The following is a 57,671-nucleotide window of genomic DNA, read 5'->3' as shown; positions in this document are numbered from 1 at the left end:
TCTTTGATTAAGTGGGACAGCTGGTCGCCCGCTTCTCGAGCAGTCATTTCAGCCAAGGGCTTCGGGCTGGCAATATCAGCTGCAATGGCATTTGAAATTGTAATGGCATTACCACCGAGTCCTAGCGCCATTGGTGCGATGATTTTAAGAGGTAAGGGCATAAGTCCTAATAACGATGCAACCGGCATTGGGGCGAGCATATGGGCGACATCGAAATGGCCAATTGCCATGCGGTCTCTGATATTAGCCCAGGAGCTTTCTTTCACAAGCAAAAGATCAATATCCTCGGCCTCAGCAAATCCTTTTTCTTTAGCGGCAATCAGAATTGCCGCATCCAAGAGTGGCAGGAAACCGGCACAGACTGTATTCGGGCTCTTATCGTCCATCGGGCTTTCTCCTACTCGTCCATCAGAGATGCGGTCATGATGATGCTGTCAGCGATTTCGAAGATTTTCTGGCTTCGGTTCATGGCAGTTTTACGCATCAGATTATAGGCCTGCTCCTCGTCTATGCCTTTGGTCCGCATCAGGATGGTTTTGGCACGATCTATGGTTTTGCGCTCGGCAAGCTCGTTTCTAGCGGTTTCAAGCTCCCTCTCCATTTTCGAGAAAGCCCGGTAACGTGTTATGGCCATATCCATAATTGGTTTTACTCGATCCTGACGCAGACCATCCACAATATAAGACGACACACCGGCCTCAACAGCAGCTTCGATAGATTGCTGGTCCGAGTTGTCAACAAACATGGCAATAGGCCGCTTGACACTTTTAGAAAGGGCAAACATAGCCTCCAGCATATCCCTGTTTGGGTTTTCAAGGTCGATGATGATGACGTCGGGATCAAGGCTTTCGATCTGTCCGGCGACACCGCGGATCTCATTAAGGACAGTCACTAAAGAATGACCCGCATCCTCCAGGCCATCCTTGATGATGGAGGCCCGGATGCGGTTCTCGTCAATAACAAGTATTTTGACATCCACAGTGGTCATGTCGTTATTGTGCATGTGCAAAATTATTTGTGCAACGCAATATTTTGAGGTGGATTTATAAAACCTGAAGTTTTTACGCCCTCAACATACGAGTTTAGTTAAGGCTGCGGAGAATTTTTTTAATCTCTCGAATGAGACCCTTCTGAAGCAAACTGGCTGATGCAATCTGAGATAGGTTCCACCAGAAGCGGCGCAATATCGATGGCATTAGAGCTATGCCTGATGGTATTTGTTGTCACCAGTGTCTCTATGCCGGAGGACAAAAGCTTGGCATCACTGTTATCCGCAAATATTCCATGTACCGCAATGCACAAGATATGATTGATGGTATGTTTTTTGACCTCGTCGACACATCGAAGAATGGTCTGGCCGCTGGAAATAATGTCATCAATGATAACGGCTGTATAAGACTGGTAAGTTTTTAAATCCGGAAGAGTGACTGTCACTTCTCGGTCGCCAAAACGCTGCTTCTCGCCGATAACATATGGATGGCCACTTAGCTGGGCAATTTCAGATACCCATTGTTCACTTTCTTCATCTGGCCCGATCAAAACCAGTTTCTGATGGGTTTTCAGCCAACCTACCAAAGCAGGAGCTCCCTGAATGACCCTAGATGGCACAGTGTATATTTCGTCCAAGGAGTTATACCGATGAAGGTGCGGGTCAATTGTTACGAGCCAGTCGATATGAAGAGACATGTTTTTTGCAAATATTCTGGAGGTGATAGCTTCTCCGATACGAAAGCGGCAATCCTGTCGCATATAGCTTAGATAGGGCGCAACCAAGCCAACTGACGTTGCCCCAAGCTCCCTTAAGGTTTCCAATAGAAACACAAGGGGCAGGTATTTTTCATTTGGGTTAGTCAGATCAGCAATCACGATACATGGGCGCCCCTTGATGGCTGTTTCAACTCGCAGATAGGTTTCTTTGTCTGGGAAGGAACGAATTTCCAGTTTTCCGGATACCGCATTCAATTGTTGGGCCAGAGCAGCTTGAAGTGGATGGGGCTCCAAAGCAAAAATAACAGGAACGGTAGATTTCTCAGCGGCAGATTTTGTCATTTTATGTGAGCTATTGTTCTTTGAATGAAAACAGAGATGCTTGCTGGTTATAGAAAGCTAGCGCGTAGTCACGCTCTCCTGGACTATCACTGTACAGGGTAAACAGGGGTTCACCTTTCTTCAAAACTGACCCCGGCTGAGCATGGAGCCTTAATCCTGCCGTGGGTATTCCAGGCGCTCCTGCGAGCTTTGCCAAACGTGCGAGTTTTCGATTATCAATTTCCAAGAGTGTGCCAGTTACAGGAGAAGTTTCGGTGTGCTGGTACTTTGCTTCTGGCAAGGTTTTCATGCCACCCTGAGCCCTTAGAATACGTTGAAATTGGCGCCAAGCTTCGCCGTTATCTACGATTTCGGCTGCCTTTTTTGTAAGCTTGTCCTGATCTTCCTGATATGCGAGAGAAAACAAATGAGATGCTAAAAGCAGGGCTCGTTCCCTGAGGTCCTTTGGTGCGTCTTCTTGGCCCTGCAGGACAGCTAAGACATCTCTGGCTTCCTCAGCTGGGCCAATACCGCGCCCGACCGGTTGAGTGCCGTCTGTTATGACACAGCGAACTTCTAAGCCGCAAGCCAGACCCACATGCGTAAAGAGGGAGGAAAGTCGCTCGGCGTCTTTTTGCGAGCGAACTTTTGCGGTGGGACCCACCGGGATATCGATCACCACATGTGTAGAGCCTGCAGAGACTTTCTTGGAAAGTACTGAAGCGATTAACTGACCTTCCCCGTCCAGATCAAGTGCCCGCTCGACACGGATCATCAGATCATCGGCTGGACTCAGATTGACGGCGCCTCCCCACGTTAGGCAAGCATGTGTTGAAGCAACAACTTGTTGTATATCTGGTAAATTGAGATCAACAGTGGTTAGCACTTCCATAGTATCAGCTGTTCCCGCTGGGGAGGTGATCGCGCGTGATGAGGTTTTGGGAATGGTCAACCCTGCTGCACTGACAATTGAAACGACAATTGGTGTCGTTCGGTTTCCCGGTAACCCTCCCACACAATGCTTATCCAGTACCATTGGGAGATCGGGCCAACTGAGCCGCTTTCCATTGTTCACCATTGCTTGGGTTAGATCTATGATCTCATCCACATCCAATCGGCTGCCTGCGCAAATACTCAGGAAACAAGCTATCTCAATATCAGAATAGCGGTGAGCGCTGATGTCCGTAATAATATTCGATATTTCTGAGCCCTTCAATTTGTGGCCAAAGACCTTTTTGTGAACGGCTGTGAGTGAAGATACGATTGGAGCATGACTGAGTGTGACCGAATTTCCTTCGGCCACATTCAGCTGTTGCATCGCAATTTTTGAAAAACCTATGCTGCCAGCTGGGATTACTTTTTCATCCACAACATTAAGGGTGGCAATAATGCTGAGTTCCTGATGCTGAACCTGAACACGGCTTTTTGCCGTAAAACCTTCAGAGCGACATACGTGGCAGTCGCTGCGCATATAGATAACCAGCTCCTGGTTAGTCTCGATACCGATATCGACAACGGTCAGGGAGTTTGTAGCCGCGTCAGTCTCCAGTGTTTTACCAGTCATGAAAATTTACCTTCATCCCAGACCTTATAAACCGCGCAATTTAGGATCCAATGGATCAGTCTAGCCGTCAGGCACTGGTTTTATAAACTGGTTTTTTGAGACTTGGGTAAAAATGAGAACTTAGTCCGCAGGCCTAAGTATTCTGCAAAATCGAGTTTCAAATATGACACGGTTCAGATCTCTGGCTTTCGAATATCCCTAGAGGTCGGCCTGTGTGGACAAGTAGCAGTTCCCGGATCCGCATACTTATCTTCTCTGAAAAACAGTGTTTTTGACTCTATCTCTTTCGACAAACGTCTTGTGCTTATCCTCATTGGTCAGCATGAAAATCAGATGATCCAATGACCAAGAACCCGACCCTTGCCGCATGATAGCGAGAGAGAGGGCCATCCAGCCAAGATGAGTCGACAAAAAGGCATCAGGGTAGACAAAAATCTGGATAACCAAGGTCATGATTAGCAGGCCAGCGGCGGCAAATCGAGTGGCAAAACCAGCCAGAAGCATCAGCGGTAGGATATGTTCTGCATATGTTGTGAGTGGTGCAAGAAAGTCAGCCGAAAAAAATGGCAACTTATATTCTTCCTCAAACAAGTAATAGGTACTGTCGCTGATGGTCAGTAGATCTGTGACCTTTGTGCGGGCGGACATCCAGAATATTCCAGCAAGACCCAAACGTAGGGTGAGTTTAACGAGGTTATCGGGAATTCTTGACATTAACGCAGTTGAGTTGGCGGCAGTCGAATAGATTAAGTTTGTGGATGTCATGTTGCTATTTCTCCGTTTCTGGATTGGCAATGATGAGAAGACCCAGGTTTATGTATTTGACGAAAACCTCGATCATGAAGGTGGCTTTTTGTTCATCTTCAATTTTCTCCAGGTCATTGATGAAAGGTGTGCCATCTCGGATTGCACTGAAGATTTCTTGCTCCTGGCCTTGAATAACCACCTGATGGAGGTCTCCATTTACATGCCATATCGCTACGGTTTCTCCACTCCAGTTGGACACCGGTTCAGGCACCTCTCGCTGATGGTGGGTCCAGATGGTTCCAACAGGGTAAAATGATTTGACTAATGTCGCGTTTGGTGCGCGCATCACCGGGCGATTGAGGGCTCGAAGGATGTCCTCAGCGGTCGATATGTGATTGGATGGCAAAAAGGATCCATTTTGGGAAGTGGATCTGGCCCATTCCAGTCGAGCCATGTCAGGTAGATATGGAACTTGATGAGCGGGCTCGAAATCCTCTAGAAACTCTGAAAAGTGTTTTCCATACTCCACTAAGAGAGGAGATGTTGGAGGAAAGAGCGTCGCATATTCTTGCGCCATAGCATCGAAAAATTCCTGTCCAACCAGCTGTTTTACGACAGGAAATACTTCGCCCAGAACATCAATCAGCCGCGAAAAATAGTTGCGTCTATAGACATTAAACCGACCACCAGCATTGAGAATGTCGTTTGGAAGGGCTGCTTCGTGGTCCCTTATCGCATTGGCAAAGTCTTTAATCACAGGGATTTATTCCTCACTGAAGTCATCAAAAATTGAGCATGTGAAACTTCTTGAAGAAGGACGTGAAATGGCGGAACGTTGTTGTCACGTTCTATCAGTGTTGGGCGTGGGCCGATCTTGGAGAGAAGATCACAGTATAGTGACCAGACAGCTTCATCGACTTCCATACCATGTGTGTCCAATAAGACTGGATTGCCATTATCATCATCTGATCGCTCATACCCGGCGAGGTGGATTTCACCGACATCCTCAAGGGGGATCCGCGAAAGCCAATCTGTTGTTTGCCAGCCATGGTTTTGTGTTGAAACGTATAGATTATTGACGTCGAGAAGGAGCCCGCATGATGTGCGATGAATAAGTTCGGCAATAAAGTCGGCTTCGAATAATCTGTCGGATTGAAACCTGACATAGCTGGCTGGGTTTTCAATCAGCATACGCTTGCCGAGGAACTGCTGAACATGATCAATTCTGTCGGTCAGATGATGCAAGCTTTGTTTGTTATAGGGGATTGGCAGCAGATCATTGAAATAAATCCCGTTGTGACTAGACCAGGCAAGATGTTCAGAAAAACAGGCGGGCTGAATTTTATCTATCAGAAACTTCAGGCGCTTGAGATGACTTGGGTTAAGGGGGTCTTCACCGCCGAGGGATAAGGCGACACCGTGAATAGAGATAGGCCAGATCTTTGATAGATCCTTGAGGAGCTCAAGACGTGGTCCATTATCCATAAAGTTTTCAGCGTGGACTTCAAGAAAATTGATGGATTTGGGATTGGCTCGAAGCCCAGAGAGGTATTCTCGCTTCAAACCAACCCCGACACCAAGGGGCAGCCTCGGCCAGTCGGTGGGGGCGAGGTTTAGATAACTGGTATCCGAAGGCATGCCTGCCATGGTTAATTGCCTACTTCTTTATACTCTTTTAGCTGGCCGAAGCCTGTTGGGGAGCTTGGAGACTCAATAGTTGTGCAAGTTCCCTTCGGGACCAATTTCCAGGCATTTCCCTGATAATCCTTTTTGGAACTTCCCGCGCAGGACGTTCCGGGACCGGCGGCACAATCGTTATATCCCGCTAATGAAATGCCGAAGCATTTCTCCTTCGGCTCACGTGCCTCGGCTGGGTCAGTAGTAAGAAGCCCACTTGCTACAGTGGCGAGGGCTGCTGAAATAACGACCTTTTGCTTGATGGACATATTGATATCCTTTCAATTCTCATAATTTGAGTGGAGGTGGCCGGTCTTTCTCAAGACCGGTCCAGAGCGGTCATCGCGGGTTTAGTTCAGCGATGCCGGTGTCTGGTGTTTAAGGTCTGGCCAGATTTCGTTGGCTTGCTCAATGTTGCCTGTCAGGTTGCGGTTCCAGGCAACAGACACATCTTTGTTGACGTTTAGATAGAGTTTACCGTCGACGATTTTCCAGACATTTGGGTCACCGTCCAATTTCTTGCCAAGTGCAACGCCCATTGCGCAGAAACCACCAAACTGTGGAAGGTAACGGTCAGGGTCTGCGATAAAGGTTTTCATGTTTTCGGCACTTGAAAAATAGTAGGTGCCGCCGGTGTGCTGCACAGCAAATTTCTTCATCCCTTTTTCAGGGGCGCCTGAAGTGAAGTAGGCAACTGGGTCATAGCCGCGCAAAGCCAAGAATTGTTCATCGGTATTTACGGCTGATGTTGCGTTGTCGACGACAGCGTAGCTTGGGGTGCTTAAGGTGATGGTGGTAGCAGCCAGGGTGAGACCGATTGCGGTTAACACAGAACGTCTGGTCAGTTTGCTCATTTTCATATCTCCAATTTCAAAAATCAGTTTTAGGGCCTGAAGCTAACGTCTGCTGTTTCGTCCGGATGTCGAGAAAGTCCCACTTCCAACTGTTTGATCTCACAGCCAATACATTGAATCGGGTTTTTCGATCCTGCTAGACATCAACACAACATTAACAGATCAGTAAATGTTAGATAAGGTACATTAACCGAACGGTCAATGTTAAAATAAATAAATTACGAGAAATTATGATTTTTGACAGACTCTATTGAAAAAAATGGCTGTTTACTGCAGAATGGTGCGAGGTGAGGAATATTCAGTTCGAAACCATTCTGTAATGGTTTTTTTGAGAGGAATGTAATTTTATGAGTGCTTCTAAGCGTGATGAGCTGGTACAAAGAGCTCTAAAAACCTTCTATCAAGGTGGGTTCCACGCCATTGGAATGGATAAGCTCGCTAAGGAAACAGGGGTTTCCAAAACCGCTATCTATAAACATTTCAGAACTAAAGAAGAGCTGATACTTGCGACACTGAGATTGCGAGATGAGCAGTTTCGGAACTGGCTGATGCGTAGGGTGAGTGAGTTAGCAAAGGAGCCAAAAGAGCGGTTACTTGCAATTTTTGATGCTCTGGGAGAGTGGTTTCTGGAGTCAGATTTCAAAAGCTGTATGTTTATCAAGGCATCTTCGGAATACCAGGATCGCTCAAGCGCGATTCATGCGACTTCTGCGGAACATAAAAGACTGTTGCTGCAATATTTTACTGATTTGGCGAGAGAAGCGGGTGCAAAGGATCCGGATCGGTTGGCATGTGAACTCCTTATTGCCAAGGAGGGCGCCATAGTCCTGGCGCATCTCTTTACCCCTGAAAATCTTGCTCGAGACGCTAAAAGAACAGCAGAGCGAATTATAGAGGCTGAGTTCGCGACCGAGTGATCCGCCTGGCAGGAACTTCTTACTGCTCAGCTGCTTTTTTAATCATGTCGGTCAAGTCTCTTCTGCTTGACCTATCCTATGACATAAGCGCACTTTTCGTTGGTCTAATAGCTGAAATTTCATGGATGGTTTGTTTTCATCCCGTCTATAATCCTTTATCAAGAGTGCACATTCTTTTTTCTTCCATAAGTGCTCATATTTGCAAAGTTAGGGGTTAAGTTATGCGCTTTGTCCGGTTCAGAAAGGACAATGAGATTGTTCATGGTTTGGTTGAGGGTCGAAAGGTCTATGAGCTGACAGGATCTATATTCTCGCAGCCAAAAAGGACGGGAGAAATTTTTGATCTGGATGGAGTTGAATTGGATATTCCTGTTGTACCCCGAACCTTTTATGCGGCGGGTTTAAACTATCAAACTCACCTTGAAAAAATGTCGGCTGCAGTTGGGCTTGATGCTAGTGCACCAGATGCCCCTGATATCGGATACCGAGCGAATAATGCGCTGACTGCACATGAGCGCCCTATCATTATTCCAGCGGATGCAACTGATCAGGTTCATTATGAAGGTGAGCTAGTTGTTGTAATCGGTAAAGAAGGGAAACATCTGACGTCGGAAACAGCAATGGATGTGGTTTTTGGTTATACCATTGGGAACGATGTTTCCGAGCGGAGTTGGCAGAAATCTGACAAGACCATGTGGCGTTCCAAGAATACTGACACTTTTAAACCGATGGGCCCTTGGGTTGAGACGGAAGTTAATCTTGAGGCAATGACGACCACAGTCCGTTTAAATGGGCAAGAACAGATCAAGTTTAAAACCAATGACATGATAACGGGTATCGTTCCCTATTTAGTTCACATGACTAAATATCTGACCCTATATCCTGGAGACGTAATTTGGATGGGCACTGAAGGCACGTCACCAAATTTGTTAGATGGGGATGTGGTTGAGGTGGAGTTGAGCGGTATTGGTACGCTTCGTAATCCGGTGATCCGACTGTAAGGATAGGACAGGTTTGAGGTCCACTCTTTATCTGTAAGGTGAAGAGAGACCTCTACGTTTAGGTTCGACACGCTGGACAGCAAGTGCGCACAGAATGATCAAAGCGCTTCCGGCAAGTGTTTGCCAGGTCGGAGATTCTCCAAAAATGACAAACCCTGAAAGAATAGCAAATACGATCCTGAGATACGGAAATGGAGCCATTGCTGACACCTCGGCAACTCGGTAGGCTTCTACAGTCAGGATCATGCCGATGGTTCCAAGGGACCCTGCAATTATCAGCAATAACATGGCGTGACCCTCTAGGGGTTGCCAATCCAGTAACAAACCTGGCGAGGCACCGATAGTTGTAATTAACCCGATATAGAGCATTATGGTGGCGGTATGTTCGGTTCTTGCCAGAATGCGGTTTTGGAAAACAAGAGCTGCCGCGGCGACTGCCGCAAGAAGCCCAAATAGAATACTAAAATCAAAATTAGACTTGGAAAGCCCGGTAACGTTACTTGCGATTGCAACACCAACAAATCCAAGGGCTGTGAAACCCCACCTCCGGGCAGAGACTGTTTCTTTTAATAATGGTGCGGCTAGCGCGACAACAATCAGTGACGTTGTGAATGTAAGGGTTGTGGCTAAAGCTAAATCCAGGAGCTGAAAACTTTTGTAATAGAAAAACCAGCAGACGAGGCTGGTTATTCCACGAATGAAATGCAAACCTGGGCGAGAGGTCCGGATAAGTGTTGGGTTTCTGACAAAAATCCAGATTGCAACAATGGCTAATTGGACGAAGGCTCTAGCGAAGACAATCTGACCGTCGCTGGCTGAGGTTCCAAGATATCGAACGGCTATGACTTCGCCAGTAAAAATCACAGCAGCAATGGTTAAGAGCATTGCCCCTTTAACATTATTAATGGAACCTTCTGCCATGTTCAGGCTGCTTGATAATCAGATGGGCTTTGCTCGCCAACCAGATCCAGAAGTTTGATCCAGGCTTCAACACCTTCTTTGACGGCAGAAAGTCGCAGGAATTCATTGGGGGCATGGAACTGTTCATCCGCAGTGGAGAAGGAGAACATAACAGTATCAATCCCAAGAGTCCCGAGAACGAGGTCTGATAGTGGTAGTGTTGCCCCTACCCGAACGCGAAGTGGTTTTTCACCGAGTGTCTTTTCCAACGCCGTTTCTGCAGCGAGTAAAAGTGGGTGCTTGGCAGGAACCGCATAGGCGCGGGTCCAACCTCGATCACCACTAATGGTAAGCTCTACACCATCAGGGCAAAGGCCCTGGATATAGGCTTTGGCGGAAGCTCTGATCTTTTCTGGGTCTTGTCCAGGAACTAAGCGCATCGTGATTTTAGCGTGTGCCTCGTTGGGGATCACAGTCTTGCTGCCAGCTCCTTGGTATCCGCCCCAAAGGCCATTGACCTCTAAGGTTGGCCGGTCCCAAAGTCTTTGCAAAGTCGAATAGCCTTCTTCTCCGAACTCAACGGAACCAATGTTGGCAGTCCAACCTTGGCCATCAAACTCAATGGCATGCAGATCTGCTTCAGTTTCAGCATCCGGCATAATTACATCATCATAAAACCCGGGGATTGTAACCTTGTTTTTGTCGTCATGCAGACAGGCAATAATACGGGCCATTTCATGCAAGGCATTTGGGACTGCGCCGCCGTAACGTCCTGAGTGTAAATCCAGGTCGGCAGTTTTGATGGACAGTTCAAATCCGCCATTCCCTCTGGATCCAACATTTATGGCGGTGAGATCGGCTCGCCATCTGGCCCCGTCTGCCGACAGGATGGCATTAGCGGCCAACAATTCCCGATTTTGGGAGAGGATATTGGGAAGTGATGGCGAGCCAGTCTCTTCTTCTCCTTCCAGGAGAATTTTGACGTTAAAGGGAAGTTCGCCCTGAGCAGCCATGTGACAGCGTAGAGCTTCAAGGGCAATCAGTGTTGGGCCCTTGTCATCTGATATGCCACGCGCATAAAGTCTTCCATCCCGTTCCTGCATATCGAAAGGATCTGAAATCCATTGGTCCAGTGGGTCAGGTGGTTGAACATCGTAGTGACCATAAATCAAAAGCGTTGGTTTGCCAGGTTTAGCCAACCATTCAGCATAAAGCGCGTTATGCCCGCCAATACCTCCATCCAGTTCTTGAATATTGCTGAACCCGATGTCTATTAGATGTTCTTTCAGAAAACTCCGGGCTTTATTCATCTCTTCGCGGTAGGCCGGATCAGTACTTACAGATTGGCAGGCTAGGTAGTTTTTGAGACGGTTTAGAAATGCCTCAAGATCATGCTGTTCAAGCGGGCTTGGGGAACTCATCGGTGTCCTCCGTCAACGGAAAGAATTTGGCCAGTAATCCAGTTAGATGCATCACTGGCGATAAAAGATGCGGCGTTGGCGATATCTTCGGGAGTGCCAAGCCTTCGCATATGAATATTTTCAATGAGCTGCTTTTGCCCTTCTTCTCGATAGCTTTCCCATTGTTTTTGGGTTGCTTCATTGGACAGAACAAATCCAGGCGCAATTGAATTGACTGTAATTCCGAAAGGCCCCAACTCTAAGGCAAGCTGTTTCGTCAAACCCACTAGAGCGTGTTTCGACGCAGTATAGCCTTGGATTTTTGTCAGGCTTGGCCGCAATCCCGCACCGCTACTTATCGTAATGATCCGGCCTGATTTTTGCTTTTTCATCTCCGGCGCGAACGCTTGTGCGAGAAAAAAGGCACTGTCTGTGTTTGCGGCGAACAGGGCACGCCAATCAGCCTCTTCAACATTTTCGACGGGTTGGTGTACCTGATGGCAAACCCCGCCAGCTGCATTGACCAGAATAAGGGGTGCCGTATGGTTTTTTTTGATCATCTCATGAAGTGCGCGAACGTCACTTTGATTTCCGAGGTCAGCCGGATAACCTGGCATTTGGAGGTTGGCACAGGCTTTTTCGAATGAGGGTCCTGGACGATCGGTCACAACGACTTCAAATCCATCTTGGGCGAGGCGTTTTGCAATTGCAGCACCAATCCCACCCACGACACCTGTTACTAAGGCGACAGTCATGGTTGTTTTCCTATTTCATCGCTTTTAAAAGTTCGTCGAAGGTTTCAGATGATTGAGGGCGTTTGCCATCTTCAATCTCATGGATAAGCTCAACAAGTCTGCTCAGCAGGGGTGTTTCTATGCCATGCTCCTGGGCGACTTGCGTGATGATTCCTATCTGGGGATCCACCTCAGTCTTGCGTTTGCGAACTGCCAGATCCCGCCAAATACCAGAATGGGTCTTGGCTGTTTTAGCGGTGAATTCGACTAAGGCTGCAATTGACTTTTCTGCTTCTGACTGAGGACTGTCAGGGAAATAACTTTCTGGATTGAAGCCATTAAATCCGAGTGGTTTGATTTTTTCTGCCAATGCGACGGACATGACCTCTCTAGCCAGCCCGATCAGCGCAGGGGAACGGTTTGGGTTTGCGAAATTGGCTGACATGCTATCGGGGGTAAGTGCTGTTGCGAATAACATAGCGCCATAGCCAAGCTTACCCCAGAGATATCCCCAAATGTTGTCTGTCAAAACGGCGTCTGGTTCAAAAATCTGCATCAATTGATGCATGTCTTTGGTGCGTTGGCGAATTGAGCCGTCAATCTCACCGATGACAACTGCCCCGCGGTTTCCATAAAGTACGCGGCCAGCTTCTTGCCAGTCACTTCCATAATTAACGAAAGCGCCCATGGTTCGATCCGGACCAGCCATCTGGGCTATCAATCGTTCATTGAGACCATTTTGCGCAGATAAGATAAACCCATCATCTGTGAGATGAGGGAGAAGCTGGGTTAAGGCTGTTTTTGTTGCCTGGGCCTTTACGGCAAGGACAACACAATCGAATTTACCTTCCAACGTTTCTGGTGAGTAGGTTGGAATGACTTGGCGAAAATCCCCGTCAGTAGCAGGCCCTTCAATTCGAATGCCGTTGGTGGAACATGCCTCAATATGGGCTTGGTCAATATCGACCATAACCACATCTTTGCCAGCCCGGGCCCAATAAGCACCAAGGATTCCGCCGATAGCTCCAGCACCCCATACAAGAATTGGGCGACTTTCCATTATTTGGCACTCCAATCAGGCCAAGGTCCTTCAAGGGCTTCTCGGGTTTCTTCAACACCTGCATTCCAAACTTTTATGACGTCCTCATCTGGCATTTGCCATGGTCCGCCAAAATTACCGTCACCGAGAAGATCCTTGGCTTCAGCTGGAGTTGAGGCTTTTATCCGATCCATATCTGGTGCTGGTTTCTCGCCCTCTGGCGCTGGCGCATGGGCGAGGCGTGTCCAAGGGAAGTTTTCCATCCAGTTTGCATGGCTACCGATGGGATGAATTTCCTTAACAGCTGCCATTGTTTTTGGCGCTGCCCACCAGTTATGCAGTCGAACGGAGATATCGCCATATTCTGCCATTAATTCTTGTCCGAGAGCGCCAATAGGATTGTTTCCACCGTGGCCGTTTACGAGAAGAATGTTCTGAAATCCGGATCTGCGAAGAGATCCAATAACATCTCGCATTAAGGCCATCAGAGTTTCAACCCGGAGAGAAACTGTCCCGGGAAAGGCTGAGAAATAAGGGGTCAATCCGTAAGGAATAACCGGAAAAACTGGAACTCCGAGGGGTTCGGCAGCTTCCCTGGAGACTCGTTCAGCGAGGATAACATCCACACACAGAGAAAGTTGCGCATGCTGTTCTGTAGATCCGATTGGCAAGATACAGCGTTTATCCTTGGCGACGTATTTCTCAACGTCCATCCAGTTCATTTCCGAAATCATCATGGGGTTTTTTGCTCCGTGTTAGACGGCTTTATTTCCGCTGGAATATCGTCAGTCAAATTGGCTGAATTGAGCACTACCTTTGCCATCAGGTTAGACAGTGTCTTCACTTCTTCGTCGTTTAGCCCATTTAACATTTCCTGCTCCCGGCGTTCAAAAACCGGAAGGGTTCTATTAAAGAGTTTCCAACCTTCCTCTGTCAGGTAGAGAGGCTGATTGCGTTTATCTTGATTATCTGTTTCACGCATGATCAGGCCTGCTTTTTCTAGCTTTGCCATGGCCCGAGATAGGCTGTTTTTGGGAAAGCCTGAGGAAATAGCAATGTCCTTTGCCTGACCTCCCTCGCATAGGGCCAGCGAATAGATCACTACATATTCGATCCGGCTAAGACCTTCAGTTTTTTGAACCCAGTCATAGCAGGGCGTGTTGTAGCGCATAGCCAGAAAGTTCATTCGAAAGGAAAAAGGGCATGGATTGCGCCACAGTTTCGCTTCCGTCATTTGGTTCATCCCCGACACACCGCCAGAATGGCGCGGGGATAGATAGTTTTGTGTAACAGGCATTGAGTTTTGTTCCTCGCTCATAACTCAATTAGTTCCATATAGAACTTGACATATCATATATTTCATAACATCGTAAAGAGTACAAGTTCCATTTGGAATTAATTAAAAATCATTTCTCAACTCCGACAGGGGGTACCGATGAAGGTAAAAACACTAATTGCATCAATGGCCGTCGCCCTTGGTGTAACACTGAGCACAGGCATTGCCGCCGCCCAGACTCTTACCATGGGGGTACGGGGTGGACCAGAATCTCTGGATCCTCATTATTCTGCATTGGGAAGTCATGCGGAAGCGGCAAAACATATCTATGACACATTGGTCTGGTCTGGCGATGATCTGCAGATTGAACCAGGTCTTGCGACTTCCTGGAAGCCAATTGATGACCTGACTTGGGAATTTAAATTGCGCGAAGGCGTTAAGTTCCATGATGGGTCTGACTTTGATGCTGAGGATGTGAAATTCTCTATTGAGCGTATTCCAGCGGTTAGTGGACCAACGACTACAACTATCTATGTTCGCCGTGTTGCGGACGTTGAGATCATTGATCCCTACACAATTCACATCAAAACAAATGGTCCTGCAGCAACGTTGCCGTATGATTTTGTCCGTCTCTTCATCGTAAGTGCAGAAGCTGCCAAAGATTACTCCACACCAGAAACTGCTTCTGCAGGTTTCAATGGTGGTCCTGCTGCTGTTGGTACAGGTCCTTACAAACTGGTAAGCTGGGAGCCAAAAGGTGATCTGGTTCTTGAGCGGTTCGATGATTACTGGCGCGGTAAAGGTGCCTGGGAAAAAGTCATCCGCAAAGAAATTCCAAATGATAGTTCCCGTCTGGCAGCTTTGAAAGCCGGTCAGGTTGACGTGATCAACTACGTCTCTTCTGTTGATTATCTGGCTCTGCAACGGGATAGCAGCGTTGATGCTGTCGTTGGTGACAGTGTTTACATTATGAACCTGCAACTGGATCAGAGGGATGATACGCCTCTGGTACGTGCGAAAGATGGCTCAAAATTAGCCAAAAACCCGCTTCAGAATCCAATGGTACGCGAAGCCATTGATTTGGCAATTGACCGCGAAACTATGGTTGAAATCGTTCTTGAAGGATTGGGAAAACCTGCCAACCAGATGATGCCTCCAGGGTTCTTTGGTTCAAGCGAAGCGATCCCTGCTCGTGTCCATGATGCAGCGAAAGCGAAAGAACTGCTTGCAAAAGCTGGTTATCCGGATGGATTTGAAATTGACCTTTATTGCACATCTGATCGCTTGCCTGGTGACGGAGCAATCTGTCAGGGTCTTGGCCAGATGTTCAGCCAGGTTGGAATTAAAACTAACGTGAACGCTGTTTCAAAAACAGTTTACTTCCCTGCTCAATCCCGTCTGGAATATTCTGTATTCATGAACGGTTGGGGAACTTTGACAGGTGAAGCCTCTTACACATTGGGTGCTTTGGCTCACTCCAAAAACCCAGAAGTGAAAATGGGCGCATTTAACCGTGTTGCTTATAAGAACGATAAGGTGGATGAGCTGATGCAGAAGGGGGCAATGACCTTGGATGCAGATGCACGCCGTGCACTTTATGAGCAAGCAATGGTTCTGACCATGGAAGATCGCGTGTATATTCCAGTTGTTCAGTTGCAAACTGTTTGGGCGGCAAAAGCTGGTAAATTGACCTTCCAGCCACGCTTCGATGAAGATACACTGGCCTTTTTCATCAAACCGAAAAACTAAGACTAATCGGGTGCCGGAGATTTCGGCACCCGAATTTCCTGAGCTAGGTATTATTGGATGTTAGGTTTTGTAATCCAGCGATTATTGCAGGCTTTTCTTGTTATGGTAGCCATGTCGATAATCGTTTTCGTGGGTGTGTATGCAATCGGGAATCCGATTGAAATAATTATTCCACCTGAAGCCACGGAAGAGATCCGTCAGGCAGTTATTCAGAAATTGGGATTGGATCTGCCTCTTTGGCAACAGTATTTTATTTTTGTGACCAACCTTGTTCAGGGTGATTTTGGTCGGTCTTATATCTATAACCTTCCAGTTCTGGAGCTGATTGCCGGGCGTTTGCCAGCAACCTTAGAGCTGGTTCTCATTTCCATAATTTCCGCGACAGTCATTGGCGTGACGCTTGGTGTTTATGCCGGTTACCGACCAAATAGCATCATCTCCAAGCTGATTATGGCAGTTTCTGTATTGGGCTTTTCGGTGCCTAGCTTCTGGGTTGGCCTCATTTTGATCCTTACATTTGCTGTTAATATGGGTGTACTGCCTGCTGGGGGACGTGGTGAGGTTGTGACGATCCTCGGTATGGATTGGAGCTTCTTAACGTTGGATGGTCTCTCGCATATTCTGCTGCCTGCATTGAACCTTGCTTTCTTCAAGCTGGCGATGATGATCCGACTGGCCCGTGCGGGTACCCGAGAAATCATGCTGACAGACACCATAAAATTTGCACGAGCTGCAGGGATTTCAGAGGGTCGGATACTACGTCGTCATCTTATGAAGCTTATTTCTGTCCCGATTATCACCGTGTTTGGGTTGGAGTTGGGCTCGACCCTGGCTTTCGCAGTTGTCACAGAAACCATTTTTTCTTGGCCTGGTATCGGAAAGTTGATTATCGACAGTATTTCCGTGCTGGATCGGCCTGTCATGGTTGCATATCTGATCCTGACAGCACTTCTATTCGTTTTAATAAACCTCACAGTGGACCTTGTATTTGCAATGATTGATCCGCGAATTCGGGCGGGGGCACAGTAATGACTAATGCGCAGTCTCCTCTGTTTCGCTTCTGGCGCGATTTTAGTGAGAATAAGCTGGCTGTTATCGCTTTAATAATTGTCTTAGCTTTGATGGTTCTGGCTCTTTTCGCACCGTATATTGTTCCTCAAAATCCATATGATTTGGAAACGCTGTCTTTGATGGACGCCAGACGGGCTCCGGGCTTTGTCGGCTCCGGCGGATATATCCATTACCTTGGAACAGATCCGCAAGGGCGTGATCTGCTGTCTGCCATTTTTTATGGCCTTCGTATTTCGATCATGATTGGACTGGCAGCAGGCTGCATAGCGCTTGTACTTGGCACTACCGTTGGCATTTTTGCGGCTTATGTTGGTGGAAAAATTGAAAATTTTTTGATGCGGATAGTTGATCTGCAGCTGTCATTTCCTGCAATCTTGTTGGCGTTGGTTCTGGTTGCCTTGCTAGGTCAAGGCAAGTTCCAGTTGATCGCAGCCCTTGTTGCCGCACAATACGCGTATTTTGCTCGTACTGCGTATGGTGCAGCAAAAGGAGAGCGTAAGAAAGACTATGTTGAGGCCGCCCTTGCTACACCGTTATCAGGTTTTCAGGTGGCTTTTAAACATCTTCTCCCAAACTGCATGCCGCCGTTGATCGTCGTGGCTACAGTCCAGATTGCCAGTGCAATATCTCTGGAAGCGACGCTAAGTTTTCTGGGGCTAGGGTTACCTGTGACTGAGCCGAGTTTGGGTATGCTGATATCAAATGGTTTCCCTTACATGATGAGCGGGCGCTACTGGATTTCTGTGTATCCTGGAGTAGCCCTAATTATCCTGATCGTGGCAATTAATATTGTTGGTGATCAGATTAGAGACCAGTTCAATCCGAGGCTGCGTAAATGACAAAAGTTTTGGATGTAAAAGATTTGCAGACCTATTTTCATACCCGTGATGGCGTGGTTAAGGCTGTGGATGGCGTTAGTTTTTCTCTGGAGAAGGGTGAAATTCTTGGTCTTGTCGGCGAGTCTGGCTCAGGCAAGACTGTAACGGGTTTTTCGCTGCTCGGGCTTGTGGATGCTCCCGGAGAAATTGTCGGTGGTACAATCCGACTGAACGGCGAAAATTTGGTCGGTTTGTCCGAGAGAAAGCTCCGTTCAAAACGGGGTAAAGACATTGCCATGATTTTTCAGGACCCGATTGCGACATTAAACCCTCTTCTCACGATCCGGACTCAAATGTCTTTTGCTCTAGAAGCACATGCAAGAATGTCCAAAAAAGAGATAGAGGCGCGTTGCATAGAGGTTCTAACTAAAGTAGGCATTCCAGACCCTGCCGCCCGTCTTGATAATTATCCTCATGAATTCTCTGGGGGTATGCGTCAGCGGGTCGCGATAGCAATTACTTTGCTGCATTCCCCGGGTGTGATAGTTGCGGATGAGCCGACGACTGCTTTGGATGTATCCATTCAGGCGCAAATTTTGTCTGAGATGCGAACGTTGGCAAGGGAAACGGGCACGGCGATGATTTGGATCAGTCATGATTTGGCAACCGTATCTAGTTTGGCCACTCGGTTGCTTGTGATGTATGCAGGACGTGTGGTTGAAGAAGGCCCAACTGCGCAAGTCCTTAAAAATCCACATCATCCCTATACACGAGGATTGATAGAATCCTTGCCAGCTATGGCGGAACCAGGTCAGCCTTTGGTTCAGATTTCTGGAACAACACCGTCTTTATTGTCGTTGCCAGCAGGATGTCCTTTTGCACCAAGGTGCAGTTTTTCGACAGAAAAATGTAGTACTGAGCCCCCGATTGATAGGACTGAGGAAAGGATGTGGCGATGCCACCATCCTTTACAGAAGCAAGAGGTTCTGTAATGAGTTTGTATTTTCAAGTTGATCAGGTGACCCGGTTATTTCATCCCAAAGTGAGTTTGGGGGATAAAATTGCTGCTAAATTGGGCGCAACTGTCGAAACTCGCTCTGTCAAAGCTGTGAATGACGTCTCTTTTGTTTTGGAGGAAGGACAAACCCTGGGTCTTGTTGGCGAGTCCGGCTGTGGGAAATCTACGCTTGGAAAACTGGCAGCAGGAATTCTGGAGACATCGAGTGGTACGGTGATGTTGGACCATCAACCGGTTATGAAAGATGGCAAAAAAACTACCACCCGTATTCAAACTGTTTTCCAAGATCCGTTTGCGTCTCTTGATCCACGCATGAAGGTTGGTGAGGCTGTTGCAGAAGGGCCCATCTCAAATAATCTTGTGAGTAAATCCGAGGCAACCGCTTATGTGAAGGACTGGTTTGCCAGAGTGGGATTGGATCCAGCGTTCACAGATCGCTATCCTCATCAGTTTTCGGGTGGCCAGCGGCAGCGGATCGCTATTGCCAGGGCTTTGGCAATGCAGCCTGATCTTCTTATTTGCGATGAACCTGTCGCTTCGTTGGACGTATCTATCCAAGCGCAGATCATCAATCTGTTTCTACAATTGCGGAAAGATCTGAACCTGACATGTCTATTTATTAGTCATGACCTCTCAGTTGTGCGTCATGTCAGTGACCGGGTTGCTGTGATGTATCTTGGCCGTATTGTGGAAGAGGGAGAGACGCAATCTGTGTTTGAAAACCCGGCTCATCCCTACACGAAAGCTTTGCTAGCATCTGTTCCCAAGTTAGTTTTGGATAAGGATGAACTAGTTCAATTTGAGGCAATCGAAGGGGAAATTCCATCTCCTCTATCGCCGCCGCCGGGATGCTACTTCGCACCGAGATGCCCTTATGCGACAGAAAAGTGCAGCTCCGAAAGTCCTGTTTTGGAAATGGTTGGAGATGACCGCAAAGCTGCCTGTTTTTACACAGAGGCAAATTTCTAAGAATTTTAGAAATATCACCGCTCCCACTGCATATTCCCAGTCATTTTCCGGTTGTTGGGCAGTCTAACCCTGCAATGGTTCTGGTCAGGCTCGTTTGCGACATCCAATTCCGAGAACGGGCCGTATAAATGTCGTGTTGCAGGATATTCAGCCTCTCCAAAATCGGGCTGTTTCGATACTGCTGAGATGGAAATTTGTTCGCGATAAATTGATCAAAAGTATCGGATCAAGGCCTATGAGCACCGATACTTCTGATTGGGTTGGCTCTTTTTCCTGATGTCCTAAAAATATGATGGAGAACGGTTGTCCTCATGAGTTTTAGTCCGAAAAATATTGCGGTTATTGGTGGGTCAGGAGCAATCGGCAGCAGCATGGCGAAATTACTCATTGAAAAATATCCGGCTGCAAAAGTGAGCTCATTTTCGCGAAACGGAGAGTACCCCATCGATTACAGTTGTGAGGACTCCCTTGCTGAGGCGGCTTATAGGGCTTCAAAAAATTTGCCCTTGGACATGGTTTTTGTGGCCAATGGAATATTGCATGAAGGCGACATCATGCCAGAAAAGTCGTTGAGAGAGTTAACGGCTGAAAAGTTTCACCGTATTTTTGAGGTAAACACCGTCACTCCTGCTCTAATTGCTAAATATTTTCTGCCTAAACTCAATAAAGAGGGACCTTCCAGATTTGCTGTTCTTTCAGCACGGGTCGGCAGTGTGTCTGATAATCGGCTTGGTGGTTGGTATGCTTATCGTTCTTCAAAAGCAGCACTGAACATGATTATTAAAAATGCAGCGATTGAAATCGGTAGGAAAAATAGACAGGCCATTATTGTCGGTCTTCATCCAGGAACAGTTGACAGTGATCTGTCGAAACCGTTTCAAAGCAATGTACCTGCTGACAAGCTATTTACGCCGGAATACTCCGCAGGAAAGCTGCTGAGTGTGCTTGACAGTTTAAAGCCAGAAAACTCCGGTAAATGCTTTGCATGGGATGGAGAGGAGATTTTTCCTTGAATTGATGTCGGGGGTTTTAAAAATTCTCTCCGCTGAGATGAAAATATCATGCAGGAATAAAAAAGGAATGCTCTTCCAATGAAAACACTAAGATTGGTTTTAGGGGACCAGCTTTCGGAGTCTATCTCCAGCCTTAAAGATCATAATCCTAAAACGGATCTAATTTTAATGTGTGAGGTATGGGAGGAAGCCTCTTATGTGAGGCATCATAAGAAGAAAATTGCCTTTTTGTTTTCCGCTATGAGGCATTTTGCCAGGGAGCTCAGGCAGAATGGGTATGAAGTTGAGTATACAAAATTAGACGACCCTGAGAATTGCGGATCCTTCAAAGGTGAAGTTGGACGAGTTCTGCAAAGACACTCTATCAGTCGGATTATCGTTACCCACCCCAGTGAATACAGAGTGTTGCTAGACATACAGAATTGGTCGGAAGAGTTTGGCCTACCTGTCGAGATAAGAGAGGATACACGCTTTTTATGCACACAGGATGAATTCGCAGAGTGGGCAAAGGGCCGAAAAAATCTGCGCATGGAGTATTTCTATCGCGAAATGCGAAAAATGCACGACATCCTAATGCAAGGCGATAAACCGGAAGGTGGACAATGGAACTATGATAGCGAAAACCGTAAGCCACCAAGAGAAGGGCTTAACATTCCGTCGCCTTATACCTGTGATGGAGATGACATCACACAGGAGGTTCTCTCTCTTGTCTCGGATCGCTTCAAAGAGCATTTTGGCGAGTTGGAGCCGTTTAATTTTGCCGTTACCCGGAAAGAAGCACTGAAGGTATTGGATCGCTTTGTCGAACAAAGACTAAATCATTTTGGAGACTATCAAGACGCAATGATTGAAGGTGAACCTTGGATGTATCACTCTCACATCAGCTTTTACTTAAATTGCGGTTTGTTGCTTCCCCTAGAATGTGTTCAAGCAGCTGAGAGTGCCTATAAAAACAAGAAGGCTCCGCTCAATGCCGTTGAGGGTTTTATTCGCCAGATTATCGGTTGGCGTGAATATGTGCGGGGGATCTACTGGTTCAAAATGCCCGCATATGTATCGGAAAATTTCTTTCAGGCGAAGCGTCAATTACCGGATTTTTACTGGACATCAGAGACAAAAATGAATTGTCTGCGTTGTTGCGTTTCCGAAACAAAACAGAATGCTTATGCCCACCATATTCAACGGCTCATGGTACTTGGAAACTTTGCCTTGCTGGCTGGCATTGATCCTAAATACGTGAATGAATGGTTCTTGATTGTTTATGCGGATGCCTATGAATGGGTCGAGCTACCGAATGTGTCCGGTATGATCTTATTTGCAGATGGTGGGTATCTGGCCAGTAAACCTTACGCGGCCGGAGGTAGCTATATCAATAAAATGTCCGATTATTGTAAGGGCTGCAGTTACAAAGTGACCAAAAAGAATGGTCCTGACGCATGCCCTTTTAACTATTTGTACTGGGATTTTCTGGACCGTAATCGTGATAAACTCCAAAATAATCATCGGATCGCAATGATGTATAAGACTTTTGATCGTATGGAGACGGAGAAACAAAACGCTATTCGTGATGATAGCCAAAGGTTTTTTAAATCTGTGGAAAGTGGAGCCATCGTTTGAAAACGTGCAGAGTTCAATGAGCGGTTTTAAGATTGAATGAAGAAAGAACATTTACCTCAAAAAATATGTGATGTGTGTGGGAGGCCTTTTTCATGGCGACGAAAATGGTCAAGAGATTGGACAGAGGTAAAATACTGTTCAAAACGGTGTCGTGGGAATAAAAACAAGAAATGACGAGATGGCAGTAACTGTATACCCAGTGCCTTTTTATGTTCAGCATGGCAATCAAAATGGATCTGTGTATTAGAGAACTTAATTGCTGAAGCTATAAAATATTTAAAAAATCTGATACGATCACTTCCTAAATTAGCAAGAACAATAAGGTTTTGGGGATATTCGTTGAAAATACTTCTTGTTTCCAAGCTGGCAATTGCCGCAATGCTACTAGTTTCGTGTCAGACGACTTCCACAGACAACAGCGTGAACGTTCAAAAAGCCCGACAGGTCGCCGCGGCATATAATCGTCAGCAACTCGCATCACCGCCAAGAACTATTGATGACCTTACGCAATTGATTGAACGCTCGGAGAGCCGAAATCAGTTCGAGCTGAAGGCCTTGGAAGCTGCCGCGGACAATGAAATCTCGATGGTTGGAAATGCCGACAGAATAGCTACCAATTTGAAAAGCCGTGCAGATGCGGCAGGAGAGCTGGGTCGTTTAAACCAGATGGTTAAGGATCTGGAGATCGCTAAATCTCAAAATCCTCAAGACAAAATTTTAATGTCTGCTGTGCTTGCGTCACTCTCTCATGCAGTCTCAGAAGTTGGTAATATCAAAAGTGCAATCAGGTATCGGCAATGGTCGCTCGATTTGTTGCCCGGGGGGTATCGGGTTGCAAGAAGCAACAGATACGCGACGATGGCGACCTATCACAGTCAGATTGGTGACTTCGAAGCTGCCCGTGAAAATCTTAGTGAAGCTAAAAGTTACCTGAATTCTGTTAGATCGTCTCAGGCAGCACAGAAATATGGGCCGTTTAGTGAAGCCATTGTTCTTTGGGCGACTAGTCGGGTAAATCTGGATGAGGGATTATACTCTAACTCTGAGGCTTTCCTTCTGAACGCCCTGCAGATCATAGACGAGGATATTCGCAAAAATCGGGATAGTAACGAAAAACTGGCAATTTATAACCTTGGAACTGCGCGGCAATTGGTGAAGATGAATGTTCTTGAAACCATGTCGCGTCTCTATCTAAGACAATATAAATTTGCAGAAGCTGAGGTGGCCGCTCGCGATGCTGTACGTGTTGCAGTTGGCAGGTTTGGCGGGAATTCGGTTTATACGGCCAAAATGATCTCAGCCCTTATTCCTGTATTAGCTCGGACAAACAGGTTGAAAGAGGCTGAAAAACTGGCAACTACAGTCCTCAAGATCTATCGTAATCTAGAAGTCACTAGAGATGAAATCACGTTCAACAAGGCCCGACTGTACCTTGCTAATGTGCTTATTGAGGCTTCTCGCTGGAACAGTGCGCTTGAAGTATTTGAAGAGATAGACAAGTTCACTGCCTATCATCCTGTTCAAAACAGACGTTTCTATAAATATAATCTGGATAGGGCTGTTGCGCTGATTGGAACCGGCGACTATTTCACGGCCAAGGGCATAGCCTCTGAGGTTTTTAGAAACCTGAAGGATCGTTTGGGTGAGCGGCATTATGATACTGCTGAGGCAACGGGTCTTTATGCCGTAGCTTTGTTGAAGGAAGGAAAAGCCGCCCGTGCGCTCAAGATATTTGATCAGGTCTTTCCAATTTTGGTTCAAAAATCTCGACAGACGGAAAAAGACGAAATTCGTTTTAAAGGTGGAAAACGCTTTCAGTTTATTGTGGAAGGATATGTTGACGCTCTGACGGAGACACGTTCAGCATCATCTATTGCCAAGGCTTTTCAGATTATCAATGCCGCGAGAATTCACGATGTTCAATCAGCCGTTACGAGTTCGGCAGCGCGCAAATCAGTCGAAGACCCTGACTTGAAACGTCTGGTTAGAGAAGAACAGGACGCTCAACAACAAATCTCGGCTCTCTATGGTTTGCTGTCTAGTACGCTGGTGAACGGCGCAAAAAGTGCGGAGGAATTAAAACTCAGAAAATCAATAAGTGATCTAAGAGCTGCGCGGGCTACTTTGATGGAGGCGATTGAAAAGCGCTTTCCTGATTATGCTTCATTGGTGAACCCTAAACCGGCAACAATTAGAGAGACACAACAGTTTTTGAAGCCTGATGAGGCTATTGTAAGGATCCACGTTGGAGAGACAAAGACATTCGTCTGGGCATTTCAGCAGCAGGGTTCAGTTGAGTTTTCAAAGCTTGATTTATCTCGCTCAGTGATGAGCGATAGGGTGCATCAACTCAGATCTGCGTTGGATCCAAAAGCAAGTGTTTTGGGTGATATCCCAGAATATGACCTGGATATAGCTCATAGCTTGTATAAGGACCTGTTGGATCCAGTTGCGCGAGGTTGGAAAAATGGCAATCACATATTTACGATTGCAAATAACCCAATTGCACAGATACCGCTTGCCACATTACCTGTATCACCTGTCAAGTTGCCGAAGGATGAAAATCTACTTTTTGCCAGTTATCGATCTGTACCCTGGTTAGTGAATACACATTCTACAGCGGTCATTCCAAGTGTTGAGTCGTTTCTCGCTCTTCGCAAACTGCCTGAGCGGAAAGATAATTCTCTAACCTTTGCTGGTTTTGGAGATCCATGGTTTAAGCCGGAACAGGCAAGCCAAGCTGCACCGGAAACGGTTCTTGCAGCACGGGGCATGACAAATTTCCGAGGATTACCGATTTATCGTCGAAGTGCTCCTGGTGGAGATCGGACCAATAGCTACGAGATTGATGACTTACCACCGCTTCCAGATACGAATTCTGAAATATTGGCAATTGCTGAATCCGTGAAGGCCGATCTAAAAACAGATGTATTTCTTGGGCCAAAGGCATCCGAGCAAAATGTGAAGTCGTTACAATTGCGGGATCGGAAAATAATCGCTTTCGCAACCCACGGACTGGTGCCTGGTGAATTGAACGGCTTGACCCAGCCAGCCCTGGCATTGTCTTCACCGGCGATCACTAGGGAGCAGAATGATGGTTTACTGACAATGGATGAGATTATGTCCTTAAAGCTGGATGCGGATTGGATCATCTTGTCAGCTTGCAACACTGGCGCTGGAAATGGTGCTGGTACGGAGGCGATCTCCGGTTTGGGAAGAGCATTCTTTTATGCTGGTGCCAGATCTCTTCTTGTAACAGGATGGCCAGTGGAGACAACGAGTGCCCGAAGTCTGACAACGCAGCTCTTTTCAACTTATGCCAGCGGTGAACAGAAAAATCGTGCTAGAGCCCTACAGAAAACAAAGATTGAATTAATTGAAAATGGTGTAATGGAGATTGACGGAAAATCTGTTTTTTCTTATGCGCATCCAATTTTCTGGGCTCCGTTCATGGTCGTGGGGAATAGCTGATGTCCCGAGATAAAAGACATAAAAGGTTGGCTGATCTTCTATTCCCTACTCGTTGGATGTTTATTGGATTTTTCGCAATTTTGGTTCCTCAATACATTCTATCTCCTGCCAGCGCATTTGAAGTCAAAGCGCTCGTAGAAAATGTATCTGCTGAAAGATCAGATCTTAAAGTTTTGGATTTTTTGGAAAGCGGCTTTGAAATTGAGCTAAGAGATGATGAGCAACTTACCCTTAGTTATTTGGCTTCTTGTGTCATGGAGAAGATAACGGGTGGGCGTGTCGTAATTGGTGAGAAGCAAAGTCTCGTAAAGAATGGCATGGTCAGTCGTAGCAAACTAAAGTGCAATACCTCCTCTCAGACGAGCAAGAGCAATGAGGCTGCAGCCGTTGTATTTAGGGCGCCAAACCAAACTGAACAATCGACCAAACCTATAAAAGCGTTTTCTATTTATCCGGTTCTCAAGGCAGGAAATTTTGAGGGAAATTTCACAATTCAAGATATGGATCGCTTTCACGAGCCATTGTCCGTGCCAGTCCAAAAGGGAGTAGCAGATCTTGGAAAACAATATTTGGCTTTGAAATCAGGGGTAACCTATCGAGTAACCGCAGGAGAAAAAGAATACGTTTTTATCGTTGATGAAAAAGCGGACCGTTCCAGAAAAGCTCCCTATTTGGTAAGACTCATTGTGTTTTGATATGTTCCGGGGGGCACGATCGAATTATGATCCTGAGTACCTTCACAATATTCAAATAACTTCCAATCTTGTTGAAATTAAAAGGTACCAGTTTCAGTGAGTAAACCAGTTGTCAAAATACTGACAAGCGTCGGGCTATCAGCACTTATTGTATTTATGTTGCAGGTCCCTAAGTTAGACCAACTGGATCGTCTAGATCTGGATTTCCTGCATTTAACTGAGAGCCTGTTACCATTTCCCCCGGACCCTGTTTCAACTGAAGTTGCAGTTATTGCGATAGATGAACAGACTTATGCATCACCACCCTTCGCAGGACTTCCCAAAGTAATGTGGACGCCACAGATGGCAGACGTCCAAAATAAGGTATTGCAAAGCGGGGCATCACTATTTGTCTGGGACATAATTCTTCCGACATCAGCAAGCAACTATGCGGCTGATCGGAGGATAGATACGCCCTTATTGCAATCCTATGTGAAATGGGGGCGTAACGAAGGAAAGCTCCTTCTAGGGCAGGCGCAGATCGGCAGGGAGACGATTGCTCCTTATCGGGCTCATTTAATTGCTGCAGGTGGGGCAGACAATCTCGTTTCACTCGATTTGCAGGCGGATGTAGATGGGGTTATCCGAAGTTTACCGGTCAAAGACTTGCCTTCAGCTTCTGACCCTTCATACACTGAAGAGACCCTTTTACATCTGGCTCCTGCAGCGCTCAAACGGCTACGTCAAATTTCCACACCCATATTTCCTTCAGGAGCGGCAATCAAGTTTTCGAATAATCCGGGAACTATCCCAGTCTTCTCATTTCAGGATTTATACCATTGTCAGGATAAGGATTACTTCGCTAACAACTTTGCAGGCAGGATTGTCGTCTTAGGGGCGATTTTGCAGCTTGAGGATCGAAAACTCGCTGGGAACCGGTTTGTCGGAATGAGGGATTTCGAAGGCGCGCCAACAAATTGTAAGGGTGAGTCTCCAAATATCGGAGACTTTGCGCGGAGTTATATCCCTGGAGTTTTGTTGCAGGCGACTGCACTGCAGAATTTGCTGGATGGATCATATGTGTCGCCAATTTCGGATACCTTACGGGTGATCATCTGCTTTTTGATTGGACTTGCGGCGTTTGGGATTGCGTTGAAAGCTTCAGTTGCTGTGACAGCAGTCTGTATCGTTCTCGGTAGTCTCTTTTGGATAAGCGGAGCAACAATTGCGTTTCAAATGGGCGTTAAACTTCCCCTGCTAGATGGTCAAATCAGCATGATACTTGCCGTTGCTAGCGGGTTTTTATTTCGGTTCAGATTTGTTGATCAAGAACGGAAAACGGTCAGAGAAAGTCTCACGCGATATCTGGATGCAAATGTATTGGAAGACATTCTGGATCATGGCAAAGCACCGAAACTGGGAGGGGAACAGCGGGAAGTTACTGTGCTTTTCTCTGACATTGCGGGATTTACATCGTTGTCTGAAAGGTTGGCTCCATCGGAGCTTGTTGATTTTTTGAACACCTACTTTGAGATTGTAGATACCGAGGTAAAAGCCCATGGTGGGATCATTGAGCGGTTTATTGGCGACGCTGTCATAGCTCTATTTGGGGCGCCGGTGGATGATGCGAACCATGCTCCAAATGCGGTGCGTTGTAGCTTGGCAATTATTCGAAAATTGGATCAGCGGTTCAATGGATTAAATGTTGATCCGACGGAAAAAATTGTTACTCGCATTGGCCTGAATTCAGGGATTGCGACCGTCGGTAATGTTGGGGCAAAAAATCGTTTCGCCTATACCGCAATGGGGGATTGCGTAAATGTTGCTGCAAGACTTGAGTCTGCGAACAAACAATTTGGAACTGTAATTCTCGTTGGGGAGGACTGCCGGACCAAATGTGGGGAAGCGTTTGAGTTTCGAAAAATTGAAACAGTCCGGGTTGTTGGTCGGGAAGAACCACTTATGATATTTGAACCCTTGGGTGAAGGGGATTCAATATCTGAAGAAACTCGAGGGCGTAAAGCTCTCTATGAGGAAGCTCTAAGCAAGTTGAGAGCCGGCGAATTTGGCACCGCTCAAGAGAGACTGGAGGGGTTGGCCTTAAAAGGAGATGTTGCAGCTCAGAAAGCCCTGCTAAGGTTGGAAGAACTGAAGAATATGCCAGATTTATCGGAATGGGATGGTGTTATTAATCTCTCTGCCAAATAGTCGGCTTTGACGGCATCAGCGAGACTGTTGGTAAAGTAAAACTGGATTGTTGAGCAATCCATCAGTCAAGCATCTAAAGTTTCCTTTAAACGCATAATTTTGGCATGAAAATGCGTTTTTTATTCCTTCAGGTTAGCTTCAGGTTGCTCTCTTAAGATTACTCCAGATTTGGAATTATCTGGAGAGTAGATGACTGAAATCCATTGTGAGTTTGATCAGGTTCCGTTAGGAAAGCTGACTGTTGGGTCAGGACGTTATATCCCGGAAGTATCGACCGCTCGTATGCGGATCAAGTTGGTTAAAGATCTTCAGCAAGAGCGCGCGCGCATTACCCAGTTTATTGAAGATATCTATCAGCAGACTTATCAGGCAGATATTAAAGTAGACTATCCTTTTCTTTTTTGCCTGGAGGATGCAGAGCGGGGAATTCAGGCAACAGCAGGTTTTCGCCCTGCTGCGGATATCCCTCTATTTCTTGAGCAATACTTATCATCTCCAGTTGAAGAGCAGGTCCTTTGCGACCGGAGCGAGATTGTTGAGATCGGCAACCTTGCCGGTACTGGGCAGGGTGCCGCGACCTTTTTGTTCGCTGTTATGGCGGCTTATTTTGATCACCAGAACTTTACGATAGCAGTTGCGACAGGATCCCCCTTTCTTGAGCGGCGCTTTCGTCAGTTAGGTCTTCAACCAAGGAAGTTGGCACCCGCTCGACAAAACTCTCTCAAAACTACAGCAGAAAACTGGGGAAGTTACTATCGCAGTGAGCCTTATGTGATGGCAGGGTCCATTTCACAAGGATATCAGCGGTTAAAAAGTATATTCGGTTTGGAATTTTTTGAATTCCCCTTTGAGGCAACTTCGCCCCCGCTTCAGAGAAAGGTTAAATGGCATGCTATTTAAGGCGATTTCTGGCCATAGCGCGAAGACTGCGTTGCGTGAGGCTGGAAAAACTCTGACTTATGGCGAACTTCTGGCTGAGGTTCAGAAGAGGGGAGAGCGCTTGAGTGCAAGTGACAGAATTTCTCTGGAGCTTGATAACGGTATTGAATGGATTTTGTGGGACCTTACAGCGCTTTATGCTGGTGCAGTCTGTGTTCCTATTCCTCCTTTCTTCACAGAGACTCAGAAAAATCATGCTTTCAAAACAGCTGGGATCACGAGCCGAATTACGCCGCAGGGGATCATTCGGCTCAAGCAAGATGAAGCTGTTCAGCTACCGGTCGGAACTCTCAAAATAACATTTACGTCGGGAACGACGGGAAACCCGAAGGGCGTCTGTCTATCTAGAGAAGGCTTGCTGACTGTGGCCTGCTCACTTTATGAGCGAATGGGAGAGGCATTTGTGGGTAAACATGTATCCATACTCCCGTTTGCAGTTCTTCTGGAGAATATTGCGGGTGTTTATACAGCCTTGATTGCCGGCAGTGAAATTCGGATAAATCCACTCTCCGCCTTTGGTGAGATATACGCCAACCTCCATCAGGTTTTGGAAGCTGAGCAGGCAACCACAATTATACTCGTTCCTGAAATTCTGAGATTGTTGATGAAGCAAGTCATGACACAGGGACCCCTCAATTGTTTGGAGTTTATAGCTGTCGGTGGCTCCCGCGTTGATCCTCACCTCATTGGTGCCGCCCGCCAAATGGGACTACCTGTCTTTGAGGGATACGGCTTATCTGAATGTGCCTCCGTTGTTGCATTGAATGTTCCCGGAGAAGATAAACCGGGCACTGTTGGGCGGCTTCTACCGCATGTCGTAGCATCAGTGAGAGAGGATGAGATTGTTATCTCCAACCCTACCTTTTTGGGTTATGTGGGAGAGCCCAAAATGGGAGAGTTTGCAACTGGCGATCTTGGGTCGTTTGATGAAGACGGGTACCTTTCGATCGACGGGCGAAAAAAGAACGTTTTGATAACCTCTTATGGCCGGAACGTCTCACCTGAGTGGGTGGAAAGCACATTACTGTTGCAGCCAGATATCGCGCAGGCGGTTGTTTTCGGTGATGGAGAGCCTCATCTGAGGGCTTTGGTTGTGCCAAGTCACCCTCAAGCAAACGTCAAACGGGCCATCATGTTGAGCAATGAGCTTCTGCCCGTTTATGCCCAAATCCATCATTTCACGACAGTTCCACCGTTCACGCTTGAAAATGGGCTGTTGACCGGAACGGGACGCCCCAAGCGGGATCAGATTTTAGCAGCGAACTTATTAGAAACAGGAGAAGTTTCATGACTTTTTATGATCGTCTGGTCAAGGAGACTGAAGCCTCACGGACAGAGCTTTATGCAGTCCCACAATTACAGGCAGGGCTTTCGGGGCAAATTAGTCGGGAGACTTATATCGCGTATTTGACGGAAGCCTTTCATCACGTGTCTCACACGGTTCCGTTCCTGATGAGTATGGGCTCCAAGTTGCCACAGAGCAAAAAATATCTGCACAAAGCAATTGCGACTTATCTAACGGAAGAAGTCGGGCATGAGGAATGGATCCTGAATGACATTGCAACAGCCGGTGGCAATAAGGAGGCTGCCCGCAATTCAATGCCAAACCTCGAGACACAGGTTCTGATTGCCTATAACTATGACTACATCAATCGGAAAAATCCGGTTGGGTTCCTTGGAATGGTTTTTATGTTGGAAAGCACTTCCATTCAGATTGCAAATAAAGGTGCAGAAGCGGTTCGTTTGGCCTTGGATTTACCTGAAACAGCATTTTCCTATCTCTATTCCCATGGTGAGCTGGATATCAGTCACATGAAGTTTTTTGAAGAGACAGTTAATCAGGTTACAGATCCCGATGATCAGGAGGCCATTATTGAGGTTGCCTCTAATACTTTCCGGCTGTTTGCTCGGTTGCTCTCTGCCATCCCGTTTAGTACGGAAGCTCGCAATGTCGCTTAGAGGAAATACGGCCTTTGTAACGGGGGCCACGGGTGGAATTGGGGTGCCTCTTTGCCAGGAACTGGAAGCCCGTCAGGTTCATGTGGTTCGCTACGATCGTAAAGAGCATGGTGACTTGGTTAAAAATCTTGAAGGTGTCAGCCGCTCTTTGCAGGAATTAAAGCCCGATATTTTGGTTAACCTTGCCGGTATGAACAGTTTCGCTATGGCTGAGGATCAGGATTACGAGCGGATTATCCAGTTGAATCTGACAGTTCCCATGCGCCTTTGTCAGGCCCTTCTACCAATAATGAAACGTCAGGGGAGTGGTCAGCTGGTTACGGTCGGGTCGATGACAGGGTTGATCCCTTTACCGCATTTAACTGGATATGTCGCCGCAAAGGCAGGTCTTAAAGCCTTCAGCGATGCATTGCGCCGAGAGTCGATAGGGACTGGTGTTTCCGTCACTCATTTGGCACCTCGGGCTGTCAAGACAGCGATGAACAAAGGCATTGCAGATACTGTTAATCAGCGGACTAAAACTAACTATGACCATCCCGATCAAGTTGCGCGGCGCATGGTCAAGGCAATCGAAAACCGGGAAGCAGAAGTGCGCTTCGGCTTATCTGAAAGAATTTTTGCAACCTTGAACTTTTTAACTCCGGGTTTGGTTGATAAGGGGCTTGAAACCCATACGGAAATAGGACGGCAGGAACTCAATGGAGCTCACGGCGTCTTGGTTGATCCGGTTCAATAACAATTCAGATTAGGACGAGCAGAATGAAGAAACTTACATTTGCATTTGTTAGCCTTGTTGTGATGGGGCTGTCTTTCACAAGCCTTGTACAGGCTGGACCTGATGATGACCTTTCGCGTGGGATTACAGAGTTGCAGACGGAATGGGCGAGGATCAAATATCAGGAAGCCAATCAAGCGCGCCAAATCGAAGCTATTCATGTGTTGGAAGAGAAAGCTAGTCAATTGGCGAAACAGTTTCCAAAGCGGGCAGAGCCTTTGATTTGGGAAGGGATTATCCTCGCAACTGATGCTGGGATAGATCAGGGGTTTTCAGCGCTTGGCAAACTTAAAGATGCACGAAACTTATTTGAAACAGCCTTAGAGATCGATGGGGCTGCGCTGGAAGGTTCTGCTTATACCTCTCTTGGCTCTCTCTACTATCAAGTGCCGGGTTGGCCAATTTCTTTTCGAGATGATGGTGTGGCAGAAAAAATGCTGAAGAAAGCTGTCGAGATTAACCCAGATGGGATCGATCCAAACTTCTTTTATGGGGATTTCTTGAGCAAGAAAAACCGCGCAGAAGAAGCAAAAGTCTATCTGACTAAAGCATTGGAAGCGCCTAGTCGCCCAAATCGACCACTTGCGGACGCAGGTCGACGTCAGGAGATCAGAGCAGTACTTGCAGAGCTAAATCAAAAATAGGAAGATGAAATGGACTTGTCTCTTTCTTAAGGAATTCAAAGTCGGACATGCGTATCTTGTTGGTCGAAGATGATTTTAACCTTGGTCGGGCAACGGCAGAGGGTTTGAAGGAACAGTTTGCCGTCGACTGGGTACAGTCCGCCGAAGACGCGGATGATGCCCTTCAGACGGTGCAGTATGAATTAATTGTTCTGGATGTAATGCTGCCAGGCATGTCTGGTGTTGAGTTTGTAAAATCTATCCGCAAGACCGGTCATCAAATCCCGGTTCTTATGCTAACGGCCAGAGATGCCTTGCGTCATAAAGTCGAAGGTTTGAATACCGGCGCCGATGATTATCTGGTGAAACCGTTTGAACTTGATGAATTGCTGGCGAGATGTATGGCGTTGGTGCGAAGAAGCAAGGGTCAGGCCTCTCCTGTTATTCAGGTTGGTGATATCAGTTATGAACCTTCTACCTGTCATGTAGAGAAAAATGGATCTCCAGTTATTTTATCTTCTCGTGAGAGAAGCATATTGGATTGTTTAATGAGGTCCAAAGGCCACATCGTTCCAAAAGAGCGTATTATGGAAAGCATCTATGACTGGTCTTCGGAACAAGTGGAAAGCAATACGGTTGAAGTCCATATCTCGGCTCTTCGACGTAAGCTCGGAAAAGAACTGATCCGCACGATACGAGGCGTTGGGTATATGATAGCCGCATGAAGAAAACCTACTCTCTTCGAAAACGGCTTCTATACTGGATTGGATTTCCAGTTCTGGGCGCCTCTGCCCTTATGCTTTTCCTTAGCTACTTCTATATCTGGCATGAGGTGGAAGAAGTTTATGATGCTCAGCTCGTTCAATCGGCAAGAGTTTTGTTACAGCTGACGCGGCATGAGCTTCAGGAAGGGGAAGAGCTTCATCTGGACGAAGAAGATCCAGGATTGTCGCATAAATATGAAAGCAAGCTCGGCTTTCGGATCTGGTACCAGGGTAAAGTCGTCGAGGGCTCTGCCTCATCACAGACATTCGGGTTGTTTCAGGCTCCTCCGGGTTTCTCTGACCGTGAAGTAAATGGTCAGAGGTGGCGGTTCTTTGTTTATGTGGATCCTGATAATGAAGTTCGGATTGAAGTATCAGAACAATACGAAGTTCGATATGAACTGATCCTTCAATTGCTCAGCTCTCAGCTAATCCCAATTGTGGCTTTTATACCGGTTCTTTTTTTCTTGGTGTGGCTGGGGGTAAATCGAATGCTTCGTCCAGTCGTGGGAATTTCAAAAGATGTAGCGAGGCGCAGTAGCGAAGATCTCAGGCCTTTAAAGGTCCAGGAGGTTCCCAATGAGATTGAGCCCTTAATTAAGGCATTGAATGAGCTGTTTAATCAAATCAGTGAAAGCTTTCAGCGAGAACGAGAGTTTACTGATCACGCAGCCCATGAGCTTCGCACTCCACTGGCCGCAATGAAAACACAAACTCAAGTCTTGCTTCGAAAACTTCAGGGTAATTCCGATAATGTGGAGGATCTGAAGAACCTGCAACAGTCCATTGACCGGGCAACTCATTTGGTCGATCAATTATTAGCTCTGGCCCGACTGCAATCAGAAAATTATCCAAAGGAAAAGGTTGATCTATCAAAGTGTATTGTTAGTGCCGTCGAAGAATTAGCGTTGAGATACCAGCAAAAAGATCAGGCACTGAAGCTACAGATCCCAGATCATTTTCTTGTTATGGCTAATGCGGCTTCTATTGAAATTTTAGTCAGAAACCTTCTGGATAACGCATTTAAATATACGCCTGATAAAGGAGCAATCGAAATTCGTCTATCATCCACCGGTGAGTTCCAGGTTTCGGATACTGGACCGGGTATGTCTGATGTCGAAAAAATGTCTGCATTTGATCGGTTCTACCGGGCAGATAAATCAGGACAAATGGGAAGTGGGCTAGGTCTTTCGATTGTCAGATGGATTGCTGAGGCCCATAATCTAGCTCTGACGTTGTCAGATAACCCTCAAGGTGGGCTTAGCGTCAGCCTCAAATTTCCTGCAAATTAAATTCATATCTTCAGTTCCACTTCAGCTTCTAACTACAGATTAAAGCCTCAAATCAACGAGAGGTAAGATCATGAATATCGTTAGGAAAATGAGTATTTTGTCTGTTGTCATGACCTTGGCAGGCGCCGCGACTATTTCGCATGCAAGTGATCTTTGCAAAGTTCCAAAGGATGAATGGCAGCCGAAAGAAGCCTTGCAAGAAAAGCTGGAAGGTCAAGGTTGGAAAGTGAGCCGCATCAAGGTGGATGATGGCTGCTTTGAGGCATATGCAAAAGACGCAGAAGGCAGGCGGGTCGAAGCCTATTTCAATCCGAAAACTCTAGAAGTTGTGAAGCAGAAGTTTGAAGATTGAGATGACTAAAGAAGCGATTGCAGTATGGGATCCATTGGTCAGGCTGTTCCACTGGTCTTTGGTGCTAGCTTTTATCGTGAGTTGGATATCAGGTGATGAGTGGGACGATTTACATGAAATCTCCGGCTATGTCGTTGCCGGCCTAATTGCCTTCAGGCTTATATGGGGCTTGATAGGCCCCAAATACGCCAGATTTAAGCAATTTGTTCGCAGTCCTTCTGAGGTTATCCAGCATGTGAAAGATGTTTTGGCTTTCAAGGGACCGCGTTATATCGGCCATAACCCGGCAGGTGGGATTATGATCCTCCTTCTGCTGGTTATGCTGTCGATTACCTCTCTCACGGGCTGGCTGATGACGACAGATATGTTTTGGGGTTCTGAGGTGATGGAAGAGGTGCATGAATTTGGGGCTAACTTTCTCCTTCTCCTCGTTGGTGTTCATGTCGTCGGTGTGGCTTGGGAGAGTCTCCTTCACGGTGAAAATCTCGCGCGAAGTATGGTGACTGGGCAAAAGCGTATGCCTTCAGGAGAGGATATATCCTAAAGTCTATCAATCCATTAGTTTTGAAAATTGAAAGGGGAAACCTCTAAAGGTTTCCCTTTTTTGCTGCAGCTCATCGCAAAGGCGCACGGCTTCGATCTGGCGTGAAACTTAAGATGAGAACGGCTGCGGCTGCCATTAGTACGGTGTAGTAAGCCGGTATCATGTTGGTCCCTGTGGTGGCGATAAGGCTTGAGTTGATCATGGGTGTGAGCCCACCAAATATTCCGAGCCCTACGTTAAATGCAATCGAATATCCAGAGAGCCGATCTTCTTCCGGAAACATTTCAACGAATAGAGCGGGGCCGGATCCAAGGGGAACGGCCATGAGGCTGAAAAGAATTACATGTGTCATTAGTATGGAGAAGAGTGATCCATCACTATGCTGCATCCATAGATATAAGGGCCAAGCAGATAAGCTCAGTACGCTTAGAGCAATAAGGATCCAAGAACGACGGGAGATCCAGCGGTCCCCAACGATTGCGAAAAGTGGCATCAGCGGGATAATGAATAACGTCATCGCCGTGTTGAGAGTCAGGGCCGTCGCTCGGTCCAGAAGATTTGTTTCAGTAAGCCACTGGGGAAGATAGACGAAGACAATGTAGAAACAGGCACCGTAGCCTGCGGCAAAACCGAGGGCTAAAAGTGTTTCGTGTCTGTTGGTTGTGAAAGCCTGCAGAAGTGGGGATGTGTCTGATCTGTTTTCATGGTGTTGCTCAAACCGTTTTGACTCATGAAGATTTCGTCTGATCCAGATCGCCAGCAGACCCATCAGCGCACCGGCAAGAAAAGGCAACCTCCAACCCCAATCCAGCAGCAGGTCGGGTTCACAGAAAGTAGTTACAAGGCTAGCGGCACCAACACCCAGGAGCGATCCAGTCATGGAGCCGATATTTGCCCAGCTTCCAACTAAACCACGTTTTCCTTGAGGTGCCGTCTCAACGAGCCATGTGACAGAAGAGGAAAACTCGCCGCCTACTGATAGCCCTTGAACTAAGCGAACCACAACAAGAAGAATAGGGGCCAAAATGCCAACCTGCGCGTAGGACGGAAGTAATCCCAAGGCCAATGTTGGCAGCACCATCATTGTAACAGATACTTGCATGGCACGGGCTCTACCATATCGGTCACCAAAGAACCCGAAGATGGCAGCACCCAAAGGGCGCATCAGAAAGCCAGCGGCAAAAATTCCGTAGGTCGCGATAAGTCCCGCGGCGGGATCATCCGTTGGAAAGAAGACGGGTGCAAGGACACCAGCCAGATAGCCATAGAGAGCAAAGTCATACCATTCGATTACATTGCCGATAAATCCAGCCATGATCCGGTGACGCGCGCTCGGGGCTTTAGCCGTTTCTATTGTTACGTCTGGACTGATGGAAGTCATGCTCTCTAGATATAAAGCCAAACTTAAGGTAATGGCTGAGTATGCCTACTGCCGTATGTCACGGCAACTTTTATACATATAGAAAGTCATTTCTCAATACCTTCAGGTTCTCTTCAGTTTAGAGGGTCACTGTCTTCCTCCGTTCAGGTGTTTTGAGGTGGTGGAAATGATAACAATTGTCGTTCCTGTCTTTAATGAGGGGGACAATATTGAACCGCTGATACAGGAAATCTTTGAAAAAACAGAGGATCTCCCCATCAGTGAGGTCATATATGTGGATGATGCCAGTACGGACAGGACTTGGGATCTTCTTTTACAGCTGCGTCATCAGTTTTCTTACTTAAGGATTGTTCGACATCAAAAAAATTCCGGACAATCCTCAGCCCTTTGGACGGGGATTAATGCAGCTGGAAATGAGATAATTGTTACGCTGGACGGTGATGGTCAAAATCCACCCGATGATATCAAGCGGCTTTGGCGAGCTTTCGAAGAAAATAAACGAAATTCAGGCAGTGTAGCGATCCTTGGGGAGCGCCATAAACGGAATGATAACTGGATACGGAGACTTTCTTCCCGGTTTGCCAACTTTGTGAGGGCTAGCTGTCTACGAGATGGAACCCGTGATACCGGGTGTTCCCTAAAGTTGTTTCGTCGCATTGATTATTTGAACCTACCTTATTTTGATCATATGCACCGGTTTTTGCCTGCGCTTTTTCAGCGGGATGGGGTCACACTCATTCATGTTGGCGTTTCTCATCGGCACCGGCTTCATGGCCAATCAAAATATGGAACTCTGGATAGGGCACTGGTTGGGATTAGCGATTTGCTCGGTGTAATGTGGCTAAGGAAACGTTCCCGCAAAGTTCTGAAAAGCAATGTTTATGAAGAACTGAACTAAGAGTTGGAAGTCATGAAATACACATTCGAATGGCTAGACGCTGAGCATATTTGGCTGGGTGTGGGCTTGTTGGGGCAAGCCTTGTTTTTTATGAGGTTTTTTGTTCAGTGGATTGCCTCTGAGCGGCAAAAGAAAAGCATTATTCCAAAGGCCTTCTGGTATTTCTCTCTGGCAGGTGGTGTCACTCTTTTTTCCTACGCAGTTTATCGGCGGGATCCAGTCTTTATTCTTGGGCAAAGCACAGGTTTGTTCATATATCTGCGTAATATCTATTTTGTGACCGTAGGTTCAGGTAGTCACGCTAAGGCAAAGGCAGGCATTGGCGGAAATTGATGAAACAGTTTAATGTCCCCTCAGCGGTTCACGCTATCCTGCTGCTTGTCATTCTATTTATTGCTGAAATTCTATTTCGCCCCTTACTACCCATCGATGAAACTCGCTATATGAGCGCTGCATGGGAGATGTACCTGCGCCAGGACTGGCTGGCGCCATTGACAGTCAACTTTCAACCCTATCACCACAAACCGCCGTTACTTTTCTGGTTGATCAATATTTCTTGGGAATTCTTCGGAGTGAGCCGGGTTGCAGGTATGATTCCCGTGTTTTTGGCTGCGCTGGCAACTTTGCTGATCTCTCAGAAGCTCGAGGAACTGTTGTTTCCGGAGAGGCAGAAAATTCACCATAAAGTACCGTTGATCCTGATGGGGAGTCTCCCTTTTCTCATCTATAGTTTGATGATCATGTTTGACATCACCCTTGCGGTGTTTACGGGCCTATCAATACTGGCGCTTCTCTCCTTTGCCTTAACCGAGAAAAGGCGTTACTTGGTCCTTCTTTCTCTGACATTGGGCTTGGGAGTTTTGACGAAGGGTCCGGTTGCTTGGCTTTATGTGTTGTTCCCTATGGTGTTTGGGCCGTTGTGGCATCCCGCCAGAATAAAACCTTTGAAATGGTATGTTGGTTGCGCAGGTGCCCTGCTCCTCTCAGTTATCCCCGTGTCCTTCTGGATCGTCCCCGTTCTCACTCAATCTAGTGGTGATTTTGCCTATTGGCTTTTGTGGGAGCAAACTGCCGGGCGAATTACGGGAAATTTTAGTGCCGCCCATAGCCGTCCTTTCTGGTTTTATCTACCAATCCTCCCGTTATTTTTTCTCCCTTGGATTTTGTTCGGATCAGTCTGGAAAAAGTTATCAGGAGTTTGGGGGGATTTTCAGCAAAACTGGTTAATCCGCTTTCTGGCTCTCTGGATTGTTCCAACATTGGTTAGTTTTTCTTTGATAAGTGGAAAACAGCCTCATTATCTCGTTCCCTTGCTGCCTGGAATGGCAATTCTATTGGCTTTTTGGATAGAAATCAGGCCTCAGAGAATTAGAAACGTAGCCTTTGTGATGGTCGGAATATTTGTCTTAGGTCAGGGTATTGCCGCAAAATTTCTTTTTCCCCGGTACGATTTACGGCCGCTAGCGACTTTTCTGGAAGATTACAAAGACCGGGATTGGGCTTATGGACACAATTATCAGGGGGAAATTACTTTTCTTGGTAGACTTGAAAAGCCGGTTGCCGAAATTGAAACTAATACAGCAAAAGAATGGTTCACTAGCCATCCAAACGGGCTCATCATAATGCGTTATGAAGATGAACCACCACTTCCCAGCACCTCTCTTATCTTCGAGATGCCTTATCGCAGCAAAAATCTAGGTGTTTTTAATATGAAATGAGCCGTTAGTCAAAAAACTTACTATGCGGTTTGCTGTTTTCACGAGACGCGGTTCCTTTTTCAACCAAATATCGGGCTTTTCCGAAGGTATAATCGGATTTATGCTCATACACTTATTGGGCTCGTGAAATGGGAGTTTTATTCGTGGATCTGAAAAAAGATAACTGGGGTAGCCGAGCGCGCATCGGAATGTTTATCGTGGGAAGCGAAGCCGTTCCGGAAGCAGAATGGTGGGCGATGTTACCAGGCGATATCTCTGTGCACGCCGCTCGCATTACGGCTGCGGCGCCCTGGGCGACTTGGCACGATAACCGGACGCAGGTTGAGTTGGCTGACGATTTGAAACGTGGCCTACAACAATTCACAACCATGGATTTATCTGTGTGCGTAATCGGCCACAGCTCGAGCAGTTTCCTTGGCGGAAAAGGCTGGGACGAGGCGGTTATCAGAAGACTTTCAGAGCTGTGTGATAACGGGATGTCTGTTACCACAAATGGGCTCGATATGTTAGCAGCTTTACACGCTATGAAGGTTGAGCGTCCTTTTGTCGTATTGCCTGCTTGGTTCAATGATAAGATCGTAGCGTCCGCCCTCTCATATTACAAAGATCATGGCGTTGAACTCGCAGGGTATCTTCGTTCCGATCTGGGTCCGAAGTGGAGAGATATTTCGCCAGATGATATGTATCCACTAGGCGCAGGTTTTGATCAGGACGTTGGATCTCTCTATAAACAGATATTGGCATCCTGTCCCGATGCAGCAGATGGCGTCCTCATAGCAGGCACAGGAGTGCGCTGCGTCGCTATTTTGGAAAGTTTGGAAAAAACCTTGGGGCGCCCAGTTATATCGGCAAATCAAGCCAGTCTTTGGCATAGTTTAGTGCTCTCTGGAGTTTCTTCTGAATTCTCCGGATATGGTCGTTTACTGGAAATTTAGCTGTTAGTTTGGGTGCGGAACTGAGTTTTTAAATCTTGTATGACATTCATTCTATTGAGTTCTGTGCGGCAAAAACCCTTCTAAATTATTTTTTTACTTAATTATTATATTGTAATTATTTGAATGTGAGTTGCTTACTTGTTTGAATAGGCTTTAACTCAGGTTTTGGAGAAAGAAATGAAACAGAAGTCGTCAGCCACTTCCGCGCTACAATATTTGGTCAGTTTCTTCTTTTTAATCCTATTATTCTCTTTCTCCTATATCCCCAACACGAAGGCAAGCGAGCCAATGCTTTTTAGCGCTTCGGTGGGCATGCCTTTTACCAATTCAGAGAATACAGGGTTTGAAGACAGGCTTGTAAAAGAGATCTTCAAGCGATTGGGGCGTGACGTAAAGGTACAATTTGTGCCTGCAGAGAGAGCGTTGCAAAACCTAGATCAAGGTATCGATGATGGTGCCCTTGGACGCGTCGCAGGCATCCTGACAAAATATAAAAATATCCGGCAGATAAAGGAAGTCGCCTTCGTTAGAGATTTTGTTGTGTTTACCAAGAAACCAGGGTTGAAAATAACTGGGTGGTCAAGTCTAGAAGGTTTCAATGTCGGGTATATCACCGGTTGGAAAATTGTTGAGCGAAATGTCAGCAATGCAAAATCGATTGTGAAGGTTAAAGATGGAAAGCAGCTTTTCAATCTACTTGAAAGTAACCGGGCGGATGTTGTGGTTTATAATCGGTGGGGCGGTTTGCATTTGGTAAAGGAGTTGGGTTTTAAAGATATTCATATTGCTGAGCCGCCACTTGCCCAGGCTCCTCATTATTTTAATCTTAGCATCAAGCACGAAGAAATGGTTGAACCTGCCAGAAACGCCCTGATTGAAATGAAAAAAGATGGAACATATCAACGTATCTTTGACGAGACTCTAGCTCCACTTGCAAATTAGTAAATAGGTGAAGACTCCTGTGAGTAAGCCGTTAAAGAAACAATCTCTGGTTCGTAAGTTTATTTTTCTGATCGTTCTGTTCAGTTCCCTAATTACATTGGTAACAACAGCCATACAGTTGTTTTTGGAATATAAGAGGGATATCAGCCTCATCAATTCTGAATTCACCCAAATCGAAGAGAGCTTTTTGGAAAGCCTCACAACTGCCACCTGGGTTCTGGATAATCAACAGGTAGAGACTTTGTTGAAGGGAATACTGCGGATGCAGGACTTGATTTACGTCGAGATCCGTTCCCGTGATACAATTCTTTATTCTGAAGGAGCAACCAAAGGTCAACAGGGCATCCGCCAGACTTTTCCTCTGATGTATCGCTACAATGATAAGCTCCAGCATTTGGGTGACCTGATTGTTGTGGCATCCTTGGAAAATGTTTATGGCCGACTTGTAAAACGCTTTGGCGTGATATTGGTTGGAAATGGTATAAAAACTTTCGCGGTTGCCATATTTATTTCGTTTATCTTTCAAAATCTGATCTCGAGACACCTTGGAAAAATTGTTGAGTTTTCTCGAGCCTTGAATTTCGAGAGGGTTCCAGATGTTTTGAAGCTGGACAGAGGACATCAATCCAAGAATGTTCAGGACGAACTTGATGATGTTGTTGAAGCGATTAATGACATGCGATCGAGAATTCTCTCATCGCATAGTCGGTTAAGCCAAAGCGAAGAGCGGTTTCGACAAGTTCTTGAAAATATGACGATTGGGATCGTTGTGGCTGATCAGAACGGTACGATTGAAATGTTTAACGGGAATGCGTCCGCAATATTTGGCTACTCCGCCGAAGAGATGATTGGTGAAAATATTGTCAAGCTGATGCCAGCTGATATTGGCGCGGAGCATCATGAATATGTTCAACATTATGTGACGACCGGCATCAAGAAGTTGATTGGAATTGGTCGTCAGGTTCAAGCCAAGCATCAGTCTGGTAAAGAGTTGCCCATTCATCTAGGTGTGGCTGAGGTCTTCGATGGTGATACCCGAAAATTTGTCGCCTCAATCACGGATCTGACTGAGGTTAAAATTCTAGAGGAACATCTTCAGCGAGCCAGCAAGATGGATGCTGTTGGCCAGCTTACAGGTGGAATTGCCCATGATTTTAACAATATCCTCGGAATTATAATTGGAAATCTGGAGTTGCTTGAATCCAAGCAACAGCTGAATGAAGAGGCCCGAAAACGATTTGATGTCGCGCTCCGAGGGGCTAACAGAGGGGCAGATCTGACCCGAAAACTTCTCTCTTTTTCTAGGGATGAACAATCAGACGTCACTCTTGTTGATGTGAACAGTGTAATCAAGGGATTGGAAGAACTCCTGAAGCGGACGCTAACCGCGACGATCTCTATAGAAACATTCTATAGTGAAGAAGAATTGCTGGTTGAGATAGATCAGGGTGATTTTGAAGATGCGCTTGTGAATTTGGCCATTAATGCTAGAGACGCGATGAAAAACGGGGGCTCCCTCGTTATCGAGACGCAAAAGAAATACTTGGATGCAGAATATGTTCGTCGCAATCCAGAGAGCATGTCAGGGCAGTTTGCGATGGTATCGATCAGCGATGACGGCTCTGGTATGACGGCGGAAATCATAGACAAGATTTTCGAGCCTTTCTTCACGACCAAGGATCAAGGTCAAGGAACAGGTCTGGGCCTTAGTATGGTGTATGGATTTATTAAACGATCTGATGGCCATTTAAAGGTCTATTCCGAACCGGGAAGGGGGACAACGTTCAGGCTTTACTTCCCTTTGAAGAAGTCTGCAGCAGACAGTCACGAGATTGTTGGAAAATCTGCCGTCAAATCTTTGAGAGGCGGCACTGAGAGGGTCTTGGTTGTAGAAGATGAAGAAATGATGGCTGACGTTGCGGTTATGATTTTGCAAGATTATGGCTATAAGGTTGAACATGTCTCTACAGCTAGAGAAGCATTAGAAAGATTAGAGGTTGATCCTGATTTTGATCTGTTATTCAGTGATGTGATCATGCCTGGAAAAGCAGACGGTTTTGAGCTAGCCGAACAAGTACATCGTCTGAGTCCAAGCATGAAAATTCTGCTGACCAGTGGGTTTTCGAATAAAATTCAAACTTATAGAGCGTCTAATAATTCATTTCGGACGCAATTGGCGGATAATTTGTTGAGCAAGCCGTATAATAAGGATGAACTGATCCGCCGTGTCAGGGATGTACTAGACGGTTAAAGGCGAGCTCCTTAAAGGTTATATCGCTGCTCAGATAGCGTAATTTTATCGAATGAGAGGGTGCGCAGAGGTCTTCTGGAATTCCTCTAGTGTCTCATCAGGGAGCGTGGCATAGATCTTTAGCTTTTTTATCACACCAGAAATTCAGACAGTTTATTCTACAACATGTGTGTCAATGGCTATGTTTAGGTATCGCTTTGACGTTTTACCAGATACGCGTATCTCTGATTTTGGATGAAATGATATGCTTGAAACACCCCTGCAAATGAAAGTATCGAGGCAAACGTAAACAAGATACCGTATCCATATCCGTCAGCAATAAAGCCACTGATCATACTTCCGCACATGTAAACAAACAGATTTGCGCAGGAGAGTATTGTAAAGTCTGTACCCGCCTGATGTTTATGGCAGACTTGCATACAGAGGTTAAAGATACCGACGATTTCCATATATCGGACAAAAGTGTTTGCAACTGAAAGTCCGACCAAAATAGTCGCGTCCTGGGTGTTGAGATGAGCTGCGAGGCTGAAGCCAATAAATACAATTGTCCTTATAAACGCGAGAAAAAGAAGAAACGGGGCAGCGCTCATTTTTTTGACCAGGTAGGCACCCAAAATGGAACCTGCCAGCCCCACGATGGCTGCCGATCCTCCAGAAACAAGACCGATGGTCGAGAGCGAGAGACCCTGATCCTTCATGAAGGTCTGTTCCATTGCCTTAACAAATCCTTCACTAACCCGATAGGCCAATACCAGATAGAGAACATAACGGGCTTCCGGCCTTTTCAAGAAGGAAATGATAGACGCTTGTGAAACCTGTTCCTTGTTATGGATTGCCAAATGTGTCGTCTGGTCGGCAATGAAAAACACAGGCAGTAAAAACAATAATCCTGCGCCTCCTGCAATCATTATAGAGCCGGTCCACCCTATGAATTCATAAAGCATGAGGGTGGCAGTTCCTCCCAGAATAACACCGATTGCAACACTTCCGCCCTGAATGCCATTACCAAGTGGGCGTTCATGCTCCTCAAGAAGTTCGACCGCATAACCATCTGTCGCAATGTCTTGTGTCGCGGATAAAAATGAGATGATGCAGGCAATTACAAAAATCTGGAATAAGTTATCTGCTGGATCGAGGTTTGCCATCCAGAAGATGAGCCCACAAATCGATATTTGGGAAGGAATTATCCAGCCTTTTCTAGGTCCCAGAAAAGGAGGTTTCCAACGATCAACACATGGAGCCCAGAGAAATTTTAGAACCCAGGGCAGAAAAAGAAGCGCCATTGAACCGATTGTTGCAAGGTTCACACCTTGATCACGTAAGATGACAGGTATAGCGGCTCCGAAGAGGTAGATTGGAATAGCCTGCATAACATATAGGCCGGTGAGCGTTATAAATACGCTATACCTTTTTCCTCGAGATAGGGTGTTCATTACTTCTTTATTCCTGCAGTCAGAATTTTTTCTGCAAGTTTTCTGCCGTCAAAATGCCCACCTCGCGAATATATTGGAAACGGCAAACCTTTTTCTAAGTTTGACCCTTGATAGTGATCGTCTGAAAATCCGTCTTGAACGCGAACAGTTCCAAGGCACATTTTTTCAAGGAAAGCCTTGTTGTCTTTGAACCAAAGGTTCATTCGTTTTTTGTTTTCTGGTGTGAGCGGGCTGTTGCCTTGAGATACGGTCAATACAACAAACGGCTTTGTTTCGTTTGAAAGTCTGTTCAGAACACAAAGAAAGGCTTCTTGTTCGTTCTGGTTAAGATCTCCACTGAATTCCATTTCATAAAAATGGGGTAGGGGTTGCGACCATTTAAACATTGGAATAATGGCGGCCAATGACAGGCCGCCACCTCTTGAATGAATTAGAATGTTTTGGTGTAGTTGATGGTAATGCGGCGACCATATTCAATGATGGGAAATTCTCTGACTGCTGTTGCCGTGACGTTTTCCTGATCACTGTCCAACAGATTGGTCACACCCAACGCCAATTCGCCATCCAACAGGGGATACCTTGCGGATAAATCCATGGTGAAGGAAGGGTCTATATCAAAATTACCGGTCGCATCACGACCGCTTCGACCTCCAGAGAAATTTCCGGTTGCACGCACATTTAGATCATCCCAGAAGTACATGTCAGCATACAGTGAAGAACTTATTTCAGATGGGATGCGGTTTGATGGAAGATCAGCATCAAGTTCGCCGTCTGCATCTGTATCATACCGGCCCTTGATATATGATGCGACACCACCCACCTTCAGCCATTCATTTACGGGAAATTCACCTGAAAGTTCGACGCCCCAAATACGCTCTTTTTGTTGGGATAGGGAATTAGTGGCTAAGTCAAATGTTGTTCCATAATCACTAGATGTGACATATACGGAAGCCTCTCCACGTACGCCGAATTTATTGTAGCGAAGACCGGTTTCAAGGGATTTTACAACATTGGCCTTTGGTGAAAAAAGAGAGAAATCAGTTGGAATTCCGCCAAAGCCAGCTCGGGATGTAAAACTTCCGACATCTGGAATTGAAAAGCCCTCACTGTAGTTCACAAATACATCAACTGGCTCACTTACATGAGCGACCACACCTGCGTTAAAGACAGACTCGCTATAAGTGTGAGAGCCACCAGTTACGGCAGCTTGCGGTATCTGAACAAAGAATGAGGGAGCAACTTGATAAACATACGAGGGTCGAACAAAGTCATCGATTTCCAAATCGAAATACTCGTATCGTATGCCACCGGTAAATTCAAAGATGCTGAAGGGGACAGAAATTTGACCAAATCCGGCTAGGCCAGTTTGGGACATTGGGGCTATTCTGTCTTGTCCATCCTGAAACTTCTGTTCAGTTTCATCGTAACTGGCGTCTCCACCCCAAGTCACCTTCATACCCTCAATAAGGCTACTGAGCTTGGTGTCAAAGGTTAAGCGAGCTCCATACCGACGTGTTTCAATTTCGGATTGTCCATTGATGTCAGGTGTGGTGGTTCCTGGAAATGCTGGTACAGCCGGGTTTGCAGATGAAATTGGAGAGTAAGCAAATCGTTTGTTGATGTTGTCGTAGAAGAATTTGGCTTCCAGATTACCCAAAGGTGTTTCGCTGTCTGTGAAATCAAGAGAATAGTACTGAGATCTCTCTCGAATACTTTTGCCTTCATAAGGTGAGGTTTGATCTACGGAAACTGGATCCGTTGTGTAGTCGGTATAATACTCAGGCTCCTGGTTCAATTCGATTGCGTTGATGGATGCTTGTAGCCGCTGCGTGTCAGAGAAATTAATGCCACCTTTTGCGGATAGATTGAGGCTTCGACTATTATCTAACCCACCCTGTCCGATCAGTGGATCTGAAGGTGCAAGGTCGCCATTACCTGTAAATGCATCGCGTGTCATTTCAGCAGTAATAGTCGCCGCGTAATCGAACATTCCTTCCGTACCAGTTGCAGTCACAGATACTTCCGGAGCTATTGAGTCACTAACATTGGCGGTAAAGGCAGAAGTACCAAGCCTAACAGTAAGCTGATGCTCAGTAGTGGCCTGTTTTGTAATGAAGTTAATTGTGCCGCCGGTTGCACCATTCCCATAGTCAGAGCGGGCACCTGGAACTACTTCAACACGTTCAACTTGGTTTAAATCTACGAGTGTAAATGTACGTGAGACGTTTCTGAGAGGTGTGTTCAGAGATTGTCCATCGACCAACACTTGAACACCACGTCCACGGAAATTTTGACTGGCTCCTGAGATAGTTTGGTTTGAAGAGGCCATACCGGGTACGAATTTCGAAATCAAGCTGGCTGCATCTCCACCGCCTTGAATATGCTGGAGTATTTCTTCATCATTAATGACGACGACCGAGGCAGGAACCGCGCGGCTGCTCCTTTTCGCCCTGCCAGCTGTAACAACCATTTTTTCCAGCGTAACCAGGTTTTGGCTTTGAGATGCTTTGACGACGCTGTAAGTGCGATCCCCAACTTGTTTTAATTGAAAGCCAGAGCCTGAGAGCAAGGCTTTCATGGCGTCTAAAGGTTTGTAGTCGCCGCTTAAAGTTTCGTTTCTAATATCACTAATGTCCGCCTCAATGAGCAAACTAATTCCGGTTTTTGCAGCTATTTCATTTAGGTTTTTCTGAGCAGACCCTGACGGGATTTCATACCTTTGGACATCGTTTTGGTTTTCTGAAGCGACCGCTGAGTTAGATAAGTAAACCGTTGAACCCGCTATAATCATCGCGACTAAAGCGTGGCGGCTTAAAGATGAAAATAGAAAATTTTGAAAATCTATTTTTTGAGGTCTTATAGCTTTACTGGTGGTACTGAAACGGAACATTTACTTAGTCTCTCAGTTGCGAATGATAATTAGTTACAAAAAGAGAGACGGGCCAAGTATCAAAAACAGGACCTCATTTTTTTAAAATATGACCGATTTTCCAAAAAAGTCGTATTTTCTATATTGATATCGCGTTTCAAAAATATTCAAAAGCTCTGCAGAGTCTTTCAGTTGAAAAAGCCCTGATACCTTAATTGAAGCGATTTCCGGACTGACCCAAAGAAGCTCCGTATCCGAATGTTTGCTAAATTTATCTAGTAGGCTACCAAGTGTGGCATCAGACACCTGAAGCAATCCATTTTGCCAATAAGATAATCTGGGTTGGCTGATATCTGAAATTTTTCCTTCATTCATGTGAGCGGTTTGCTGCCAATCTTGACCAGCGCGCACCTCAATGGCAGGCATCTCTTTGTCCGTATTTACGACTGTGACAACCCCTTCATAGACTGAAACGAGGGGACCATCTGCCGTTTCCTCAACACTAAAGGAGGTACCAACTGCAGTAACTTGGACGGAACCTAAAACAACAGTAAAGGGTCGCTTTTTATCGGACACCACATCAACAAAGAGGCCTCCTTGAGTAACCTTTACCTGTCGAATTTTTTCGTTGAATTCTAATTTTGCCTGACTAGCAGCATCGAGCTTGGCAGTTGATCCATCTTTTAAAGTGTATGTCTTAAAGTCTGCTTGCGCCGTAATCATTTCTCCTGGTGTGAGCAAATCATGACTGTGAATCAGAAATGTCATCACTAAAATGACACATGCAGCAGCAATCCAGAAAAAAGGGCGGGTAATAGCACCAGACCTTATCGCAGGACCGTACTCAACGGTTTGTGTAATCGGCCTCTGATCAGAATCTATGGTATTTGCTTTGTGTGCCATTGCGGCACTACCCGCAAGCTCCCAGACTTCAACGGACATAGTATAGGCGTTGCGGTGTTCTGGGCTTCGATCCAGCCAAATTTGGAAAGCCATCTCGCAATGCTCATCCATATTATCGTCTGCAGCAATGACCCAGAAATCAGCTTGCTCAGCAATACTAAGGTCTTCCAAATGTGCCAAATATTCTTCTGCTGATTTCATGTTAAGCTTTATCACTGATAAACTGGAAGCCTTTACCAACCGGAATAAATAGATCTTTATGCACGTTATATAGACGTCTGGTCTTTCTAAAAGAGGATGTCAGTTCAGTCTTTCTTTTTACTCAAGAGACTGCCGTAATTCCTTAAGTGCTTTGCGCAAGTGTTTTTCAACCATGTTTTGACTTATTCCTAACCGGATCGCAATTTGCCTATTGGGTAAGTCTTCAATTTTTCGTAACAGAAAAACCTCACGACATTTTGGGGGAAGCTTATCAATTGCCTGCTCCAGCAAAGCAAGGTTTTGCCGGTCAGCTACCTGATCATCCGCTTTATAAGTATCTTGGCCTAAATTCTGAATTTCTGAGATGTCAGCTATATGAGCATCATGGCGCTGGCGATATCGCAGTAGATCATTGACGAGGTTGTGGGCAATCCTGAATAGATAAGCCTTTGGGTCTTCAACAGTTTTATGAGGCTCTAATTTATGAATTCGGATGAATAGTTCTTGTTCCAGATCCTTGCAATCCTCCTCATTGCGTATGCGTCGCCGGAAAAAAAGTTCGATCTGGCGTTTATTCTTTAGATAGAGAGCTATCCAAGAAGTTTCGTCTTTTGCCGAATTGTGCATATTGTCCCATTTCACCTCTATATATGCGAATAATTCTTATTTGCAAAATAGTCAAGGAGGGTTTCTGCCTCTCCTCGGTTAAGTGAAATGGTTAGGAAATGTGGGTGCGACTAAACTTATTCACCAAATCTATCGGGCTTGAGGGCGTTTAAGATGGTGTTATCCAATAGGGGTTCGCGATTTAAAATCAGCTCAGTCGCAATCTTTGACAATGCGGGAGCTGTCTGAATTCCGTAGCCGCCCTGACCCGCCAGCCAGAAGAAACCCTCAGCATCTGGTGCAAAACCAACAACGGGTGTTCTGTCTTCCACAAATGTCCGTAAGCCGGCCCAGCTATGCTCAAGCCTGTTGACCTCTATAGTTGTTGCCTGTTCAAATCGGTGTAGTCCCTCCGCAAGTGCCATATCATCTACCCAAGCGTCATGGGGTTCCACAGGATCTTCATCAGCGGGGGATACCATTAAAGTACCAGCTTCTGGCTTAGCGTAAAAACTTTCGGAGGCGCTGACAAAGAGCGGCCATTCTTCAAAACCGCTTACTTCGGGTTTTGGTAAGATAGCGGCAGATCTGCGAAGGGGGTTGGCACCAACTGTTGCTACATTTGCAAGTTTAGCTAAGTCATCAACCCAGGCACCGGCAGCGTTGACAATAACTTTTGCCTGATAATGTTCTGTTCCTGCATGAACATTCCAGACACCGTCTTTGAAGGTGATTTCAATGACTTTTTTATCTGTAAAGACTGAGCCTTTTCGAGATTTAAGAAGTTTTAAATAGCCTTGAAGCATTCGATCAACATCAATATCTCGCGCGTTTTTTTCATAAGCTGCTTTTACGATGAGATCAGTTTTTAAGATGGGAACAAGGTCTCCTGCCTCTCTTGCCGTCAGAGTTTCCATCCCTTCTGCGCCTTCGAGGTACGTGTTTAATTTATCTAGTTCCGCCTCATGCGCAAACATGAGTTGTCCCCTTGGAGACAGGAGAGAACTCTCAGATACTCCCTCAGGATTTAAAAAGAAATCTTCTGCAATGGAATTTAATGCCCGTAATGTTTCATTGCCATAGTTACGGATAAATATTGCAGCCGTCCGGCCAGAGGCGTGATAACCAACGCTACTCTCCATCTCCAGAAGGACGACCCTGGCCTCACTTGATAGTTCAGCGGCGGCACTGACACCTGCCATTCCGCCGCCAATAACAATCACATCAGCAGTAATCGTCATTTGCTTTCAAAACCAGTGAGGAAATTTTCGATATTATGGCCGAGGTCCTCTGAAAGGTAGCCACCTTCCTGCACGAGAAGAGTAGGCAAATTGGGCTTCGCAATTGCCTTGCCAAGTCGAGCAAAGCCGGGAGTGGTGATGGAAAGGCCCTGCAAAGGATCATTTTCATGGGAGTCTAGGCCCAATGCAACCACTAGAACGGTTGCCCCAAATGACTGAATTCTGGCCAGCGCTGGTTTTAACTGCTCAAGATACTCATCATCCCCTGTGCCGCGCGGTAACGGGATGTTGAGGTTATATCCTTCCCCCAATCCTTCGCCGCGCTCTTGAGCGCCGCCCCAGAAAAAGGGGTAAAAACGATCAGGATCCGCATGCAGGGATACGGTTAGGACATCTGAACGCTGATAGAAAATACCTTGCGTTCCGTTTCCATGATGCACGTCCACATCGAGAATGGCAGGTTTCAAACCTTTCTGAAGGAGATAATCGGCAGCAATTGCCGAATTATTTAAAAAGCAAAATCCACCAGCGAGATCAGCAAAAGCGTGATGCCCGGGTGGGCGGCAAAGGGCATAGGCTTCTTTTTCGCCTTGAAGGATCAGGTCGGCTGCGCTTAAAGCTGTTTGTGCCGACCAGTAAGACGCCTCCCAGGTCCCCTCAGCGATAGGGCAGGCTGTGTCAGCCTGGTGGTATCCGGCCTGACCAACTGCAGATTTAGGATAGTTTGCACCTCGGTTATCTGGATGAATATTGGGAATTACCTCATCAGAAGAGCCTTCAATCCGTTTCCAGCGCGTATAAATATTCTCTAAAAATGTCAGATACTCGGGCGAATGAACGGCTGCTATCGGACCGCTTCCATGATCTTCAGGTGCGATAAATTCTGCGCCTGCTCGTTTGGCTCCCTCGTGAAGGATACGGATCCTTTCCGGTTGTTCAGGATTACGGAGGGATTGACCGTTGGCCATGAAGTTTTGGGGGTCATGCTTCCATTGGCGCTCGTCAAATACGGCTTTCATTTTTTCCTCGTATGTTTGAAAAGTCCTCACGCAAGAGGATCATTGTTTTGGCTTCGGTTTCTGCTTTGAAACCAAGCCTTAGATAAGTTTTTAGGGCGGCTGGATTGCTGTCATAAACAGCAAGACGGATCATCTTGATTTCCTGCGTCTCACTGTTAACGGCCGCATCCATCAACTTTGGTCCAAGACCCTGCCTTCGCATTTTTTCTGACACCCAAAGGTCGGAAACATACAGCCCTATTCCGCCTTTCGTTGTTGAAACAAAGGGAGAATAGAGTACGGCTCCAACGACTTCTTGATCTTGTTCTGCAATGATGGCTCGAGCCGAGGGAGGTGAACTGAATAAGGCCTGCTCAAGGGTCTCATCAGTAATTCTATGGGGATCCCCCATATGTTCTGAGAGGGCTCTGAGAGCTGCATTCAGTCTTGGTGTGTCTTCAATCTGGGCGGGTCGGATTAATGTGTTTGTCATTGAAATCTCGTGTTTTCGGAACCTTTCAATGACAGCATATCCCGCGCATCCGCCGGTGTCGCGACCTCTCTACCCAGTTCCTCAACGATCCGGCGGATCTTTTCCACCTGGCTCGCATTGGAGGTGGCAAGCTCACCTTTTCCAATGAAAAGGTTATCTTCTAAGCCCACCCGGACGTGACCGCCCATAGTCGCAGCCATGGTTGCAAGTGGGATTTGATGCCTACCGGCTGCGAGCACTGAAAACTTGTAGTCATCACCAAACAATTTGTCCGAAATTCGTTTCATGTGAATTAGGTTTTCAGGGTCAGCACCTATGCCACCGAGGACCCCAAAAACGAATTGAATAAAGAGCGGTTTTTGAACCAGACCCCGATCGACGAAATGACGGAGCATGTATAGGTGACCGACATCATAGCATTCGAACTCAAAGCGGGATCCCCGTTGCTGTCCCATTTGTTCAAGGACATAGGCAATATCCCTCGGGGTGTTCTTGAATACCAGATCATCGGAGTTTTCTAGAAACCCTTTCTCCCAATTATGTTTCCAATCTGTAATTCTTTCAGCGAGAGGATAGAGAGCGAAATTCATGGTGCCCATGTTGAGGGAGCACATTTCAGGTTCCACGATAAAAGGCGCGGCCAGACGCTCTTCCAATGGCATAAGAGCGCTCCCCCCTGTTGAGATGTTGATCACGGCTTCAGATGCAGAATTGATCTGCGGCAGGAAAGCCATAAAGTCTTCTGCCTTTGAGGAAGGTCGACCACTCTCAGGATCTCGGGCATGCAGGTGAATGATTGCAGCCCCCGCCGTTGCCGCGGCAATTGATTGTTCCGCTATTTGCTCCCCTGTAATAGGCAAGTAATCGGACATGGAAGGGGTGTGTATGGAGCCTGTGACTGCACAGGTGATAATAATCTTGCTCATGGGGATTAGATGTTTAAGCGCTGTTGAGGGAAAGGGTTTCAGATTTCGCGAACGTATCGAGTGATTTGGTCAAAAGATCCATAATCTCTGCAATCTGTTCTCTTGAAATAATCATCGGCGGACAGACAAGGAAATGATCCCCTTCTAAGCCGTTTCGGGTTCGTCTGGAATAAATGATCAAGCCATTTGAGTAGGCGATATCAACGAGCTTTAGATAGGCATTTTTCTCTTTAGGGAGCGGCCGCATCGTTTCTCTTTCTGCGACCAGCTCAAAGGCCAGAAGAAGGCCTTCACCGCGGACATCACCAATAAATGGGTAGCGTTTCATTAGCCCTTGCATTTCACTTTTTAGCAGGGCACCCATGGCGCGTGCGTTGGAGATCATATCCTGGCTTTGAATCTCTTCCAAAACTGCAAGCCCAGCTGCACAGGCAAGTGGATTCCCAGCGTATGTAAATCCATGCAAAAACCCACCGCTGTCGATAACCGCATCAACAATTGGGTTATCTGCAATCATTGCCCCCAGAGGTGAATATCCAGCTGCGAACCCTTTAGAAAAGGTAATAATGTCGGGTCTGGCATCCCAGTGATCAACTGCAAAAAAATGACCGGTACGGCCACCGCCTGTCATGACTTCGTCATAGATCAGCAGGATACCATACCGGTCACAGATTTCCCGGATACGTTCCATGTATCCGGCGGGAGGCACTAATGCTCCGGTGGAAGCGCCACCAATAGGTTCGACAATAAAGGCCAGAACAGTTTCTGGGCCTTCTTCTTGGATTTTCTGCTCCAATAAGTCTGCGTAATAGTGGCCCGTCGCCAAATCGTTGGGGTCGCGCTGATCCAAATAGGCTGTTGGTGCCGGGATTTTTGGCATGGCCTGGAACATCGGAGAAAATGGTCTTGTCAGTGGATCGTATCCGGTTAAGGCCAAAGCTCCAAGTGTACAACCGTGATAACTGGGAGAGCGTGAAATGACTTTCCAGCGACTTTCCTGACCTGTCACAACAGCATATTGGCGCGCAAGCTTGATGGCACTTTCCACAGCTTCAGAGCCGCCTGAGACAAAAAAGACCTTATCGAGCCCTTCTGGTGCATGAGAGGAAACTCGCGCAGCTAACTGTTCGGATGGTTCGGTTTCAAAATGCAATCGATAACCGAATGTGGACTTATCCATTTGTCGGCGCATAGCCTCCAACACATTCGGATTAGAATGTCCGATATTACAAACCATAGCCCCAGAGGAACCGTCCAGGTAGCGCTTGCCTTCTACATCCCACATGTAGATCCCGCGAGCTTCTGCCAAAGTCGGACGTTGTGTTCCCGTCTGATAAAACAGATGACTGGACATCAGGCGTCTTCTCCAATCGCAACACAATCTTCATTTCGGAAGCGAACTGAAACAATTTCGCCTTCTTCAAATGCCCCTCTGCTCGTCAGCATGTTCAAGACTTGAAACTTGACACCTTTCACGTCGACAAAATAGCGAACCAGTTGTCCTTGATAATCGACAGCTTCAATTTTTCCTTCAAAGGCCGTACGACCGTCCTCTTGCGCTGAGGCTTCTACGAGCTCGATTTTTTCCGCTCGTAAAACAAGGTACGCCTTCGTTCGGTTTCTGATTTTGACCATTTGCTCTTCAGGAAGAGGGACAAATCCTATCGTTTCTGAAGTAAGGCCCTCCTGACCGGCCTGATTGTCTGCTTTTGCTTCTAAAATGTTAGAAGTTCCCAGGAAATCGGCGACGAACCGACTGTTCGGGTTGGAGTAGATTTCTTTTGGGGGGCCGACTTGTTCAACCCGGCCGTTGGACATCACGACCAGAATGTCGGACATGGCGAGTGCCTCGGACTGATCGTGTGTTACAAAAACCGTGGTAATTCCGATTTGATCTTGAATACGTTTAAGTTCGACCCGCATATCTTCGCGAAGATTGGCATCCAGCGCGGAGAGGGGCTCATCCAACAAAAGAACATCGGGTTCAATGACAATGGCCCGCGCCAAAGCAATTCGTTGCTGCTGCCCACCAGACAGTTGTTTTGGATAGCTTTCAGCCAAATGGGGAAGCTGTACAAGCTCCAAGGCTTCTTTAACGCGTCGGTCTACTTCCGCTTTTGACACTTTTCGGTATTTGAGGCCAAACGCAACATTTTCCCGGACGGTTTTATGAGGGAACAAGGCGTAGTTCTGAAAAACAATGCCTAAATTTCTTTTATGAATAGGGATGTCGTTGACTTTACGGTCACCAACAACAATTTCCCCTTCACTGGGATCTAATAGTCCCGCAATCATGCGCAGCGTTGTTGTTTTCCCGCATCCAGAGGGTCCTAGCAATGTCACGAAACTTCCTTCTGGAAGGTCAAGTGACATGGGGTGAACAGCGGTGAAATCCCCAAACTTTTTCACAATATTTTGCAGTTTTACAGCACTCACGGGTTGATCCCCTTCTCTGGAAATAGATCCCCTGCCGCCTTAGCAGCAGGGGAGACATCACTTAGTACCCTTTTTGGATTCGTCCAAACTTCTTGGACCATTCCTGCTCGTTACTGTTCCAGTACGTTGGATCAGCAAAAGTGAGGCCGGAAAGTGTTCCCTTTGGATCGAAGGCTGGTAGCTTAGGAATTTTGCTTCCAAGATCTACTTTGGTTGGATCCAGGGCAGGCGGATAGTTCTGGCCTTCAGCGACAGCAATAGATGTTTCTGGTGCCAGCATGAAGTTCAGTAGTTCTTCGCAGGCTTCCATTGGAGATCCCTTGATGACGAACAGGCATTCTTGCCAGCCAAAGCCATTTGGTGGATCCATGTAACCGATATCATGACCTTGCTCCTGCAATGCATAGACACGACCTGACCAGGCTTCTGTCACATAGATTTCTTCTTCTGCCAGAAGGCTCATCAATTCTGCGCCTGAGCCCCAATATTTCAACAACAGATCGCGATGTGTTCTCAAGGCATCCCAAATCGCATCCATATCAGTTGCGCCATTTGGATTTTGACCCGTTTGAAGGGAGGCATACCAGATCCGAGTGCGCCAATCGCCCCAGCCACCGATTTTGCCTTTAAGTTTCTTTTCAAGAAGGATGTTTGCACCCTTCTCCTTCATTTCATCGTCAGAAATATATTTGCGGTTATACGCAAGTCCTGTTGTGCCGTAGTCATAAGGGACACAAGACAATTTTCCACCCGTCACTCCCCGGAACACATCAGTGAGTTTAGGAATAACGTACTTCAGGTTCGGGATGTTGGCTTCGTTTAGTTCGCTGGTAAGACCAAGACCGTGATAGCGAGCGTAATCAAAAACACCGGACAGATGTGCGATGTTATATTCACCGTTCTGGCTTGCCTTCACCCGAGAGATATATTCATCACCGCTGCCAAATGTCCCATCGACCACTTTAATACCTGTTTTCTTGGTGTAGGGATCGAATGCGTGTTTGCGGAATGCTTCGGAGACAACTCCACCCCAGCCGTCAAAGCGAACTTGTTCCGTTGCAGCGAAAGCATGTTTTGCAAATGGCGTGTGAAGACCATATGCAAGTCCAGCAGCGCCAAGCAGTCCTAGAAAAGAACGGCGTTCCATATCGCCATTTCTATATCTCTCTAATAATCGTTCATAACGTTTTGAATTATCCATTAAACCTATCCTCTCTGTTAGTGGTCTGCCATCGAACCGTCTAGCGCCCCTGTTTGTTCGCTAGCCGCCGGGCGATGGCAGCCCCAATAAGGGGTACCCCGACGGTGAAGAAAATCATGACTGAGCCGAGCGCGTTGATCTCCGGTGAGATGGAATTACGCAGCATGGCAAAAATTTGAGTTGGCACTGTCTCGACCCCGCCTGGTTTCCAGAACAAGGTGCCCGTGATGTCATCAAAACTGATGG

At 46.5% G+C, this 57,671-nt stretch carries 57 protein-coding genes (2 of these 57 cut by a window edge); 28 read left to right on the top strand and 29 right to left on the bottom strand.

Annotation, left to right across the window (positions count from 1 at the left end):
• The 9 genes from HH301_RS02160 to HH301_RS02120 all read right to left on the bottom strand — a co-directional run.
• On the bottom strand, positions 1 to 386 hold the 5' end (the start) of the coding sequence (locus HH301_RS02160) for a CmpA/NrtA family ABC transporter substrate-binding protein (protein WP_169566434.1). The gene continues 850 nt to the left of window position 1, outside the view; 386 of the gene's 1,236 nt are visible here — the first part of the coding sequence; the start codon lies at positions 384 to 386; its stop codon lies beyond the left edge, outside the window.
• An 11-nt stretch (positions 387 to 397) separates the two neighbouring features.
• Positions 398 to 988 (bottom strand): ANTAR domain-containing response regulator, encoded by a 591-nt coding sequence (locus tag HH301_RS02155; protein ID WP_169566433.1) that lies wholly within the window; start codon positions 986 to 988, stop codon positions 398 to 400.
• Between the two features lie 119 nt (positions 989 to 1,107).
• Positions 1,108 to 2,049, bottom strand: a complete 942-nt coding sequence (locus tag HH301_RS02150; protein ID WP_169566432.1) for a ribose-phosphate diphosphokinase — start codon at positions 2,047 to 2,049, stop codon at positions 1,108 to 1,110.
• Between the two features lie 10 nt (positions 2,050 to 2,059).
• Complete coding sequence (locus tag HH301_RS02145) at positions 2,060 to 3,592, bottom strand: thymidine phosphorylase family protein (protein WP_169566431.1); 1,533 nt, start codon at positions 3,590 to 3,592, stop codon at positions 2,060 to 2,062.
• 246 nt (positions 3,593 to 3,838) lie between these two features.
• Positions 3,839 to 4,357, bottom strand: a complete 519-nt coding sequence (locus tag HH301_RS02140) for a DoxX family protein (protein WP_169566430.1) — start codon at positions 4,355 to 4,357, stop codon at positions 3,839 to 3,841.
• Between the two features lie 4 nt (positions 4,358 to 4,361).
• Positions 4,362 to 5,096 (bottom strand): HvfC/BufC family peptide modification chaperone, encoded by a 735-nt coding sequence (locus tag HH301_RS02135; protein ID WP_169566429.1) that lies wholly within the window; start codon positions 5,094 to 5,096, stop codon positions 4,362 to 4,364.
• Positions 5,093 to 5,986 (bottom strand): MNIO family bufferin maturase, encoded by an 894-nt coding sequence (gene bufB, locus HH301_RS02130; RefSeq protein ID WP_206378129.1) that lies wholly within the window; start codon positions 5,984 to 5,986, stop codon positions 5,093 to 5,095. The genes HH301_RS02135 and bufB overlap by 4 nt, the downstream gene beginning before the upstream one ends.
• Positions 5,987 to 5,988: 2 nt before the next feature.
• Positions 5,989 to 6,285 carry a BufA1 family periplasmic bufferin-type metallophore gene (locus tag HH301_RS02125; protein WP_169566428.1) on the bottom strand — a complete coding sequence of 99 codons (297 nt, stop codon included), beginning with the start codon at positions 6,283 to 6,285 and terminating at the stop codon, positions 5,989 to 5,991.
• Positions 6,286 to 6,366: 81 nt separating this feature from the next.
• Positions 6,367 to 6,870, bottom strand: coding sequence for a YHS domain-containing (seleno)protein (locus HH301_RS02120; protein ID WP_169566427.1), 504 nt, complete (start codon positions 6,868 to 6,870; stop codon positions 6,367 to 6,369).
• 347 nt (positions 6,871 to 7,217) lie between these two features.
• Between HH301_RS02120 and HH301_RS02115 the strand changes: the two genes are divergently transcribed.
• Both HH301_RS02115 and HH301_RS02110 read left to right on the top strand, forming a co-directional pair.
• Positions 7,218 to 7,787, top strand: coding sequence for a TetR/AcrR family transcriptional regulator (locus HH301_RS02115; protein ID WP_169566426.1), 570 nt, complete (start codon positions 7,218 to 7,220; stop codon positions 7,785 to 7,787).
• A gap of 221 nt (positions 7,788 to 8,008) precedes the next feature.
• Complete coding sequence (locus HH301_RS02110; protein WP_169566425.1) at positions 8,009 to 8,788, top strand: fumarylacetoacetate hydrolase family protein; 780 nt, start codon at positions 8,009 to 8,011, stop codon at positions 8,786 to 8,788.
• Positions 8,789 to 8,815: 27 nt separating this feature from the next.
• On the opposite strand, the gene HH301_RS02105 is transcribed toward HH301_RS02110, so the two are convergent.
• From HH301_RS02105 to HH301_RS02080, 6 genes are read right to left on the bottom strand one after another with little or no spacing between them, the layout of a single operon-like run.
• Positions 8,816 to 9,709, bottom strand: a complete 894-nt coding sequence (locus HH301_RS02105) for a DMT family transporter (RefSeq protein ID WP_169566424.1) — start codon at positions 9,707 to 9,709, stop codon at positions 8,816 to 8,818.
• 2 nt (positions 9,710 to 9,711) lie between these two features.
• Positions 9,712 to 11,109 (bottom strand): M20/M25/M40 family metallo-hydrolase, encoded by a 1,398-nt coding sequence (locus HH301_RS02100; protein ID WP_169566423.1) that lies wholly within the window; start codon positions 11,107 to 11,109, stop codon positions 9,712 to 9,714.
• A complete protein-coding gene (locus tag HH301_RS02095) occupies positions 11,106 to 11,843 on the bottom strand; it encodes an SDR family NAD(P)-dependent oxidoreductase (RefSeq protein WP_169566422.1) in 738 nt (245 codons plus the stop codon). Before HH301_RS02095 ends, HH301_RS02100 begins: the two co-directional genes overlap by 4 nt.
• A 10-nt stretch (positions 11,844 to 11,853) precedes the next feature.
• The gene (locus HH301_RS02090; protein WP_169566421.1) at positions 11,854 to 12,882 is read right to left on the bottom strand and encodes a ketopantoate reductase family protein; all 1,029 of its coding nucleotides are present in this window, start codon (positions 12,880 to 12,882) and stop codon (positions 11,854 to 11,856) included.
• The gene (locus HH301_RS02085; protein WP_169566420.1) at positions 12,882 to 13,598 is read right to left on the bottom strand and encodes a creatininase family protein; all 717 of its coding nucleotides are present in this window, start codon (positions 13,596 to 13,598) and stop codon (positions 12,882 to 12,884) included. The genes HH301_RS02090 and HH301_RS02085 overlap by 1 nt, the downstream gene beginning before the upstream one ends.
• The gene (locus HH301_RS02080) at positions 13,595 to 14,158 is read right to left on the bottom strand and encodes a MarR family winged helix-turn-helix transcriptional regulator (protein WP_169566419.1); all 564 of its coding nucleotides are present in this window, start codon (positions 14,156 to 14,158) and stop codon (positions 13,595 to 13,597) included. Before HH301_RS02080 ends, HH301_RS02085 begins: the two co-directional genes overlap by 4 nt.
• A gap of 138 nt (positions 14,159 to 14,296) precedes the next feature.
• On the opposite strand from HH301_RS02080, the gene HH301_RS02075 reads away from it, so the two are divergent.
• From HH301_RS02075 to HH301_RS01980, 20 genes are all read left to right on the top strand, one after another.
• Complete coding sequence (locus tag HH301_RS02075; protein WP_169566418.1) at positions 14,297 to 15,886, top strand: ABC transporter substrate-binding protein; 1,590 nt, start codon at positions 14,297 to 14,299, stop codon at positions 15,884 to 15,886.
• A gap of 57 nt (positions 15,887 to 15,943) precedes the next feature.
• The gene (locus HH301_RS02070; RefSeq protein ID WP_169566417.1) at positions 15,944 to 16,915 is read left to right on the top strand and encodes an ABC transporter permease; all 972 of its coding nucleotides are present in this window, start codon (positions 15,944 to 15,946) and stop codon (positions 16,913 to 16,915) included.
• The gene (locus HH301_RS02065) at positions 16,915 to 17,796 is read left to right on the top strand and encodes an ABC transporter permease (protein ID WP_169566416.1); all 882 of its coding nucleotides are present in this window, start codon (positions 16,915 to 16,917) and stop codon (positions 17,794 to 17,796) included. The genes HH301_RS02070 and HH301_RS02065 overlap by 1 nt, the downstream gene beginning before the upstream one ends.
• Positions 17,793 to 18,767 carry an ABC transporter ATP-binding protein gene (locus tag HH301_RS02060; protein WP_169566415.1) on the top strand — a complete coding sequence of 325 codons (975 nt, stop codon included), beginning with the start codon at positions 17,793 to 17,795 and terminating at the stop codon, positions 18,765 to 18,767. The genes HH301_RS02065 and HH301_RS02060 overlap by 4 nt, the downstream gene beginning before the upstream one ends.
• Complete coding sequence (locus HH301_RS02055; RefSeq protein ID WP_169566414.1) at positions 18,767 to 19,762, top strand: ABC transporter ATP-binding protein; 996 nt, start codon at positions 18,767 to 18,769, stop codon at positions 19,760 to 19,762. Before HH301_RS02060 ends, HH301_RS02055 begins: the two co-directional genes overlap by 1 nt.
• Positions 19,763 to 20,073: 311 nt before the next feature.
• Positions 20,074 to 20,775 carry an SDR family NAD(P)-dependent oxidoreductase gene (locus tag HH301_RS02050; protein WP_169566413.1) on the top strand — a complete coding sequence of 234 codons (702 nt, stop codon included), beginning with the start codon at positions 20,074 to 20,076 and terminating at the stop codon, positions 20,773 to 20,775.
• 78 nt (positions 20,776 to 20,853) lie between these two features.
• Positions 20,854 to 22,392 (top strand): cryptochrome/photolyase family protein, encoded by a 1,539-nt coding sequence (locus HH301_RS02045; RefSeq protein WP_169566412.1) that lies wholly within the window; start codon positions 20,854 to 20,856, stop codon positions 22,390 to 22,392.
• 36 nt (positions 22,393 to 22,428) lie between these two features.
• Entirely contained in the window at positions 22,429 to 22,566 is a 138-nt protein-coding gene (locus HH301_RS17715; RefSeq protein WP_169566411.1) for a DUF2256 domain-containing protein, read from the top strand.
• 165 nt (positions 22,567 to 22,731) lie between these two features.
• Entirely contained in the window at positions 22,732 to 25,863 is a 3,132-nt protein-coding gene (locus HH301_RS02035) for a CHAT domain-containing protein (protein ID WP_169566410.1), read from the top strand.
• Positions 25,863 to 26,558: a hypothetical protein gene (locus HH301_RS02030; protein WP_169566409.1), complete on the top strand. Its 696-nt coding sequence runs from the start codon at positions 25,863 to 25,865 to the stop codon at positions 26,556 to 26,558. Before HH301_RS02035 ends, HH301_RS02030 begins: the two co-directional genes overlap by 1 nt.
• Positions 26,559 to 26,654: 96 nt before the next feature.
• The gene (locus HH301_RS02025; protein ID WP_169566408.1) at positions 26,655 to 28,745 is read left to right on the top strand and encodes an adenylate/guanylate cyclase domain-containing protein; all 2,091 of its coding nucleotides are present in this window, start codon (positions 26,655 to 26,657) and stop codon (positions 28,743 to 28,745) included.
• A 189-nt stretch (positions 28,746 to 28,934) separates the two neighbouring features.
• Complete coding sequence (locus HH301_RS02020) at positions 28,935 to 29,645, top strand: thermostable hemolysin (protein ID WP_169566407.1); 711 nt, start codon at positions 28,935 to 28,937, stop codon at positions 29,643 to 29,645.
• On the top strand, positions 29,635 to 30,975 hold the full coding sequence (locus HH301_RS02015; RefSeq protein WP_169566406.1) for an AMP-binding protein: 1,341 nt from the start codon (positions 29,635 to 29,637) through the stop codon (positions 30,973 to 30,975). The genes HH301_RS02020 and HH301_RS02015 overlap by 11 nt, the downstream gene beginning before the upstream one ends.
• On the top strand, positions 30,972 to 31,643 hold the full coding sequence (locus HH301_RS02010) for an iron-containing redox enzyme family protein (protein WP_169566405.1): 672 nt from the start codon (positions 30,972 to 30,974) through the stop codon (positions 31,641 to 31,643). Before HH301_RS02015 ends, HH301_RS02010 begins: the two co-directional genes overlap by 4 nt.
• Complete coding sequence (locus HH301_RS02005) at positions 31,633 to 32,379, top strand: SDR family NAD(P)-dependent oxidoreductase (protein ID WP_169566404.1); 747 nt, start codon at positions 31,633 to 31,635, stop codon at positions 32,377 to 32,379. Before HH301_RS02010 ends, HH301_RS02005 begins: the two co-directional genes overlap by 11 nt.
• Before the next feature lie 23 nt (positions 32,380 to 32,402).
• Complete coding sequence (locus HH301_RS02000) at positions 32,403 to 33,062, top strand: tetratricopeptide repeat protein (protein ID WP_169566403.1); 660 nt, start codon at positions 32,403 to 32,405, stop codon at positions 33,060 to 33,062.
• 47 nt (positions 33,063 to 33,109) lie between these two features.
• Positions 33,110 to 33,766, top strand: coding sequence for a response regulator (locus HH301_RS01995; RefSeq protein WP_169566402.1), 657 nt, complete (start codon positions 33,110 to 33,112; stop codon positions 33,764 to 33,766).
• The gene (locus HH301_RS01990) at positions 33,763 to 35,097 is read left to right on the top strand and encodes an ATP-binding protein (RefSeq protein ID WP_169566401.1); all 1,335 of its coding nucleotides are present in this window, start codon (positions 33,763 to 33,765) and stop codon (positions 35,095 to 35,097) included. Before HH301_RS01995 ends, HH301_RS01990 begins: the two co-directional genes overlap by 4 nt.
• Positions 35,098 to 35,185: 88 nt before the next feature.
• A complete protein-coding gene (locus HH301_RS01985; RefSeq protein ID WP_206378128.1) occupies positions 35,186 to 35,449 on the top strand; it encodes a PepSY domain-containing protein in 264 nt (87 codons plus the stop codon).
• Position 35,450: 1 nt separating this feature from the next.
• Positions 35,451 to 35,993 carry a cytochrome b/b6 domain-containing protein gene (locus tag HH301_RS01980; protein WP_169566399.1) on the top strand — a complete coding sequence of 181 codons (543 nt, stop codon included), beginning with the start codon at positions 35,451 to 35,453 and terminating at the stop codon, positions 35,991 to 35,993.
• A gap of 70 nt (positions 35,994 to 36,063) precedes the next feature.
• Here the strand turns inward: HH301_RS01980 and HH301_RS01975 are convergent, their stop codons facing one another.
• Positions 36,064 to 37,374 (bottom strand): MFS transporter, encoded by a 1,311-nt coding sequence (locus tag HH301_RS01975; RefSeq protein ID WP_206378127.1) that lies wholly within the window; start codon positions 37,372 to 37,374, stop codon positions 36,064 to 36,066.
• Positions 37,375 to 37,540: 166 nt separating this feature from the next.
• On the opposite strand from HH301_RS01975, the gene HH301_RS01970 reads away from it, so the two are divergent.
• The 6 genes from HH301_RS01970 to HH301_RS01945 all read left to right on the top strand — a co-directional run bounded on the left by HH301_RS01970 (position 37,541) and on the right by HH301_RS01945 (position 44,118).
• On the top strand, positions 37,541 to 38,272 hold the full coding sequence (locus HH301_RS01970) for a glycosyltransferase family 2 protein (RefSeq protein WP_206378126.1): 732 nt from the start codon (positions 37,541 to 37,543) through the stop codon (positions 38,270 to 38,272).
• A gap of 12 nt (positions 38,273 to 38,284) precedes the next feature.
• A complete protein-coding gene (locus HH301_RS01965) occupies positions 38,285 to 38,605 on the top strand; it encodes a lipid-A-disaccharide synthase N-terminal domain-containing protein (RefSeq protein ID WP_169566397.1) in 321 nt (106 codons plus the stop codon).
• Positions 38,605 to 39,990: an ArnT family glycosyltransferase gene (locus HH301_RS01960; RefSeq protein WP_169566396.1), complete on the top strand. Its 1,386-nt coding sequence runs from the start codon at positions 38,605 to 38,607 to the stop codon at positions 39,988 to 39,990. Before HH301_RS01965 ends, HH301_RS01960 begins: the two co-directional genes overlap by 1 nt.
• A 143-nt stretch (positions 39,991 to 40,133) precedes the next feature.
• The gene (locus tag HH301_RS01955) at positions 40,134 to 40,925 is read left to right on the top strand and encodes an aspartate racemase/maleate isomerase family protein (protein ID WP_169566395.1); all 792 of its coding nucleotides are present in this window, start codon (positions 40,134 to 40,136) and stop codon (positions 40,923 to 40,925) included.
• 177 nt (positions 40,926 to 41,102) lie between these two features.
• Entirely contained in the window at positions 41,103 to 41,867 is a 765-nt protein-coding gene (locus HH301_RS01950) for a substrate-binding periplasmic protein (RefSeq protein WP_169566394.1), read from the top strand.
• 19 nt (positions 41,868 to 41,886) lie between these two features.
• Entirely contained in the window at positions 41,887 to 44,118 is a 2,232-nt protein-coding gene (locus HH301_RS01945; protein WP_169566393.1) for a PAS domain S-box protein, read from the top strand.
• Positions 44,119 to 44,303: 185 nt separating this feature from the next.
• Here the strand turns inward: HH301_RS01945 and HH301_RS01940 are convergent, their stop codons facing one another.
• The 13 genes from HH301_RS01940 to HH301_RS01880 form a co-directional block, all read right to left on the bottom strand.
• Positions 44,304 to 45,551: an MFS transporter gene (locus HH301_RS01940; protein WP_169566392.1), complete on the bottom strand. Its 1,248-nt coding sequence runs from the start codon at positions 45,549 to 45,551 to the stop codon at positions 44,304 to 44,306.
• Positions 45,551 to 45,955, bottom strand: coding sequence for a hypothetical protein (locus tag HH301_RS01935; RefSeq protein WP_169566391.1), 405 nt, complete (start codon positions 45,953 to 45,955; stop codon positions 45,551 to 45,553). The genes HH301_RS01940 and HH301_RS01935 overlap by 1 nt, the downstream gene beginning before the upstream one ends.
• 26 nt (positions 45,956 to 45,981) lie before the next feature.
• Entirely contained in the window at positions 45,982 to 48,342 is a 2,361-nt protein-coding gene (locus tag HH301_RS01930) for a TonB-dependent receptor (RefSeq protein ID WP_169566390.1), read from the bottom strand.
• A 180-nt stretch (positions 48,343 to 48,522) separates the two neighbouring features.
• Positions 48,523 to 49,524 carry a FecR family protein gene (locus HH301_RS01925; RefSeq protein ID WP_169566389.1) on the bottom strand — a complete coding sequence of 334 codons (1,002 nt, stop codon included), beginning with the start codon at positions 49,522 to 49,524 and terminating at the stop codon, positions 48,523 to 48,525.
• 117 nt (positions 49,525 to 49,641) lie between these two features.
• Positions 49,642 to 50,151: an RNA polymerase sigma factor gene (locus tag HH301_RS01920; RefSeq protein ID WP_169566388.1), complete on the bottom strand. Its 510-nt coding sequence runs from the start codon at positions 50,149 to 50,151 to the stop codon at positions 49,642 to 49,644.
• 116 nt (positions 50,152 to 50,267) lie between these two features.
• Entirely contained in the window at positions 50,268 to 51,371 is a 1,104-nt protein-coding gene (locus tag HH301_RS01915) for an NAD(P)/FAD-dependent oxidoreductase (protein WP_169566387.1), read from the bottom strand.
• Positions 51,368 to 52,390, bottom strand: coding sequence for a histone deacetylase family protein (locus tag HH301_RS01910; protein WP_169566386.1), 1,023 nt, complete (start codon positions 52,388 to 52,390; stop codon positions 51,368 to 51,370). Before HH301_RS01910 ends, HH301_RS01915 begins: the two co-directional genes overlap by 4 nt.
• Positions 52,374 to 52,862 carry a GNAT family N-acetyltransferase gene (locus tag HH301_RS01905; RefSeq protein ID WP_169566385.1) on the bottom strand — a complete coding sequence of 163 codons (489 nt, stop codon included), beginning with the start codon at positions 52,860 to 52,862 and terminating at the stop codon, positions 52,374 to 52,376. The genes HH301_RS01910 and HH301_RS01905 overlap by 17 nt, the downstream gene beginning before the upstream one ends.
• Positions 52,859 to 53,788, bottom strand: a complete 930-nt coding sequence (kce, locus tag HH301_RS01900) for a 3,5-dioxohexanoate:acetyl-CoA acetone transferase (RefSeq protein ID WP_169566384.1) — start codon at positions 53,786 to 53,788, stop codon at positions 52,859 to 52,861. Before kce ends, HH301_RS01905 begins: the two co-directional genes overlap by 4 nt.
• 13 nt (positions 53,789 to 53,801) lie before the next feature.
• Complete coding sequence (locus tag HH301_RS01895) at positions 53,802 to 55,142, bottom strand: aminotransferase family protein (RefSeq protein ID WP_169566383.1); 1,341 nt, start codon at positions 55,140 to 55,142, stop codon at positions 53,802 to 53,804.
• The gene (locus tag HH301_RS01890; protein ID WP_169566382.1) at positions 55,142 to 56,224 is read right to left on the bottom strand and encodes a polyamine ABC transporter ATP-binding protein; all 1,083 of its coding nucleotides are present in this window, start codon (positions 56,222 to 56,224) and stop codon (positions 55,142 to 55,144) included. The genes HH301_RS01895 and HH301_RS01890 overlap by 1 nt, the downstream gene beginning before the upstream one ends.
• 61 nt (positions 56,225 to 56,285) lie before the next feature.
• Complete coding sequence (locus HH301_RS01885) at positions 56,286 to 57,425, bottom strand: extracellular solute-binding protein (RefSeq protein WP_169566381.1); 1,140 nt, start codon at positions 57,423 to 57,425, stop codon at positions 56,286 to 56,288.
• 40 nt (positions 57,426 to 57,465) lie between these two features.
• Positions 57,466 to 57,671: the final stretch of an ABC transporter permease gene (locus HH301_RS01880; protein ID WP_169566380.1), read on the bottom strand. Its footprint extends 580 nt past the window's final position; the window shows 206 of its 786 coding nt (coding positions 581-786); its start codon lies off the right edge, out of view — the gene reads right to left on this strand; its stop codon occupies positions 57,466 to 57,468.

Origin of the sequence: Sneathiella limimaris (genome assembly GCF_012932565.1) — a bacterium.
Taxonomy (GTDB): domain Bacteria; phylum Pseudomonadota; class Alphaproteobacteria; order Sneathiellales; family Sneathiellaceae; genus Sneathiella; species Sneathiella limimaris.
The sequence above is the reverse complement of the archived record's forward strand: the minus strand, read 5'-3'. Positions and strand labels throughout refer to the sequence as shown.

Excerpts from the sequence above, each read along its gene's own strand:
- HH301_RS02055 (WP_169566414.1), top strand. The coding sequence starts at position 18,767 with ATGAGTTTGTATTTTCAAGTTGATCAGGTGACCCGGTTATTTCATCCC.
- HH301_RS02005 (WP_169566404.1), top strand. The coding sequence starts at position 31,633 with ATGTCGCTTAGAGGAAATACGGCCTTTGTAACGGGGGCCACGGGTGGA.
- HH301_RS01980 (WP_169566399.1), top strand. The coding sequence starts at position 35,451 with ATGACTAAAGAAGCGATTGCAGTATGGGATCCATTGGTCAGGCTGTTC.
- HH301_RS01990 (WP_169566401.1), top strand. The coding sequence starts at position 33,763 with ATGAAGAAAACCTACTCTCTTCGAAAACGGCTTCTATACTGGATTGGA.
- HH301_RS01920 (WP_169566388.1), bottom strand. The coding sequence starts at position 50,151 with ATGCACAATTCGGCAAAAGACGAAACTTCTTGGATAGCTCTCTATCTA.
- HH301_RS02070 (WP_169566417.1), top strand. The coding sequence starts at position 15,944 with ATGTTAGGTTTTGTAATCCAGCGATTATTGCAGGCTTTTCTTGTTATG.
- HH301_RS02140 (WP_169566430.1), bottom strand. The coding sequence starts at position 4,357 with ATGACATCCACAAACTTAATCTATTCGACTGCCGCCAACTCAACTGCG.
- HH301_RS02100 (WP_169566423.1), bottom strand. The coding sequence starts at position 11,109 with ATGAGTTCCCCAAGCCCGCTTGAACAGCATGATCTTGAGGCATTTCTA.
- HH301_RS01985 (WP_206378128.1), top strand. The coding sequence starts at position 35,186 with ATGAGTATTTTGTCTGTTGTCATGACCTTGGCAGGCGCCGCGACTATT.
- HH301_RS02105 (WP_169566424.1), bottom strand. The coding sequence starts at position 9,709 with ATGGCAGAAGGTTCCATTAATAATGTTAAAGGGGCAATGCTCTTAACC.
- HH301_RS01905 (WP_169566385.1), bottom strand. The coding sequence starts at position 52,862 with ATGACAAACACATTAATCCGACCCGCCCAGATTGAAGACACACCAAGA.
- HH301_RS02155 (WP_169566433.1), bottom strand. The coding sequence starts at position 988 with ATGACCACTGTGGATGTCAAAATACTTGTTATTGACGAGAACCGCATC.
- HH301_RS02050 (WP_169566413.1), top strand. The coding sequence starts at position 20,074 with ATGAGTTTTAGTCCGAAAAATATTGCGGTTATTGGTGGGTCAGGAGCA.
- HH301_RS02065 (WP_169566416.1), top strand. The coding sequence starts at position 16,915 with ATGACTAATGCGCAGTCTCCTCTGTTTCGCTTCTGGCGCGATTTTAGT.
- HH301_RS01970 (WP_206378126.1), top strand. The coding sequence starts at position 37,541 with ATGATAACAATTGTCGTTCCTGTCTTTAATGAGGGGGACAATATTGAA.
- HH301_RS01915 (WP_169566387.1), bottom strand. The coding sequence starts at position 51,371 with ATGACGATTACTGCTGATGTGATTGTTATTGGCGGCGGAATGGCAGGT.
- HH301_RS02150 (WP_169566432.1), bottom strand. The coding sequence starts at position 2,049 with ATGACAAAATCTGCCGCTGAGAAATCTACCGTTCCTGTTATTTTTGCT.
- HH301_RS02115 (WP_169566426.1), top strand. The coding sequence starts at position 7,218 with ATGAGTGCTTCTAAGCGTGATGAGCTGGTACAAAGAGCTCTAAAAACC.
- HH301_RS01975 (WP_206378127.1), bottom strand. The coding sequence starts at position 37,374 with ATGACTTCCATCAGTCCAGACGTAACAATAGAAACGGCTAAAGCCCCG.
- kce (WP_169566384.1), bottom strand. The coding sequence starts at position 53,788 with ATGAGCAAGATTATTATCACCTGTGCAGTCACAGGCTCCATACACACC.
- HH301_RS01930 (WP_169566390.1), bottom strand. The coding sequence starts at position 48,342 with ATGATTATAGCGGGTTCAACGGTTTACTTATCTAACTCAGCGGTCGCT.
- HH301_RS02075 (WP_169566418.1), top strand. The coding sequence starts at position 14,297 with ATGAAGGTAAAAACACTAATTGCATCAATGGCCGTCGCCCTTGGTGTA.
- bufB (WP_206378129.1), bottom strand. The coding sequence starts at position 5,986 with ATGGCAGGCATGCCTTCGGATACCAGTTATCTAAACCTCGCCCCCACC.
- HH301_RS01965 (WP_169566397.1), top strand. The coding sequence starts at position 38,285 with ATGAAATACACATTCGAATGGCTAGACGCTGAGCATATTTGGCTGGGT.
- HH301_RS02060 (WP_169566415.1), top strand. The coding sequence starts at position 17,793 with ATGACAAAAGTTTTGGATGTAAAAGATTTGCAGACCTATTTTCATACC.
- HH301_RS01925 (WP_169566389.1), bottom strand. The coding sequence starts at position 49,524 with ATGAAATCAGCAGAAGAATATTTGGCACATTTGGAAGACCTTAGTATT.
- HH301_RS02010 (WP_169566405.1), top strand. The coding sequence starts at position 30,972 with ATGACTTTTTATGATCGTCTGGTCAAGGAGACTGAAGCCTCACGGACA.
- HH301_RS01910 (WP_169566386.1), bottom strand. The coding sequence starts at position 52,390 with ATGAAAGCCGTATTTGACGAGCGCCAATGGAAGCATGACCCCCAAAAC.
- HH301_RS02015 (WP_169566406.1), top strand. The coding sequence starts at position 29,635 with ATGCTATTTAAGGCGATTTCTGGCCATAGCGCGAAGACTGCGTTGCGT.
- HH301_RS02095 (WP_169566422.1), bottom strand. The coding sequence starts at position 11,843 with ATGACTGTCGCCTTAGTAACAGGTGTCGTGGGTGGGATTGGTGCTGCA.
- HH301_RS01950 (WP_169566394.1), top strand. The coding sequence starts at position 41,103 with ATGAAACAGAAGTCGTCAGCCACTTCCGCGCTACAATATTTGGTCAGT.
- HH301_RS02120 (WP_169566427.1), bottom strand. The coding sequence starts at position 6,870 with ATGAGCAAACTGACCAGACGTTCTGTGTTAACCGCAATCGGTCTCACC.
- HH301_RS02110 (WP_169566425.1), top strand. The coding sequence starts at position 8,009 with ATGCGCTTTGTCCGGTTCAGAAAGGACAATGAGATTGTTCATGGTTTG.
- HH301_RS01995 (WP_169566402.1), top strand. The coding sequence starts at position 33,110 with ATGCGTATCTTGTTGGTCGAAGATGATTTTAACCTTGGTCGGGCAACG.
- HH301_RS17715 (WP_169566411.1), top strand. The coding sequence starts at position 22,429 with ATGAAGAAAGAACATTTACCTCAAAAAATATGTGATGTGTGTGGGAGG.
- HH301_RS02145 (WP_169566431.1), bottom strand. The coding sequence starts at position 3,592 with ATGACTGGTAAAACACTGGAGACTGACGCGGCTACAAACTCCCTGACC.
- HH301_RS02045 (WP_169566412.1), top strand. The coding sequence starts at position 20,854 with ATGAAAACACTAAGATTGGTTTTAGGGGACCAGCTTTCGGAGTCTATC.
- HH301_RS01895 (WP_169566383.1), bottom strand. The coding sequence starts at position 55,142 with ATGTCCAGTCATCTGTTTTATCAGACGGGAACACAACGTCCGACTTTG.
- HH301_RS02030 (WP_169566409.1), top strand. The coding sequence starts at position 25,863 with ATGTCCCGAGATAAAAGACATAAAAGGTTGGCTGATCTTCTATTCCCT.
- HH301_RS02090 (WP_169566421.1), bottom strand. The coding sequence starts at position 12,882 with ATGGAAAGTCGCCCAATTCTTGTATGGGGTGCTGGAGCTATCGGCGGA.
- HH301_RS01940 (WP_169566392.1), bottom strand. The coding sequence starts at position 45,551 with ATGAACACCCTATCTCGAGGAAAAAGGTATAGCGTATTTATAACGCTC.
- HH301_RS02020 (WP_169566407.1), top strand. The coding sequence starts at position 28,935 with ATGACTGAAATCCATTGTGAGTTTGATCAGGTTCCGTTAGGAAAGCTG.
- HH301_RS02125 (WP_169566428.1), bottom strand. The coding sequence starts at position 6,285 with ATGTCCATCAAGCAAAAGGTCGTTATTTCAGCAGCCCTCGCCACTGTA.
- HH301_RS01885 (WP_169566381.1), bottom strand. The coding sequence starts at position 57,425 with ATGGATAATTCAAAACGTTATGAACGATTATTAGAGAGATATAGAAAT.
- HH301_RS02080 (WP_169566419.1), bottom strand. The coding sequence starts at position 14,158 with ATGCCTGTTACACAAAACTATCTATCCCCGCGCCATTCTGGCGGTGTG.
- HH301_RS01960 (WP_169566396.1), top strand. The coding sequence starts at position 38,605 with ATGAAACAGTTTAATGTCCCCTCAGCGGTTCACGCTATCCTGCTGCTT.
- HH301_RS02085 (WP_169566420.1), bottom strand. The coding sequence starts at position 13,598 with ATGATGATTTCGGAAATGAACTGGATGGACGTTGAGAAATACGTCGCC.
- HH301_RS02000 (WP_169566403.1), top strand. The coding sequence starts at position 32,403 with ATGAAGAAACTTACATTTGCATTTGTTAGCCTTGTTGTGATGGGGCTG.